Here is a 57,671-nt window from a genome sequence, read left to right as displayed (position 1 = left end):
CTAATATATGTTTCAAGAAACAAAAGTATGAGACATGAGATAGAAATAAAAAGGAAAAGCTAACAGAGTTCATAATAATACAGATTATGTAAAACAATATTGATATACTATACTATATATAGTAGAATATATATTTAGAGCATATATTGTGTCTATTAAAAATGTATGCTTATTTTATGTAACTTACTGTAGTTATAACGAAAGAATAAAGAGGTGGAATAATGACAGAAGAAAAATCACAATTAGAGACAAAACCCATTGGGAAATTATTATTTAGTCTAGCAATTCCTGCGGTTTTAGCGCAACTCGTTAACTTACTTTATAATATTGTCGATCGAATTTATATCGGACATATGGGAGAAGGTAGCGAGAATGCATTAGCTGGTGTTGGTGTAACCTTTCCAATTATTTTATTGATCTCTGCTTTTGCAAGTTTAGTGGGTATGGGTGGTGCTCCACGAGCTGCCATTATGATGGGGAAAAAGGATAATAAAACAGCAGAAAAGATTCTAGGAAATTGTATTACTATGTTAGTAATGATTTCCATTGTATTAACAATTTTCTTTTTTCCAACAAAAGAATGGATTATTCTTAAGTTTGGTGCAGATAGTAATTCCTTGCCTTATGCAAATAGCTATTTAAGTATCTATTTAATTGGAACAATATTTGTACAATTTGCAATTGGCTTAAATACATTTATCACAAGTCAAGGTTTTGCAAAAATTGGTATGGCTACCGTATGTATTGGAGCTATCATTAATATAGTGTTAGATCCAATTTTTATTTTTGTATTTGGTATGGGTGTACAAGGAGCTGCGCTTGCAACAATTATTAGCCAAGCAGTTTCTGCTATTTGGGTCGTTGGATTTTTATGTAGTAAAAAAAGCTATTTAAAAATTAAGAAAGAGAATTTGAAATTATCAAAAGCTATTGTGATGCCAATATTGGCACTTGGCGTTTCTCCTTTTATCATGCAGTTTACAGAGTGTCTTGTACAATTAATTTTTAATAAAGGAATGTTACATTACGGAAGTACGAAAAATGTAGCTGTAATGTCTGTGTTATTTAGTATTATGCAATTAGTTTGGTTGCCAATGCAAGGTATTGCACAAGGTGCTCAACCAATTTTAAGTTATAATTATGGTGCAAGAAACATAAAGCGTGTGAAAGAAACATTTCGATTATTATTTATCGCATCATTGATATATTCAATATCATTAATTTTACTAATTGAGGTATTCCCACAATTATTTATTCGTATGTTTACTCCAAAAGAAGAATTAATTGCAATTGGTGTACATGGTATACGAATTTTTATGATTGGTATGGCGATTATGGGAGCTCAAAGCGCATGTCAACAAACATTTTTAGCGCTTGGGCAAGCAAAAATATCAATGTTTTTAGCACTGTTACGTAAAGTAATCTTAATTATTCCACTAGCTTTGATACTTCCAAAGATAGGGAACTTAGGTATTGAAGGTTTATATTTATCAGAGCCAATCTCTGATGTTATTGCAGTAATAACTACGGTAACTATGTTTTTTATTGCTAGCAAAAAACTATTTAAAGAAGCTTAATCCTTTTTTGAAATACATAATTTTTTTATAGGATATTATGCCTTATAAATTAATTTAAAAATAACAATGAAGGTCAAGGTATTATATGATATTTACAACGAAGAAGTTAGACCCGAAATATAACAATACCAGTGTTTTTCATTTAGCATTGTTTTCATTAAATACAGCAGCAGCAACGCTTTTTTTAGCCTTAATGGAATATACAACTTATTTTGTAAATGGTGTAATCGGCTTAGCAGTTGTTGCAGCGTCAATCGTGTTAACAGGATTACGGATATTTGATGGCTTAATTGATCCAATGGTTGGCTATATTGTAGATCAAACGAAAGGGAGATTTGGAAAGTTTCGTCCCTTTATGGTCATTGGAAATATCATGATGGCAATCAGTACATTGTCTATGTTCTTTTTTAGTAAAGAATTACCGAAGATGCTTAGACTTCCAGTGTTTGTATTTCTTTATATTATATTTGTTATTGGATATACGTTTCAAATGATCGTAGCAAAATCAGGTCAGACTGTTATGACGAACAACCCTAAAATACGACCACTATCGACGTATTTTGATTCTTTATTTACGACCTCTTGTTATGGTGGAACGGCATTGTATGTCTCGTATTACTTAATACGTAAATACGATAGCTTCACAAATGAAAAATTATATCAAGAGTTTTGCATTAGCGTTGTTATAATATCAGCGTTATGTACAGTTCTTGCTTTATTTGGTATATGGAAGAAAGATAATGAAAAATATTATGGGGATCATGCGGCGACTAAAAAAATAGGTATTAAGGAATATGCGACGGTTCTTAAAAAGAATAAACCAATACGAATGCTAGTTATCGCTGCCGCAATTAATAAATTTGCTGCAATGGTATACAGTAATATTACAGTTGGGGTTATGCTTTTTGGAATTATGATGCATAATTATGATATGTATGGCCAAGTGGGACTAGTTACAGCAATACCCAATTTACTGGTTGTATCTATAGGTGTTTTGATTGCACAACGAATGGGGCAAAAGCAAGCCTTCACAATTTTTACATGGTTGGCGGTTTTATTTCAAATATTCATGACAGGAGTTCTTTTAAATAATAATTTAACTTCCATAGGGCTTACTAAGTTTAATTTAATTTCTGTTGCATTCTTTGTAATTTTTATTTTGTTAAATGGTTGTAAGGCGGTTAGTAATAACATTGTAGTACCAATGATTGCAGATTGTTCTGATTATGAGGTCTATCGTAGTGGATTATACGTACCAGGGTTTATGGGAGCATTATTTTCCTTGGTGGATCAAGTGATTTCAGCATTAGGAACAGCTTTTGTTGGTATCCTAGTTGCAGTTATTGACTTTCATAATAAACTGCCACAAGTGGATGATGTTTTGACGACTCAAATAAAGGTAGTAACTATTATATGCTATTGCATTGTGCCAATCCTAGGTTGGCTAGCATCTTTATATACTATGAAGCATTATGAACTAGATAAGGAGAAAATGCGGGAGATTAATCATAAGCGTTTTCATTTACACAAAAAATAACTTCATTCACGCAAAAGGTATTGTCTTCCTTTTATATTTGCTATATGCTAGTGTTAGAAGTTGCGAAAGAAACTACGCTCGTTAGCCGTAAATAGCGGCTATCTATCTCACATAATATGAAAGGAAGTGATTGTATGGAGGCATTGTACTGGTTAATAGCTTTGGCGGTTCTTTTAGTAATCGAGATATTCACTCTGGGGCTAACTACAATTTGGTTTGCCGGTGGCGCGTTAATCGCATTTTTTGCTTCGTTGCTTGGAGCAAATCTGTATATTCAGATTATACTTTTCTTTGTTGTATCGTTTTTAATGTTGTTCTTTACTAGACCTGTCGCAATTAAATATGTGAATAAGGAACGAGTGAAAACAAATTATGAAGGGTTAATAGGAAAAATTGTTAAGATAACAAGCAAAGTAGACAATTACAATCAAACTGGAACCGCTGTAGTAAATGGAACAGAATGGACAGTGAGATCAGATGATGATGATAAAATAATTGAAGCGGGCACAAAAGTTAAGATTGTTGATATCGTTGGAGTTAAATTGATTGTTGCTGAGTATAAGGAGGAATTGTAATATGGGAATAGGAACATATCTATTAATTGCATTAATTGCAATTATCTTAATTATTGTAGCATCTTGTATTAAAATTGTACCACAAGCACAAGCATATGTTGTAGAACGATTAGGTGGCTATCAAGGAACCTGGGGTGTAGGTATTCATTTTAAGGCACCATTAATTGATAAGATAGCAAGAAAAGTTATTTTAAAGGAACAAGTAGTTGACTTTGCTCCACAACCAGTAATTACTAAGGATAATGTAACTATGAGAATTGATACTGTCGTATTTTTTCAAATAACAGATCCTAAATTATTTGCTTATGGTGTAGAAAATCCTATTATGGCAATTGAAAATTTAACAGCTACTACATTACGTAATATCATTGGTGATTTAGAGTTAGACCAGACATTAACTTCAAGAGAAATCATTAATACAAAAATGAGAGTATCTCTAGACACTGCAACAGACCCTTGGGGTATTAAAGTAAATCGTGTTGAATTAAAGAATATTATACCTCCAGCTGCAATTCAAGATGCAATGGAAAAGCAGATGAAGGCAGAACGTGAACGAAGAGAAGCAATTCTTCGTGCAGAAGGTGAAAAGAAATCAACTATCTTAGTAGCGGAAGGTAAAAAAGAATCCGCAATTCTTGAAGCAGAAGCAGAAAAAGAGGCAGCAATCCTTCGTGCAGAAGCAAAGAAAGAAGCAACAATTCGCGAGGCGGAAGGTCAAGCGGAAGCTATTATTGCAGTTCAAAAAGCAAATGCAGATGGTATTAAGATGTTAAATGAAGCTGCACCACAAAATGCAGTAATTCAGTTAAAGAGCTTAGAGGCTTTTGCAAAAGCAGCAGATGGCAAGGCAACAAAGATTATTATTCCTTCAGAGATTCAAGGAATTGCAGGGCTTGTGAAAGGATTAGCTGAAGTTGGGAAAAATGACTAAGGTAACAGCTTAATAGTTTAAATATTTTAATAATGACTGTAGGAGATGACACGATGTTTGATATATTGATTTTAGAGGATTCTATTGATACGAAAAATGCATTAGAAGCAATCATAAAGCCATGTTCATCAGAGATACGTGTCTTCTTCGCAGCGAACTTAAAACAAGCAGAAGAATTGCTAGACGAGCAAGACTTTTGTTTGTTTTTTTTAGATGTTAATTTATCAGGCAATAACATTGCAGATGCATCTGGTATAAAATTTGCAAAGTCATTGCGTAAACGTACGCAATATGAGTTTACACCAATTGTATTTGTTACTTCTATGTTAGAGTTTGAACTTTTATCTTATCGTGAAACACAATGCTACCGCTATATTATAAAACCGTTTCATGATTCAGAAATAAGAGAGTTAGTGTTAAAAGTAATCAATAATCAAAGGCAAAAAGAACATCCACAAGTAATTGTTAAAAAAGATGGAATTAATTATAGTCTTAATATTGATGAAATCATTTATATTGAAGCGATGCCACGAGGAATAATCATACACCTTATAGATGAAGCCCTAGAAGTGAAATATTTGTCCATTAAGCAGATGATGGAAAAACTATCGAATGAACATTTTATACAGTGCCATCGAATGTGTGTAGTGAATGTGAGCTATATCGATTATGTAGATCAGGTTAATAGGGTAATTAAAATGAAAGACAATTATGGAACGGTGGATATTGGAGTAACCTATAAGGCGGAAATCAGGAGATTTGTACATGAGTGAACTTCTTGACTTAAAAACATGCATTATTTTAGGATTTGTATTTCTTTTAATTCTCACATTTTTCATTGCGTGGAAAAGTAGAATGAAAGTATTTCAAAAACAATCAGAAGAACTTCGCATGTATTTAATGTATGCGAAGCCACTAGAGGAATTTATACGAGATATACGTGCGAAACAGCATGAGTTTGATAATCACTTAAATGCAATATTAAATATGCATGTAACAATTGATAACTACGATGAACTTGTTGCTTATCAAAAAAAGTATATTCATGACTTAGCCACCAATCGAGACAACAGCTATTTGGGCTTGCTTAAGATAAGCAATAAAGTTATTGCGGGTTTTATTTATAGTAAATTAAAATCGGTAGACAAAAATATAAACATTGATTTGTATGTTGGAAATAAAGAAATCTTTACAAATGTGCCTGAAAAAGAAATTATAGAGGTAATTGGAACCTTAATGGACAATGCATTTGAAGCATGCAAAGATGAAAATAATCACATTAAAATATATTTGACCTCAGAGAAGGACAAACTTGTTTTTGTCATTAAAAATGAACATGAAAAAATCCCAATATCCGAGTTGGCGCAGTTATTTGAGCGTGGATATTCGAAAAAAACAAATGGAATGAATCGCGGATTTGGATTATATAATGCGAAAAGCATTGTTAATGAGTGGAATGGGGAAATATTTGTTGAAAATGAAGAAGTGGATGGAAAAAACTTTTTAAGCTTTCGGGTAGAACTTTAGTAGGCTTGTACGATTTCTTATATTCTAAATTTGAGTCACTTGTACAAATAATATGAATTTTGTATCCATTTCAATGCTTGGTGCATACGTTGTAAGTAACATCAAAAGTAAGGGGCATAGTAAAATAGCAATTTAAAAATATTGCTATGATGCTAACGTCCCTTTTCGAGGGTTTATGCTTATTTCAATGGTATTACTTGCTTTTACTTTAAGTATCGATGCATTAGGAATTGGAATTGCTTATACGATAAGAGGCGTATATATTACCAATCCAGCAAAACTTATTATTGGAGTTGTTTCTATTGTAGTCATGAGAATATCTGCACTATTCGGAGCTTACCTTCATCATCTTTTTCCTGGAAAGGTTACGGTATATTTTGGTGCTGCCATCCTCATTGTCATGGGTATTATATTCATTGTAAAAAGTTTTAATACTTCAGATGATATTCCATATGATTTAGATCATTCTAGTTCTATTGAGGGAAAAGAAGCTATTTTACTTGGTATTGCTTTGTCAGCGGATTCAATTAGTGCAGGAATTGCGATTGCATCACTTGGTATTTCTGGTTTAGGAATTAGCCTTATGGTAGGTGTGCTACAATATTCATTCCTTGTTTTAGGTAAAGTTTTAGTTACTAAGGTTAAAAGGATAAAAACGCTCAATGGTAAAATGTGCAGTATTTTATCCGGAATTATCTTTATAGGTATCGCGGTTGCTAGGCTGATTTCTTCATAAGGGTGGTAGATTCATGAATTAAGTATATCTAAGTCGAGGGGAATTCTTAGTTTTGAGCCAACGGCTTATGGGCATTCATATAGTATATATTTATGATGTGTCCTCCGTGTTAATTCATATTTTAGTTCCCAAGTTTCGACTAAGATATACTCGTATTTCATGAGTAAATAATACAGTAGTTAATATATTAGAATACTCCATAGCCCTTAATTAAATGTGATAATTCAATAGTAAAAATCCAATAACTCAAATTAATAGCAAATTAAAAATGAAGTTAAAATCAATAATTCAGCAATATACAATAATTAAATCAATTCAATTTTAAATTTCTTTAGCCAATAATCTATCATTAAATAATAAGCTAATAACTGAGGTCCAGCCATTAATTGACCATACCAAGGTTTGCCGTAATCAGATGTAGTATTCATAAAACGATATGCTTTTTCTTTATCAATAAATGTTAGAATCGGTGAGCTTGGGTCTTCTATAATTTCTATAAAACGATTTCTTAATAAACTTTCATAATTCGGATCATAAGTTTTAGGATAAGGAGATTTTTTTCTCCATAGAACTTCATCTGGTAATAAATCTTTGCATGCATATCTAAGTAAGCTTTTCTCCACACCATCTTTACTCTTCATTGTCCATGGAACATTCCAAACATATTCAATGATTCTATGATCAGCAAATGGAACACGTGCTTCTAAACCACAATACATGCTAGTGCGATCCATACGATCTAATAAGGTTTGCATAAACCATTTTAAATTAAGATAGGAGATTTCACGTCTTCTGGCTTCTTCATTGGATTCTCCTTGTAAACGAGGGGTCTCTGCCACTGACTTTTCATAAGCTGCAAGGACATATTCCTCCATATGAAGTTCGTTTAAAACATCATCTTTTAACAAAACTTTTCTTGCATTTAAGTCCATTGTCCATGGAAAGGTATTTGCATGAAAACATTCTTCTTTATGAAACCAAGGATATCCTCCAAAAATCTCATCTGCACATTCACCAGTTAAAGCAACCTTGTTATATTGTTTTACTTGCTTACAAAAATGAACCATTGAGGAATCGATATCTGCCATCGCAGGCAGGTCTCTAGCATCCACAGAATCATATAAACGATCTGCTAAACTTACATTATCACATTCTAAGAATTTATGATTTGACCCTAAGTAATCTACCATCTTCTTTACAAAAGGAAGATCTCTGGAAGGCTGGAAAAAGTTCGATTTAAAATAGGTATCATTGTTTACAAAATCAAAGGAATAGGTATCAAGGATTTGATTTTTCTTTTTAAGTTCTCTTGCACAAACGGAAGAAACGATGGAACTATCAATACCACCAGATAAGAACGTGCAAATAGGAACATCGGATATCATTTGGCGTTTGATGGCATCTTCAACTAAAAAGGCAGTCTTTTCAAGAGTCTCTTCATAACTATCCTCGTGTGGCTTACTTACCAATTGAAAATATGGATAGGTTTTTAAAGCACCATCTCTAAAGTGTAAGGTATTACCTGGGAGTAATTCGTCTATACCATTGAAAACACCGCAGCCATAGGTTTTTGCTGGTCCAATACTAAAGATTTCGTTCAAGCCATTTTTATTTATTTTAGGAGTGATTCCAGGAAATTGAAAAAGAGTTTTTATTTCTGAACCAAATACGATAGTTCCATCTACAATGCTATAAAATAGAGGCTTAACGCCAGCTCTGTCACGGAATAAATATAAGGAATTCGTATATTCATCCATAATAGCATAGGCAAAAATACCATTCACTTGTTCTACGAATTTAGGGCCATATTCGATATATCCAAGGAGTAGCACCTCGGTATCTGAGGTGGTTTGAAATTCCCATCCTTTTGAAATTAAATCATCTTTTAACTCTTTCGTATTATAAACTTCACCATTATAAACGATTCCATAGGTGTAATTTCCAACTTTATGTAGCATTGGTTGCTGTCCGCTTAGTAAATCGATAATGGAGAGTCTTGCATGTGCAAGGCCAAATTGTTTCGTTAAATGAATTCCTTGTTCATCTGGACCACGGTGCTTTATACAATTTGACATATTCCAAAGTATATTTTTATGATATGATTCCTTGGCAAGATAATCTTGTTTTGCATTATAAAAACCAGCTATACCACACATGTAGTTCCTCCAGTCATAAAACATTAAAGTGTCTTTTAAGTAATATATTTTATTACCTGAAATTCTATGAATAGATTTAAATAAGGTATCTAAAGAAATATAGAATACAAGTATTTTCCATATAAATAGAATTATTGTAGTATTATTCTCAATAAGTTTGACTTTTCCATAACAAACTTTTGCTTGAAAATTACACTTTAAATTTTGCTTACTTTTTCAAGTAAGCAAAAAGCTACGAAAATATTATATCTTTTCATAAAATTTCGTATTTAATTATTAAATTTCCTTGTTATAAATATAGTACGGAATTGTAAAACCACGAAAAATGCTGGATTTTTATTTGGAGATGGTATATAATGATCTATAGTATAAACAACATTGTTATATATTTAACATTAATTTTTAATAATGTGTTGTTTTACTGTAGTAACGCAATATTAACGATTTAGTTCTAAGTAGTAACACTAAATCTTTAGTACAACGATTTTAATAAATCAGAAATGGGAGAATTGGTATGTACAAGATTACAAAAAAAGAACTTCTAGCGAACAATATTTATCTCATGGATATCGAAGCACCTAGAGTTGCAAGAAATTGTTATCCAGGTCAATTTGTTATAGTTAAAATGGATGAGAAAGGCGAGAGAATTCCTCTTACTATATGTGATTATGATAGGGAAGCAGGAACAGTTGCCATTGTATTTCAGGCAGTAGGAACATCTACAACAAGAATGGCTGAGTATGAGGTCGGAGATTATTTTAGAGATTTTACAGGACCTCTTGGTTGTAAATCAGAATTGATTGACGAACCGATTGAAGAGTTAAAGAGCAAGAAGATTTTATTTGTTGCTGGTGGTGTTGGTACAGCTCCTGTTTATCCTCAAGTGAAATGGATGCATGAACATGGTGTAGATGTTGATTGTATCATTGGAGCTAGAAACAAAGATTTAGTTATTCTTGAAAAAGAAATGAAAGCTGTAGCTAAAAATGTTTATGTTGCAACGGATGATGGCTCTTATGGTTTTAAGGGTAATGTGAATGATAAAATAAAAGATTTGGTACATAATGAAGGAAAAAGTTATGACCTTGTAATTGCAATCGGGCCAATCATTATGATGAAAATTGTTTCGATTCTTACAAAAGAGCTTGGAATTAAAACAATCGTCAGCATGAATCCAATTATGGTAGATGGAACTGGAATGTGTGGCGCATGTCGTATCACTGTAGGTAATGAAGTGAAGTTTGCATGTGTTGATGGTCCTGAATTTGACGGACATTTGGTAAACTTTGATGAAGCAATGAAGAGACAGCAGATGTATAAATCCGAAGAGGGTAGAAAAATTCTTAAAGAGAGAGAAGGAGATACTCATCACGGCGGTTGCGGCATTTGTAACGATTAAGTTTAATTAAATTGACTATGCAGAAAAGAGGTTTAACATGGACGTTTTAAAAAGAGTTCCGGTAAGAGAGCAAGATCCAAAGGTTAGAGCTAAAAACTTTGAAGAAGTATGTCTTGGTTATGATATAGAGGAAGCAAAATTAGAAGCTTCTAGATGTTTAAAATGTAAGAATGCAAAATGTATCACTGGATGTCCTGTAAGTATTGATATTCCAGGTTTTATAAAAGAAGTAGAGGCTGGCAATGTTGAGAGTGCATATCAAGTTATAAGTAAATATTCTGCACTTCCAGCCGTTTGTGGTCGTGTATGTCCACAAGAATCTCAGTGTGAAGCAAAGTGTATTAGAGGTATCAAAGGTGATCCAGTTTCTATTGGTAAATTAGAGCGTTTTGTAGCTGATTGGGCGAGAGAACATGAAATTAAGCCAGAAGCACCAACCGTTAAAAACGGTAAGAAGGTAGCCGTAATTGGTTCAGGTCCTGCTGGTCTTACTTGTGCAGGTGATTTAGCAAAGGCTGGCTATGATGTGACTATTTTTGAAGCGTTACATGAGCCTGGCGGAGTACTAGTATATGGTATCCCAGAATTTCGTTTACCAAAAGAAACAGTAGTAAAAACAGAAGTTGATAACGTAAGATCCCTTGGAGTTAAAATAGAAACTAACGTAGTAATTGGAAAGTCAATTACTGTAGATGAATTGCTTGAAGAAGAAGGATTTTCAGCAGTATTTATCGGTTCAGGAGCAGGTTTACCAAAATTCATGGGCATTCCTGGTGAAAATGCAAACGGTGTGTTCTCTGCAAATGAATATTTAACAAGAAATAACTTAATGAAGGCTTTTGATGCAGCATACGATACTCCAATTACACTTGGTAAGAAGATTGCAGTTGTAGGTGGTGGTAACGTTGCAATGGATGCAGCAAGAACAGCACTTCGTCTTGGAGCGGAGGTACATATTGTTTACCGTAGAGGTGAAGAAGAGTTACCTGCAAGAGTGGAAGAAGTACATCATGCAAAAGAAGAAGGCATTATATTTAATCTTTTAACGAATCCAAAAGAAATCTTAGTGGATGAGAGTGGATGGGTAAAAGGCATGGTTTGTGTGGAAATGGAACTTGGTGAGCCAGATGCATCTGGAAGAAGAAGACCAGTGGAAAAGAAAGGTTCTGAATTTACACTTGAGTTAGATACTGTAATTATGTCACTTGGAACAAGTCCAAATCCATTGATTTCAGCGACTACAAAAGGCCTTGATATTAATTCTCATAAATGCATCATTGCAGAAGAAGAAACTGGTAAGACATCAAAAGAAGGTGTTTATGCTGGTGGAGATGCGGTTACTGGTGCTGCAACAGTTATCTTAGCAATGGGAGCTGGTAAAGCGGCTGCTAAGGGAATTGATGAATTTTTATCAAAGCAAAATTAAGAATTATAATTCAGTTATTAAGACTAAATTTAATATATAAAATAGAGCAGATGTAAATAATAAATTTAATGTTATTTACATCTGTTTTTTACGAATAAATTAAGAGAATAGAAGCTTTTTATAGGGTATTTTTTATTAGGTGACATTTTTTTTAGTTTTGTACGAAGTTCATAGAAAAATGAAATAATTTGGCAATTATATTGCTATTTTAGCAAAATGTGATATACTAAAGGTGTCTCATAATGTAAAATTGCAAATAATGGTAGAACTAATAAGAATACAATTTTGGGAAAGGAAAATCTGTTTTTAACAGATACCATGGATGGAATGAAAACTTTTAAAAAGGAATTGCGGATAGTTTTTGGAATACTGTTCGAAAGTTTTTTCTTAGGTTTAGGAACGTCTACTATTGTACATGCTTCTTCACAGAATAATGGTATAGGACAAATAAAAGATAATAACCTAGTGAATAGGAATCTTGTGTATTTCTTGATTGGTGCTATCATAATTTTATTGATTTTATTTACTGTATTAATTGTGAATGTAAAAAGAAGAACAAAAGCTGAGAAAGCTGCTGTTTTAGCAAGACAAAAGTTGAAAGAAAGTTACAAGGAATTAGAAAAAGCGTATCAAGAAGTAACAGAAACGAAGAATGCGCTTTATTCTCGTTATGAAGAGCTTAAGATTAGTAAAGAAAAAATACGAAAAATTGCGTATACAGATTATTTAACTGAATTACCAAATCGTTTGGCATTTACCGAGATGCTTGACAGCGTGATGCTGACTTTAAGAAATGACGAGAAAATTGCTTTAATTGACATTGATTTAGATAATTTTAAAAATATAAACGATACATTAGGTCATTCCTTTGGGGATGAATTATTAATTGATGTTGCACACCGTTTGAATGGCGTTTTGGAAGAAGATGATTACCTAGCTAGAATAGGCGGTGATGAGTTTGTTGTATTGACTCAAAACATTCAGGATATCACTTCATATGAAGATAAGATAAAGAAAATACAAAAAGCATTTACATATCCATTTGTACTATCAACAAAGGAATTTTTTGTGACAGTAAGTATGGGAATTACGTTTGCACCTAAGGATGGTAAAACAACTCAGACCTTAGTGAAAAATATGGACTCTGCAATGTATGTTGCAAAAGAGAATGGAAAGAACGATTATTGTTATTTTGATGATTCCATCAATGCTCGTATGATGAAGAAGATTGAGATGCAATCTGAACTTCGTAAAGCAATTGAAAATAATGAGTTTGTTGTGTACTATCAACCACAAATGGATTTAGAAACAAATCGTGTTGTAGGATTTGAAGCTTTGGCACGCTGGAATCATCCACAGCGTGGTTTAATTATGCCATTAGAATTTATTCCTCTTGCAGAAGAGAATGGATTGATTGTAGGAATTGGCAAGAAAATCTTAATAGAAGCTTGTAAACAATTAAAAATATGGGAAGATGAAGGATTTAGAGATATTACGATAGCAGTCAATTTATCTGCTAGACAATTTAAAGACTCCGATTTCCTTTCAATGGTATATGAGGTCATTGAAGAAACCAAAGTAAATCCAAAGAAACTTGAGTTTGAAATCACCGAAACAATTGCATTAGACGATGTGGATTACACCGTTGCTACGATACATAAGTTGAAAGAACTCGGAATTACATTTTCGTTGGACGACTTTGGTACAGGTTATTCTTCCTTGAATTATTTAAAGCAGTTACCAGTAAATAATTTAAAAATTGATAAAAGTTTCTTAAACACTGTACTTGTTAATAAGAGTGATCAAAAAATAGTAAGTACTATGATTGATTTAGCAAGAGTACTTAATATTGACGTAATCGCTGAAGGCGTTGAAATTAGAGAACAAGAAGAATTTTTAAAAGATGTAAATTGTAATAAAGCACAAGGATACTTTTATAGTAAACCGTTGCCAAAAGAAGAAGCGGGAGAAATACTTAGGAGAAATTTATAAATATAACTTAAGTAAAATTATAAAGTTCAGTTTTTGATTACCGCAAAATCAAAAGGCAAGGGGATTAAAATGAATACGATGGCTAACAAAAAATTATTCTATTATTTTATTGGTATTGAACTTATTTTGTATTTTACATTTATAATACTTGATGTATTTGGTGTATACTCTACATCAGGTGTAATTAAGTTTGTAAGTATTTTGTTATGCCTTGTTATGTCGATTGTGATACAGTTGCGTTCTGAACGTTTTTTAGACAGAGTTATGTTAAGCATAGCTCTGTCTTTTACTGTCTTTGCGGATATATTTCTTCTTTTTACTGATGACTATGTTATAGGAGTTTGTTGTTTTTGTGTTGTACAAACACTGTATCTCGTAAGAATAGTGAATATGAAGGGAGAAGTAGGGCGTATTGAAGGAAGGATACGTTCTCGGAATTTGTATAGAAAGGGAAAACGTTTATTTTTGGAGCAATTCATCAAACGTATATTGATTAGTAGCGTTATAGTAGGAATTCTTTTGGTGATTAAGTTTCCAGTAGATATGCTATTTGGTATCACTACGTTTTATTTTATAAGTTTTATATGTAATATTATCTTGGTATTTCAGATTAAAGCAAAGTCGCATTATTTTCATGGTGATATTCGGTTGGGGTTGTTTTTGGTTGGTCTCGTTCTCTTTTTTTGCTGCGATATTATGGTTGGAATATTTAATGCAGCAGGGTATGTTTCTATACAAGAGGATCTTTATCGTACCTTATATCAAGTTTCTAGCATTGGGATGTGGGTGTTTTACTTACCTGGGCAAGTGATGATTACGTTAAGTTAGGAGAGAATTTTTGGTTATAATGAGTAGATAGAAGTTTCATAAGGGAATTTAGACAAAAATAGTATTGATTTTTCTATGTAAAGATTTAATAAATAGATTGTATCGCTTATGGGATTAGGGTAGAATTATTTTATCGAGATAGTTCAACCTTTTGCATTTTATGAGATGTTTTGAAGTTCTAAGTTTTAAAGTTCTAAGTTTTAAAGTTCTAAGTTTTAAAGTTCTAAGTTTTAAAATTCTAAGTTTTAACATTCTATGTTTTTTAATTTCTATGTTTTATAGTTCTTACTAATTAATATTATTTTCCTTATTCTAATATTTATTTTCTGTTCATGTATTAATTTTTCTATGATATCATTAAAAGATTCTTTTTGAAATCCATTCAGTACATTTTTATAGTTTTAATATTTTTTAGCTTTCAGGGGTCTGTTTGACTTTTTTCTTAAGTTTAAAGTATACTTTTTTAATTAATGATTCATTGTTAGTAAAAATAATATGTAATGTTTTTGTTTATAAGGGATCATTAAGATTTGTCATTGTATATCTGAAATAAGTATATGGTTCTTAAATCAAATCTGAATTTCTTGATTAAGTCTACAATTCTTAAATGGAATCTAAATTTCTTGAACAAGACTACAATTCTTAAATGAAATCATTCTTGAATCAAATCTAAATTTCTTGAACAAACCAATAATTTTTGAATCAAATCTAAATTTCTTGAACAAGCCAATAATTCTTGAATTAAATCTGAATTTCTTGATTAAGTCTACAATTCTAAAACGGTATCTAAATTTCTTGAACAAGCCAATAATTCTTGAATTAAATCTGAATTTCTTGATTAAGTCTACAATTCTAAAACGGTATCTAAATTTCTTGAACAAGCCAATAATTCTTAAATCAAAATTGAATTTTTTAAATAGCCTACAATTCTTAATTCAAATCTAAATTTCTTTAATAAGTCTACAATTCTTAAATGAAATCTGAATTTCTTGATCAAGTCTACAATTCTTAATTAAAATCTATTCTCGAATAAGTCTACACATCATAAATCAAATCTAAACTTCTTGAACCAAGTATTCATTTTTAAATCAAGTCTACATTTTTAACCAAGTCTATATTCTTCAATCATATCTATATTTTTATTCAAGGTATATTTTCTATATCAAGTCTATCATTCTTAAAATTATTTTTATATTAAAAAAGAAGCTGAAGAAACAACGATCTTATTCCTATTTTTAAACTAGAAGTGGTGATTCTAGTAATTGAAGATAGGCCAGTTTTCTTATGTGTTAGAGGTAAAATTTTTGAAAGTTATAGTTAAATTTATATAATCTAAAAGCCAATTTATAATTAAAGTTAAGGAGAGTTTATGCAGTTATCGAAAAAGTTGTCGTTTGAAGAGTTTGTATGTTTCGTAGAAAAAACATTGATGGAGCATTTGGGGAGTGAATATTTTTCTCAACGAAAAAAAGTAGTAAAAAATAACGGTGTGACATTAATTAGTTTGGTCATTCGTAAAAGGGATGAATTAATTGTTCCTTGTATCTATTTGAATACATATTTTTCGCAATATGAAGAAGGAAGGCAAATAAATGAAATTTGCGATGAAATACTAGATGTGTATTTATACTCAAAGGATAGTGAAAGAAATAGTTTTGATGAAATCATATTTCGGTACGATGAGATGAAATCAAGTATTATTTATCGTATTATTAATTACGAAAAAAATAAAGAACTGCTAGAATCAGTACCTTATATTAAAGTTTTAGATTTTGCAGTTACCTTCCATTGTTTGGTTAGGGATGATGAAGAAGGAATTGGAACCATTCGAATTACAGAGGAACATCGTAAACAATGGGGAGTGAAGCTTGAGGAACTATATATAATTGCAATGAAAAATACTCCGGAAATTTTTCCGGCATTGATTCGTCCAATGGAAGAGGTTATGTTGGAATTAATGAAAAAAGAAGTCATGTCTTTTGCTATGGATGATATTAACCATCTTGGTTTAGCAGAAGAGAAACATTTGGAGGCTGAACAAGCAGCGAATGAATTTATTCAGATGTTACACTATGAAAATCCAAAATGTAAAGTAGATATGTATGTGCTATCAAATTCAAGGGGAATTAATGGTGCTAGTTGTATTTTATATCCTGAAATCTTATCTGATTTTGCGGATCAGATAGACAATGATTTCTTTATACTTCCATCTAGTATTCATGAACTTATTTTAGTGCCTGTGGAAGAACAACTTGGTATAAAACAACTAAAAGAAATGGTAATGGAAATCAACCAAACACAAGTACCATTTGAAGATGTTTTGTCAGATGATATATATTGTTATTCAAGAAGTAATAAACAGATGATTGGAATTGCATAATTATTTTTAAGAATTAAGATTGGTAAGGTAATAAAAAAAGCATATGCAAAATAGTGACCTATTTTGCATATGCTTTTTATCTTCCTAATGTATCTGTATTTGCATTAGCAGAATCTAATGATTTCGATGAATCTGCGCTTTTATCAGATTTGGCAGCTTCTACAGAGCTATTTTGAATATTTTGATAAAATTCATTTAAATTCTCATCACTTGCACAAGCTTCTTCCAGACGAGTAACAACATCGGAGACTAATACTTCAACATCCTCACCAGTACGTAATTCATTAAGATACTTACTTGTATCTTCGTTTATATCGCCTAAATATACTTTAGGGGTCCCATCCACATAGGTAATTCTAAGCTCATCAATGGAAGGGGCATAGGTATCTATGGTAGCTAATTCAAGATCATAACTTACATAGACAACATAATCGATTTCATTGATCCCTTTTTTCGTATAGCAATTAATATTCTGATAGCTATTCACATACTCTATTTTTCTTTGTAAACGTTCCATATCGATTTGGTTCGCATTTGTTACAATAGGAACAAAATCTTCTGCAGAACAAGTTAATTTGGCTTCGTAAAAATCCTGAACAACTTTATTAATATCTGCGTATTTGTTTAATTCAAGATCATTTTCTAGCTCTGGTGTAGCAGTTGGAGCTTTTGTTATGATTGGATCCATTGCAAATGCAGAGACATCATCTTTACTATTTGCTGGCTCGATTGATCTACTCATAGGTTTTGGATCATCTGTACTCTTTTTATTTTCTAAAGTAAAAGAAAGGGTAACCATTCCAATACCCATAATACCAGTTGTTAATAATACTAAGATTTTTTTATATTTGATTTTCATAGATAGCTCCTTGTTACAATGAATCGATAACATAAAGTTCCCGTTACATTACAAACTTTATAAAATATGGAAATTTATATTTGTATCATAGCAAATTTTCATAAAAAAAGCAATGATTTTATTGCAAATTTGTAACTTATTTTAATATGCATGTAATATTTATGTAATAATTATAACTCAGAGAAGGTGGATTTAAACGAATTGAATGAGAAATGCTTAAAAAAGAGCGTAAAAAATGCACCTGATAGGATTCGAACCTACGACCTTCAGCTTCGGAAGCTGCTGCACTATCCACTGTGCTACAGATGCAAAATATCAATAAAATATTAAGTTTAATTTGTTATATATATTATTTAAAGTGCCAATAACGTTATTTTTTATCTGGCAGAGCTTAATGATTCTTATGCACTTATACATATGTAATGCTAAATGAATTTAGCTGTAATTTTTATTCAAAATATTTTCATAAAAATAATACATATAAAATTGCCACAATCCCTATTATATCTATAAACCGTATTTTTGTAAAGTTTAAAATGTTTAAAAATAAAGTCCGCTTGTTATGCGAAATTAATAAAATTTCTTATAAGTACGGTGCAAACATTTTCATAGTAATAATTCAAAAAACATGCTATAATAACTCATTAAAGAGTTGTCTTGCGTAAGCAAACATTGAAAGGATAAATAGGTAAGATGAAGAAAGTTACGAAGCGTATATTCGAAGATGCAGATAAGAAACAAGAAGCAATTCGTATTAATAAATATTTGAGTGAAGCAGGTGTCTGCTCAAGAAGAGAAGCTGATACTTATATCGAACAAGGAAAGGTTTTAATTGATGGTGAAGTAGCGGTTATGGGAAGCAAAGTGTTTCCTGGACAGGAAGTTAGTTTCCAAGGAAAAGTATTAAACCGTGAAGAAAAATTAGTATTAATAGCTTTTAATAAACCACAAGGAATTGTTTGTACAACGGATAAGAGAGAGCCAGACAATATTATTGATTATATTCAATATAAAACTAGAATCTATCCTATTGGAAGACTTGATAAGGATTCTGAAGGCTTGATTTTATTAACGAATAATGGCGATATCGTTAATAAGATTCTACGTGCAGGAAACAACCATGACAAAGAGTATATTGTTAAGGTAAATAAGCCAATTACTGTAGAATTTTTAAAATCCATGGCGGCAGGTGTACCAATACTTGATACCGTGACAAGACCATGTACGATTGAAGCGGAGGATAAATTTACATTCCGTATTATTTTAAATCAAGGACTAAACCGTCAGATACGAAGAATGTGTGAGTATCTTGGATACCGTGTTGTATTTTTACAAAGAATTCGAATTATGAACGTTAATTTAGGTAGATTAAAAATCGGTGACTATCGTAATTTAACGGACCGAGAATTAGAAGGCTTAAGGGAATTAATCAAAGATTCCTCAAATGCTCCTATGAGTGATGAAATTGATGATGAAATGGTAGATGTTCGTGTTAAGGAAGAAAGTGCTAAGAAGTCTTCATCAAATAAAGGCAGCATTAGAACAACAGGAAAAATCACTGGTAAAGCAAGAAACAAAGCTAAGAATTTTCAAAAACAAGTGAGTCATAACAAGAAATCGGAATCAAAATCATATGGCGAACAAGGACGTAAGAAGGAGTTTTACAATGGAAGCAGAAAAGAAAGTAACAATGGAATCAAAAAAGGAAAGAATCAAAGAACTAACCAAGCTACTGGACAGGGCCGCTAGAGTTTACGAGCAAGAAGATCGAGAGATTATGAGTAACTTTGAGTATGACAAGCTCTACGATGAACTAAAAGCACTGGAAGAAGAAACTGGTTTTGTACTTGCAGGTAGTCCAACGATGCATGCAGGTTATGAAATCCTTAGCGAACTTCCAAAAGAAAGACATGATTCTCCAATGCTCTCACTTGATAAAACAAAAGATGTGGAAACACTTAAAGAATGGCTTGGTAATCAGGAAGGCTTACTTTCTTGGAAGTTGGATGGTTTAACCGTTATTTTAACTTACCAAGGCGGAAAGTTAGTTAAAGCAGTTACAAGAGGAAATGGTGAAGTCGGCGAAGTTATCACAAATAATGCGAAAGTATTTAAAAACATTCCTCTTAGCATTGCTTATCAAGGTGAATTGGTCATTCGTGGTGAGGCACTTATTAAGTACTCTGATTTTGAGCGAATGAATGCGATGATTGAGGATGTTTCTGCTAAATACAAAAATCCTAGAAATCTATGCAGTGGTTCTGTAAGACAGCTGAACAATGAGATTACTGCTAAGAGAAATGTTCATTTCTTTGCATTTGCACTTATTAAAATGGATGATATGAGCCAATTTACAACGAAAAAAGAGCAGTTTGAGTGGCTTTCTTCTCAAGGATTTGATGTCGTAGAGGAACGTTTGGTGACGGCAGATACCGTAGCAGATGCAGTAAAATACTTTTCTGAAAAGATTGTTACAAATGATTTTCCATCCGATGGTTTGGTACTTTTATATAATGACATCGCATATGGAGATTCTCTTGGTAGAACTTCGAAATTCCCAAGAAATGCGATTGCATTTAAATGGAAAGATGAAATCAAGGAAACGAAAATGCTTCAGATTGAATGGAGTGCTTCAAGAACTGGCTTAATCAACCCTGTTGCAATATTTGAACCGGTGGACTTAGAAGGAACGACAGTTAGCCGTGCCAGCCTTCATAATATTAGTATTATGGAAAATCTACAGATTGGAATTGGTGATACGGTTCAAGTTTATAAAGCCAATATGATCATTCCTCAAATTGCTGAGAACTTAACAAGAAGTGGCAATGTTGAAATACCAAAGACTTGTCCAGTTTGTGGCGGTGCGACAAAAATAAAACAAGAAAATGATGTGAAATCACTTTATTGTATCAACGATGATTGTTTGGCAAAACGTATTAAGTCCTTCACACATTTTGTAAGCCGTGATGCTATGAATATTGAAGGTTTATCAGAAGCTACCATTGAAAAATTAATCGCAAAGAAGATGATTCGCGAACTTGCGGATTTATTTCATGTGGAAAAATATAAGGATGAAATTGTAACGATGGAGGGCTTTGGTGAAAAGTCTTATAATAACTTAGTTGCTTCCATTGAGCGAGCTAGAAAGACGACACTTCCTAAGTTTATTTATAGTTTAGGAATTTTAAATATTGGCCTATCAACTGCGAAATTAGTGGCAAAGCATTTTAAAAATGATTTTGATAAAATTAGAAATGCTACCATGGAAGAGCTGGTTGAAATCGATGGAATTGGTGGAGTGACTGCTCAGACATTTATGGATTTCTTTCATAAAGAGGAAAACAATAAGATTGTTGATGATTTGTTAGAAGAAATTGAAATTGAGAGCAATGAAACGAGTGATGCTTCAAGTCGTCTTGAGGGTCTTACTTTTGTAATTACTGGTTCGGTTGAAAAGTTTGCAAATCGTAATGAAGTAAAAGAGGTAATTGAACAAAATGGTGGTAAGGTGACTGGATCTGTTACTGCAAAAACGAATTACCTTATTAACAATGATAATATGTCCAATTCTTCAAAGAACAAGAAAGCCAAGGAATTAGGTATTCCTATTATTACAGAAGATGAATTACTTTCTATGCTTTCATAAGGAATAAACGTAATATATAAATTAGGATTCGAGTGTCAAACTACAAATTAAAGTTTTGAATGGATATTATATACGATGATTCAAAACGATTTAAGTATGTAGTTTGACATTCGTTTCAAATATAAGGTTTAAACAGAAAGGAAGATGTAAAATGCCGATAAAAGTTCAAAATGATTTACCTGCAAAGAAAATACTAGAAGATGAGAATATATTTATGATGGATGAAAACCGTGCGATGACACAGGATATTCGTCCACTTAATATTGCGATATTGAATTTAATGCCGTTAAAGCAAGATACTGAGGTGCAATTACTTCGAAGCCTTTCTAATACGCCGATACAGCTAGATATCACGTTTTTAACTACGGGGTCTTATGTTGGTAAGAATACTGCTACAAGCCACTTGGAGAAATTTTATTTGACATTCGAGGATGTTAAAGATAAGAAGTTTGATGGTCTTATTATTACAGGAGCACCAGTGGAACAGATGGAATTTGAAGAAGTTGACTACTGGGAAGAATTGACTAAGATTATGGAGTGGTCAAAGAAAAACGTTACTTCAACTTTCCATATCTGTTGGGGTGCGCAAGCGGGACTTTACTATCATTATGGTATTAAAAAATATCCTCTTGCTAAGAAACGATTTGGTATATATGAACATACTGTAATGCAGCGTAAGGAGCCATTGGTACGTGGGTTTGATGATGTCTTTTATGCACCGCATTCTAGAAATACAGAGGTACTTAGGGAAGAGATACTTGAACATAAAGAGTTGAGGATTTTGGCTGAGTCAGATGAGGCGGGTGTGTTTATTGTTATAAATGTAGATGGTAGCCAGATTTTTGTGATGGGTCATCCAGAATATGACCGTGTGACCCTTGATAAGGAGTATAAGAGGGATGTGGAGAAGGGGATTCCGATGGAACTTCCGAAGAATTATTATCCGTTTGAGGATTCTAAGAACCGTCCGAGTTTGATTTGGAGAGCGCATGCGAATACGCTTTATAGTAATTGGTTGAATTATTATGTTTATCAGGTTACTCCGTATGAATTATAGGGGAAGTGCTTAAGAATGGCGTATTTACAAGGGTGTAACAATTTGATAGAAAGCCACAATCTATTAAAAAATGTTGTAATATAGTGTAAACTATTATCGTTTTGGAGTCAAAGTGGGGTAAATTACGAGCATATAGGAGTAAATTATGTTGTGATAAAAAGACCTGCTATTAAAAAAAATGGCTGCCCAATCTTTTCAAGGTTAGGGCGGCCTAATTGTTGTTTACATTATTATAAGAATTAAATAATAAATTGAAATAGTGTCTAACCGGATATGAATGAGGTTAATGTCTAGTTACAATAATAAGGAGAAAACTAATGAATAAGCATAAGATTATAAGCGAGAAAATAGGAAAAGGAAGTATTAATAACTCAAAAAAACTGATACAATAGGTACGTATTTATTAATGGGAATGGCACTGGTGGGATTGTGTATAAAATATTGACCAATACTGTTTTGAAAGACTATCTAGTCTCTTTAATTACTGGAAATGTATTGTTCATGATTTTTTATTTTTCATTTTGCTTTTTTGTCCCTATTCTATAGATGGATTATCAGAAATAAAAAAGGCATATGATAACGAAATTCTTACAAAAAGTATGGTATCTCACAAAGTAATGCCTGAACTGATTAATAGAATATATGAGAAAGCAGACGGAAGAACTATGTTAATTGCAATAATTAGTGGGGAATCTTGGAGGTGATTATATTTTTCTATATTTTAATGTTACCAAATATGCAGATGTCGGAGCAAACATTTTATCAGATATTTTAACATGTTTAGCGTTGACTCTAACATATAAAAATAATAACAATAATTTTTGTATAGTAAAATATTATCAATATTTACAACAATAATTGTCGTAATTAATTATTAATATACATTTCTCAATAGTATTGTAAGAGTTGGCATTACTATGGTATGACATATTGTACAATGTCACTGGGCACACCATTTTAACCAAAAGGCAACCCGGATTATCCTTGTCGACATAATAGAAGACATAGCTAAAAAAAAGAAAACAGACCTAGATGGTGGACCGCTACCGCCCTGTAATAGGCCTGTTTTTTTACCTATATCACGTTAGACCATCTAATAACATCTTAACAACAATATTAGAAGAATTGAAGAAAAGGCAGCTTCTATACAGTAAGGTATGGGGCTTCTTTTATATAAGGTTGTCCTAAAAAAATCCATATGATATACTATTATTAAGTGTTGCAGAAGAAAAATGCTAAAGAGAGGAGCATATTTATTATGATTTTTATTAGCTATAACCACAATGATGAAAACTTAGTTGATATGGTTGCTAGAAGATTAGAATTAGAATTTGGGAGAAATAATATTTTTTATGATAAATGGTCTATGCAACCGGGTGACAGTATAATTGATAAAATGAACGAGGGATTGGATAAGTTTACAACATTTTTCTATTTTTTATCCCCAAATAGTCTGACAAGTAAAATGGTAACTAAAGAGTGGCAAAGCGCACTGATGATAACAATTAACGAGAATTTAAAATTTGTCCCAGTTAGAATTGCAGAATGTAAACCACCGGCTATTATGACAGATGCATTATATATTGATTTGTATGGTATAGGATTAGATGATGCTGTTGCGCAGATGAAATGTGTTGCAAAAGGAACTAATACATACACACCATTAAAAGATGTTAATAATGTAAAAGCGATTGTAGAGCCTATATCTGAACTCTTAGCAAAGATAGAACTTAGGGCAACCATGTTTAGTGAAAACGATGCTAATTTTGCTTTTATATTTAATAATGAATATGATGATTTTGAAGTGAAACCTGAGGATTCTGCATATTATAGCAGTACGGGGGAAATAGATGGTTACAATAATGGAACGCCAATTAGGTTAAAAATGAAAACAATCCGTTTATTTAGACCTTTAACACCTAGTAATCCGGTGAAAGTAATAGTAAGGTCTAAAAATAAAAAATTGCAGTTTGCTGGAGTAATGCAAGTATTGTCAAATACAGAAGGTAAACATATTCAGGCAGAGCTTAGTAAATTAGCCTGGGATTTGTTTGATGAGAAGAATAAATAGTTTCTTGGATTTGTATGCATAATCTTTATAAAGTATTTTTTGGATTAACTAATAAGTATATATTCTTCACCAGAATATTATATGAGTTTTTAATTTTACCGCTGGTTATTAGATATAAGACATGGAGTTATCTTTTTGAAAGAGATAAACGTAATATACAAGTAGCTAACAAACTGTGTTTAGCTATAATTAAAATACACTTTAGAGAAACTTCCTTTAAATGGATAGAAGAAAATAGCAAAGATATAAAAAGATACCTTATCCGAATGAGCAAGAAAAAGCAAATTATATACAGGTAGCTGGTTTTGAAGTGAAGCAAGGATATATCAAGTTACGTTAGATTTTGATAAATGCGATCATATGTATGACTTACTCCAGGGTAAGATTAATGATATAAGAACTTCTATTAATGAATCAGAAATTATGTATAAAATTTTTGAAGAAGCTATTAGACACTATGGTGCTTATAAAAAAGTAATATTCAAAAAGAATCTAAAGAAGTAGAGATGTTCCATTCTTTTATGGATTTTGTCTATCTAGGAAGGAAATCTATGGATGAATAATAATATATAAAATAAGTTTATAACAGGCGTTACCCTAAACAGGATAGCGGCTTTTTTCTCAAACATCACCAAAGAAAGAAGTTGCCCCATGCAAGAAGAAGTCGAGAACAGAACTGTCATCTTAGTTATTAACTCAACCAAAAGAATGCTATCCTAAAAGCATCAGCTGAAATGAAAAATTGACGGGAAGCAAGAAATACCCCAGAGATTCCACACGGCAAGCAACCAAAGAAGCAATTAATTGCTCAGAAGCGAGGTGTTGCCAACATTGAAGTATCCAAGAAGATTATTAAGCCATTTGAAATGGTAGCAAGAAAATACGGTGTGGCTTTGACATAAAGAAAGATAAGAGCTAGACTACACCAAAATATTTGTTATTCTTTAAAGCACTGCAGATTTATTGTAGGGAATAGTAGTGAATATTCCTTAAGTAATATATAAGGTAAGACGATATTGAAAAAGAGCTGGAAAAATAAAGCGTTTTTATTGGTATATTTGGATATACTTATATAAGTCAAAGAGACTTTGATATATTAAATATCTTTTTCTTTGAGCGGATAGAATGAGAGAAAAAGGAAATGAAAAATGAATGTAATATTAACGTTAGACACGGTTAATTTAAAAAATTGTATTTATCGCTTTATTAATCAAAATAATGAAACTATTTACGTTGGAAAAGCTAAAAAACTGAGAGCTAGATTAAGAGGACACAATCATTTACCAGAACAATGTTATCAAGAAATAGACAGGATAGAATTTACTGTGTTTGAAACTGAGGATGAAATGAATTACGCTGAAAGATATTTTATTCCGATGTTCAAGCCAAAATATAATGAGATGATGATTGAAAGGAGTATAAATATTCCTATTGAACAATTTGATAATGCTAAGTGGTATGTTTACGGTACAGATGAGCAAATCAGACATCAAATTATATGTGCGAGTGAACCAAATCTGGAAATGAAAAAGGATAATTTATTAAGAGAAATAGAGGAGTTGAAAAATAAATATGAAAAAGTTAGAGAAGAGTATAGAAATTCACGTGTAGATGACGATTATGATAAAAAACTATTAAATGAAATAGATATAATTAAGCAGAATTTAGGAAACAAAAGAAGTGTCTTGTTTGAACTTATAACAGGGGAAAATTCTGAAAAAGTTAAGTATTATGATTTAATGGTGGAAAAGGATGTTTTTTCATTGAATGATTTATTGGAGAAAAATATTGCTGAAGTTACATCAGAGTATGTAAGGAAGTATTCTGAAAAAATTGATAAGTCTGGTTTTTTTTATGTTACAGAGTTATATCAATCTATTGCACATGAGTTTTATTTAGATAACCATCCCGGTAAAAAAATATATATGCAAGATATGATTATCAAGGGTATTGAGAACGGAAAAGGTACTGCTTTCGAAATTGTTAATCGTGTGATTGGCGAAGTAAAGTATAGACTTGAGAAAAAATATGGGAAAATGATAATTAAAGTTAAAGTGTTCACAAAAAATAATTGTTTGATTTTCGATTATGGGGAAGTTGAAATACCAGAAGCAAGATTAGTACAGTTTCCAGTAAGCAAAATATTTGATATATAGGATATTGACGTAAAAGGTTTAAATAATGTTTTTAATTATTGGGGCAATGTGGACATCAACAATAGATCGTTTGCTATGATATCAAAGAGCAGAATCGTTCCATGGGGAAGGCGACTTGTTACTACATGGATAAGATGCATACTCTTCTGAAGGAAGAGCAAACGGCAGTGTTTTTTAAATTCTGATTTTTCTACTAATTATTTGGCGAAAGAAATAACAGCATGTTATATTAAAAGATGGCCACTTTTTATTCAATACAGAGAAAGTTAATTATACAAACAATTTATAAAAGGCTTAAAGATATTGTTAAAATATTAGGATATCAACTAGAATATATCTCGACTGATGAGGAAGCTGAATTAGTTGAAGAGTTTAATGAAAGTATTGAAGAAATATAATGAAATTATTTATAGTTTGATTCTTAAATGATTGTACAGCTTAATGGGACTAACCTTAGTTAATGAGGTGGTTATTTTAATGAAATACCCTGTCCACGGTGAATTTTTTAATTTGAAACCTAGTGACTTTTACAAAGATTGAATATTTGAAATTTGTTAGCCTTGTTTGAGATTAGGTAGTGAAAATTATATAACAAATGATGATATAAATTATTGAATAAAATCAATTTTTAGACAAATCAAGAGCAATGTCTAGTTTTTAGACACTGCTCTTTTTTTGACTATTTGAAACGAATAAAAAAACGATTAATATAATGGCAAGCAGAAAGAAAGCGAAACAAGATGAGAAAAACTAAGATCGCAAGAATACCTACAGCGTACTTGTGGTGAGTACTGTAATTCTTTGTCTTGTAGTATTGTTCTGGAGATGATATTAGTAATATATTGGTGTGACTGTTATTGGAATATTGATTATTACCATCCCATTTCTAACAACGGAAATCAAGATTAGACTAAATTGCACAACTTACGTCTAAATGGATTCTTTACAAAATACGGTCATTATAATAAGGAGGAATTATATATGAGTAAGAAATTAGTAAAATTAGGTGCAGCTTCATTACTAGCAGCAGGCGCAGGAGCTGCAGTTATAGCAAAAAACAAAAAGAATGAACAAAAAAAGGAACTAAAAGAACAAAGAACCAAAGAGCTTGAAGCTTATCGCAACACAGAAAGAGGAAAAAACACTAAGAACAGCAAAGGAATCTATTATTCCAAAGGTAACTACGAAGCATTTGCCCGTCCAGAAAAGCCAGCAGGAGTCGATGACAAATCTGCTTACATCGTAGGTAGTGGACTTGGTGCATTGGCTGCAGCTTGCTTTCTTGTAAGAGATGGCCAGATGAAAGGCGAGAATATTCACATTTTAGAGGCAATGGATATTGCAGGTGGTGCCTGTGATGGTATCAATGATCCAACAAGAGGTTACGTAATGCGTGGTGGACGTGAGATGGAAGATCATTTTGAATGTTTATGGGATTTGTTCCGCAGTATTCCATCCCTTGAAAAACCAGGAGCTTCCGTACTTGATGAGTATTATTGGTTAAATAAACATGATCCAAACTATTCTCTTTGCCGTGCAACGAAGAACAGAGGGGAAGATGCACATACCGATGGTAAGTTTAATTTAAGCCAAAAGGGATGCATGGAGATTATGAAATTGTTCTTCACAAAGGATGAAGACCTTTATGATAAGACAATCGAAGATGTATTTGATGAGGAAGTATTTGATTCTACCTTCTGGTTATACTGGAGAACTATGTTTGCTTTTGAAAACTGGCATAGTGCGTTGGAAATGAAGTTGTATTTCCAAAGATTTATCCATCACATTGGCGGACTACCTGATTTCTCAGCATTAAAATTCACAAAATACAATCAGTATGAATCTTTGATTCTTCCAATGCAGAAATACTTAGAGGCAGCAGGGGTACAGTTCCAGTTCAATACGGAAGTTACCAATGTTTTATTTGATTTTGTTGGAGATAAGAAGATTGCAAAATCCATTCAGTGTAAGGTAAATGGAGTTGAGGAAGAAATCGCTCTTACAGTAAATGACCTAGTATTTGTAACAAACGGTAGTTGTACTGAGGGAACAATCTACGGTGATCAGGATCACGCACCAGTTGGTGATGCAGAGGTTCGTACCAGCGGTTGTTGGAGTTTATGGAAGAAGATTGCTGCACAAGATGAGGCATTTGGTCATCCAGAGAAGTTCTGCTCTGATATTGAAAAAACCAATTGGGAATCCGCTACGGTAACAACTTCTGACGACAAGATTATTTCTTATATTGAAAATATTTGTAAGAGAGATCCAAGAAGCGGTAGAGTAGTTACTGGTGGTATTGTAAGTTGCCAAGATTCTAGCTGGCTTCTTAGCTGGACTATCAACAGACAGGGACAGTTCAAAGAACAGAAAAAAGATGAAGTTTGTGTATGGGTATACAGCTTATTTACCGATGTACCTGGTGACTACATCAAGAAACCGATGAAAGAATGTACTGGTAAAGAAATTACAGCGGAATGGTTATATCATTTAGGAGTTCCAGTAGATGAGATTGATGATCTTGCTGAAAATCATGCAATTTGTGTTCCAACCATGATGCCATATATCACAGCATTCTTTATGCCAAGAGCAAAAGGTGACAGACCAGACGTTATTCCTGATGGCTGCGTAAACTTCGCATTCTTAGGTCAGTTTGCTGAAACACCAAGAGATACTATTTTTACAACAGAGTATTCTGTTCGTACGGCAATGGAAGCAGTGTATGGATTACTTGGCGTAGACCGAGGAGTACCTGAAGTATGGGGAAGTGTATATGATATCAGAGAGTTACTAGACAGTAGTGTAAAATTAATGGATGGTAAATCACCTCTTGAAATCGAACTTCCTGGACCTCTAAATGCATTGAAAAAGCCATTGCTTAAGAAGATTAAGGGAACTGTGATTGAAAAGGTTCTTAGAGATCATGATATTATTAGAGATGGAATGATGTAAAAATAAAATACGGATGAAATAATGAAAGAGGAGGATGAACGCGTATTGTTTTGTCCTCCTTTTTTGTGCAACAAGCAATGGAAAACCTATCAAGCAATCTGTAGTTATCATATCGAAAACCGAGGTAAAATGGGTGTTGTGCAATCACAAAGATAGAGACACATATGAAGTACCAGACGGTTATCGGGAAAAAGAGTATATATAAAGTATTGCGAAGCGGGAACTTTACGAGGAAACAGGTGTCATACCTCCTCAGTTACCGAATAGATTATTATAACTGACAACTTTATGTGGTACCAATATGAAGACATTGAAGGCATGTATTGAGGTCGATAATGTAAGTAAACAGTTTGGGAAAGCGAAAGCGGTATCGGAGATTAGTTTCACAGTCTTGCAAGGACAGATTTCTGCATTTCTTGGACCAAATGGAGCAGGCAAGAGCACGACTATGAATATGCTCTCTACTTTGTTAATACCTACGAGTGGGAAGATTTCGATAGAAGGTTATTCTATGGAGGAACAACAGGAACAAATTAAATGGTTGATTGGGGTTGTTTTTCAAGAGGATGTCTTAGACAGTGAGCTTACAGTGTATGAGAACTTATATTATCGAGGAAGTTTATATTATGAAAGAAAGCAACAAGTATTAAAACGCATTGAAGAAGTCATTTCTTTATTATCGCTAGAGAAATTAGTTCATAAGAAATATGGAACTTGTTCAGGGGGACAAAAACGAATTTGTCAGATTGCAAGGGCATTAATGTCAAAACCAAAGCTTCTATTATTAGATGAACCAACGATCGGACTTGATCCGATTGCTAGAAAACAGGTGTGGGAAGCGCTAATGAAACTTAACCGGTTACTTAAAATGACAATCTTTTTTTCGACACATTATATAGAAGAGACAATGAATGCCGACCACATTTGCATGATTAATCAAGGACGTATTTTAGTATGTGGAAAAAAGGATTGGGTATTAAAAGAATACCAAAGTCAAGGAAGCTTAACGATACAGGATATTTATATTGATTTGTTAAGTGAGGATCTTCGATTATGAGGCGGATGAAGATATTAGTAGGTCGGAATTTAGCTCTCTTTTTGAAAAACAAGAGCACTGTATTGTTATCCTTTATTTCCATTGGAATTGTAATGGGATTGTATGTAATTTTCTTAAGGGATTTTATCATGCAATCGGTTGAAGGTGCTGGTTTGAAGCTTAGCTATGTGAAGGAATTTACAGATCGTTTGATGGTGAGTGGCTTATTAATTGTTTTGAATACAACCACCTGCTTTGGATTGATGCAATTAAGTGTAGCAGATGCAGCCTCAGGAATCCAAAGAGATTTTTTGGTAGCTCCAGTTACAAAGTTTCAGTTGGAAGTTTCTTATTGGGTAAGTAGCATTTTTATATCCTTTTTCTTTACCATTATGACCTTAGGTGGCGCAGAAATCTATTTTATTATTTCCTATGGAAGCCGAGTATCAATTATCGCATTGATGAAGAGTATTGGTACAATATTCTTTTCTTCTTGTATGAATTCAGGACTTCTAATGTGTATTATGAAATTTATTAAGGATACCACTTCATTTTCAACCTTTGGAAATTTATATGGTATGATGTGTGGTTTTTTAGCAGGGGCATACCTTCCATATACGATGTACCCAAAGGGACTAAGGAATATATTATTTTATTTTCCACCGATGCAGTTAACGAGCATCATACGTCAACTATATTTATCCGTGTATATGGAAGGTGAAAGGACTATTGGAGAACCGTTGTATGAGACGTTTGGGGTTATATTGACGAAAGGAAATCGATTAATAACACAACGTGAGCAATGGAGCTATCTTATTTTTGCGTTGGCAATTGTTTTACTGATATTAAGGATGGAATATAAGGAAGAGAAGAGATAGATTAATCGAAATTATATGGTATTTCACTAGGAAAAAAACTTTATTAATTATCTCATAAGATTGCATTAGCGATTGAGAAGGTTTTTAGAGATCATAATATTATTAGAGATGTAATGATGTAAAGAAAATACGGATGAATCAAAGAAAGAGGAGGATTAGCGCACGTAGTGTGTACCTCCTCTTTCTTTGTATTAAGAAAAGAGTGGTTGTTATTGTTAAAAAAATGAAAATATGTTAATATTTGTAGAGATTATGAAATGTAAAAAATTAATATATTATGCTTGAAATGCTATTAGAACTAATTTTACTTCCAGTGATGGTAAGCAAAAAGTTGTAATTAATCAGAAAAAGGTAACGAAATCCAATGGTAATTTCACAATGCCAGAGGAATTTGATCAAATTTTCAATACGTTTATGCCAAATGTAATGAATACCGTTCAAAAACAAGAAGAAGTGGTAAGCTGTAAAGGTTGTGGAGCAAGTAATAAAATAATTGTTGGAAAGATACAGGAATGTGAGTTTTGTGGGGCATTACTAAATAGTGAAGATTAATAAGAAAAGCCGTTAACTCATTGTAATTTCGATGGTGTGACGGTTTTTCAATTTTGGCATAAAAGATTGATTTTCTAAAGTAATGAAGATTGGAGAAACCATACATGGTACAACTAGAAATACTTAGCAAAGAAAATGAACAAAAAGTACTTGCTATTGAACGAGATGATATACCAGAGTGCTTTGCAGAGAGCATGGCTTACACGATTCAATTGAGCCATTATGGAACTCAATATGGTATGAAAGGTTTTTGTTTTGCTATTAAGTATTTGGAAGATTACGTTGGTATTCTTTTAATTGGTGAAGCAATCCAAGATGATGCCGATCCAGACGAAGTTAAAAATAAATCCTATTTCAGAGTAATTGGTTTTGTGATTGACCGGCGTTATCGTGGCAGAGGAATTGGCAGTCAAGCTTTTTCATTAGCGCTAGAAATGATTTATAAAGAATATGGAAATGTACCTATACTTTTAGAATGCCATCGTAAAAATCAGTCCGCAATGCGATTTTATGAAAAAATGGGATTTAAAAACACAAACAAATTACATAATAATGACTACTATATGGTGAGGCTTTAAATTTTAAGTATAATTTAAATCATTTTAGATATAATATCTACTGGATATTGAATCACGTTCTAATCGTAATGTTAATTACGATAGAATTTGTTTGGGGTATCCATATTAATGTCTTATATATTGCGAAAGTTTATTCAACAGAATATAGGAGATGGTATGATGGAGGCTTTAGGAGACAACAGAATTACTATTAAAAGATTCAGGTAACCAATTGATTCACCAGAATAAGGAGATGGTAACGATGGAGGCTTTAGGAGACAACGGATTTACTATGGAAAGATTCAAGTTGTAGATGAAAATCGAAAAAATTTAAGCAATATGATGAGACATTAAAATGAAAATAGCAGGATTAATTCCTGCTATTTTTTAAAATATATTTTATCTTAATAATAAAAAAACGTTCTGCTTAGAATGTGCACTCGTACACATGGAATTGTGAAGTTTTCTACTGAATTAAAGTAAAGGGAGGAACAATAGGGATGGATAAAGAATGTATTTGAGTTTTACCCTTTGTAGCCCAAGGAAATGAAGCTCGAATAAATATCCAACCATATGATTTATCACATCCAAAATGTTCACATAACATCTCAGCTTCAGAATCATTCTTTGTACCCTCTTCTAAACAAGGGTCCCAATAGGAGGCACAGTAACTATTGTAGTGAACGGTTTTACCATTTAAAATGATGGGAAAATCAAAATTAGCGGATAGAGGATTTTCTGATTGCATTTGTTCTTGTAATTCCTCGGATATTTCATAGTTCTGCAAAACATCATGCCATTTATCGAGAAAATCCTGAATGGAACTAGGAGTTATTTGAACACAGAAATCTATCACTAAACCATCGTTACAAGAATAGATGGAAGGTATGTGCCAGGTTTTATTTTCCCAGGAAAAGACTTTGTTTATCGATATTTCTTTACCAGCTGTTCGGCCATTGGCAAACTCGTAAAAGTTCCCCCTATAAAAAACTTGCCACTCTGGAATAGCTAAGCTATCTTCTCCAATTATTTCATAATATTCTTTGGAATATCGTAAGGAAGAGTAATCAAAATTTTCTTGTAATGCTTTTACATATTCATAAGGGTGTTCTAACGGTGAAATCTGGAAGTGACGCTTTATTTCTTCTAATACAGAAGATTGTTCCGAAGTTTGTTCATTACTAGAGGTTATTTGAATAAACTCTGCAGTATCTAAATTATAAATTTGTTCTATAATAGTTGTATTACCACATGCAAGTAATAATCTTAAAAAATCTTTAAATGTAGAGGCGATGGGGTGAACATATTGATTAACACTTTCCATTGGATTTACTGAAAATACCATGTCTTTAAATCCACGAATCATGCAATAGTGAATTCCATCCACACCTTCCCAACCAATTACCTTAGCACCTAATGGCGTACAGAAGTATTCACTTGTTTCAATCCCTGGGATAAGACCAAGGCAAGAGGTGTCAAGATTAAGTTCTTTGTATTTTTTATAAAGATTCATATGTAATACTCCTATTTTTTGATTTATAAGTCATTAACTATTTACATTAAGAAAGTCCGTAGTCTCCATTCATAGTAACACAGTATATATTGTTTATCAATTAGTCTAACATACTATTATAAATGCAATAAATAGACAGGGATAAAAGGGAAGAGTATAAGATCCTGTTTAAATATATCTGGATTAAAAATTGGTAAAAGAGATTACTTATAAAATTGCATTAGAAAGAGTTTCAAGGGGAAGTCATTTCGATTTAATTATTTCAATTATCTCTCTTGACTCTCCTGTTAGGGGAGAATTTAAGATGGATTTACAAGAAGGGAGTGAGCAAATGTATCGCATCGGTGAATTTTCAAAAATGAGCAAAACAACAGTAAAAGCTTTGTACTATTATGACGAAATTGGATTACTAAAACCATGTAGAGTTTTGTGAAGCTGTTGAAACATTGGAAGAAGATTTTGATGACATAACATTCAAAAAAATCGATTCTGTTTTAGCTGTGTCTGTTATGCATAAAGGACCGTATTCAGAATTATCAAAAGCGTATGCTTTTGTGTTTGATTGGATCGATAAAAATCAATATACAGTAGCAGATTATCCAAGAGAAAATTATATTGATGGTATTTGGAATAAAGAAGATCCGAAGGAATGGTTAACCGAGTTACAAATTCCTATCATTAAAAATAAATAAATGAAAAAATTAAATCTTAATTTAAGCAAAAGATGATTAGAAGTTTAAACTTAAACAAATGATGATTGGAAATCTTAAACTTAAAAAAATGATGAGTGAAAATAGTTTAAAATACTTTACAAAAAATAGCAATTATATTATTTTATCATTATATTATAACCTTATATATAAATGCTGAGATAAGAGATAGTACTTATTTTTGATTTGTCAGAGAGAAGTCGGTTGGTGTGAGGCTTTAAAGAGAAAATAGGGAACCAGTCTTGGAGCAGTGAACCGAACAATTACGATTAAGTAGGCTTCAACGGGTACCCACCGTTATTTGGGAACAATATCGGTCCTTTGACCCGTATTGAATGAGAGCAGAGGAAACTCTGAAATTAGGTGGTACCACGGATTATATATTCGCCCTAAGCTGATGCATAGCTTGGGGCTTTTTTATTTATAAAATAAAAACAAACCAATCTGCAGAAGTGTTAGTGGTGGAGTTATATCAAGCATAAAGTGATAAGATTATTTTGCTGAGGAGCAGAAAGGAGAAAATATGAAGTTAGAAAAATTAGTTGGCGAAAGATTTAAAGAAAAACCAGCAGATTGTGTAATTGATAGTCATGCACTTATGATGAGAGGAGGCTACATGAAATATGTTGCAAGTGGAATCTACTCTCAAAATCCTGCGCTTAAAAGAATTACAAGAAAAATAGAGCAAATCATAAGAGAGGAAATGGACGCGATCGATGGTCAAGAAGTGCTATTTCCAGTTGTTATGCCAGGGGAACTGTGGAAGGAGTCTGGTAGATTTGATGCAATCGGAAGTGAACTTTGCCGTTTTAAAGATAGAAATGATACACCAATGGTTTTAGGTATGACTCATGAGGAGGCAGCAGTGCACTTGGTCCGAGAGTATGGGAATTCTTATGAAAAATACCCATTTATGATATATCAAATTCAAACCAAATTTAGAGACGAGGCGCGCCCAAGAGGAGGTCTAATTCGTGTTCGTGAATTTACAATGAAAGACGCCTATTCTTTTCATACATCCCAAGAAAATTTGGAGCAATATTATGACAAATGTTATAAGGCATATGAAAGGATTTTTGAAAGAGTTGGAGTACCAGAAGTAATTGCAGTTGCAAGTGATTCGGGTATGATGGGCGGGAAGGTATCCCATGAATATATGTTATTAACCCCTATTGGAGAGGACACATTGGCAATCTGTAAATCCTGTGATTATCGTTCAAATATGGAGGCCGCTGAAAGTATTGTTCATAATGATAACATGTTACCAAAAGCTGATCTAGAGCTGGTTTTTACGCCACACGCATCAACGATTGACGAGGTGTGCGCTTATTTAAATGTACCAGCAACACATTCCTGCAAGGCTGTGGTATATCAAAAGAATCTATCGGATGATTATGTAATTGTATTTATTCGAGGTGATCTAGATGTAAATGAAACCAAACTTCGTAATTATTTACAAGAAGAAATTCATCCAGCAACGATAACAGAGGAAAGTGGAATTATTGCAGGTTATATTGGTCCAGTTAAATTGGAGGGACAGGTAACTATTTTATTTGATAATTCTCTTCAAGGAATCGATAACTTATGTTGTGGTGCAAACAAGAAAGATTATCATTATATAGGTCTTAATTTGGAAAGAGACTGTGGCGCAATAGAATATCATGATTTTGCAAAAATAAAAGAAGCAGGAATTTGTCCTCACTGTGGGAAAGAATCAATAACAATTTCAAGGGGGATTGAAGTGGGGAACATCTTTCAGCTTGGTACGAAATATACGAAGTCTATGGGGATGCAGTATGTGGATCATGAAGGCAACCTACAATATCCATTAATGGGATGTTACGGGATAGGTGTTGGCCGTTTGGCGGCATCCGTATGTGAAGCCCATCATGATGAATATGGACCAATTTGGCCTATTTCAATTGCGCCATGGCAAGTTCATTTGTGCTGCCTTCGTTCTGATGATACAAAAGCAAAAGCATGTGCGGATGATTTATATGAGTTATTGCAAAAAGAAAAAATCGAAGTTCTTTATGATGATCGACAAGTCCGTCCTGGTGTTATGTTTTCGGATGCAGATTTACTAGGAATACCAGTTCGTGTAATTGTTAGCCCACGTAATTTACAAGAGAATTGTATAGAACTAGTAACAAGAGATAAAGTGATTCAAGAAAAGGTTTCATGTGAGGAAATAGTACCTAGAATAAAGGGATTAATTGCAGAGTTACTGAGAAATGGGAAGTAGCAATATGTAATACATGTTTATTATATAATTATGCTATACTAATTAAAAAAGATAAAGTAGACGGAGTTAGCATATCCTTTGTGGGGAGTACTAACTATGTCTACTTTATTTCACCATTATAACTAATTTTGGTTTGTTGCAGCTTCTTCTTTCATTACAAAACGAAGCTCATAGGCTATATCATTTTCATCATTAACTTTAATAAAATTATCTAACAAGGCTTTTAACACCTGTTCTGTGTTTTCTTCTGCTTTCATAAGCAAGCCATTGTTAATCGCCTTTTCTTCCATAAGTTTTTGTTGCGTTCCAAGAAACGCTGTTACATCTTCTGCGGATAGTCCGTTAAAGATGCTATTTTTCTCATCATAGAAAATTACAGAATCCATATCTACATCGTGGCTAGTAATGTAAGCAGATGGAAGGGTTACTGTTATTACGGCATCAGTTATGTTAACCTCAACCTTAGAAAGATCAATACCTGCCTTAATATTGCCATCATAAGAAACGATAAATGATTTTGTAGTAAAAGGCACATCATGTGAGAAAAACTTCAATGCGTCTTCAAATTTACCCATATTCGTATAATAATAGTTAACAGTTGCCAATTCACCAATTTGTTCGATTTCTTGATGCAAAGCATCTGAGGTAATTTGTGTGTGGTGATTTTTTTTATCTGCTTTCGTTTGTTGCCATTTTGAACCTATATTTATACCAAGAATTATAGATAGAACAACGATTGCGATTACTAAAATTGCAGGTAATTTTGAATTCTTGCTACTATGAATTGTTTTTTCTTCTTTCTTTCGTATTATACCCATTCTTGTTTCCTTTCTTTTGTATATTGCATTTGTATTGAGATTATACAAAAAAAGAAGGTGATTTTCAATGAATTTCCAGAGGTTTTGCCATAATTTTCATCAGTTATATGTAAACAAACAAAAATTAATTGTTAAAAAAATTTGCAAAGTTGTGTTATAATAACCCAGGCAGGAAATACAAGCGGTATACAAAGGGTATACAAACGGTACAGAAACAGTGTAGAACAGGAGGAATATTATGTTAAATGAAATTATGCACGTTGGCATTACCGTCAGTGATATGAATAAATCCATAGCTTTTTATCGAGATATTTTAGGCTTATCTTTTCAAGGAGAACTTCTTATGGAAGGAAAGGAAACCGATTTGCTGTTTGGACGAGAAAACTGCAAAGTTAGAGTTGCATACTTAAATGGAAGTGATTCTATGATGGCACCACCGGTGGAATTGATTCAATTTATTGGTGATGAAGCTGAAAAAACAAGCAGTGATTTGCATAAGACTTCAATTTCTGAGATTTGTTTTAAAGTTACAAATATTGATGAAGAATATAAGAAACTCATAAAACATGGAGTTGAGTGTTTATCAGAACCTCAGTTTTTTGATTTTACGGATAGTGGATTTGGTAAAAGTAAAGCTTTATATTTCAAAGACCCGGATGGGATTATTTTAGAACTTATGGAAACCATTGATGGATAATATGTGTGATTTAAGTATCAAACATTCCATCTTCTTGATGATATACTATATGGTGAATAAATTTCTAAATAGCATAGGAGATTATGAGCTGATTATAGATTATAGCTAAACCTATTATTAGATTAATTAATAATATTTATAAGTTTTATAAAAAGAAATAATAATTTTATCCACTTATTTTGTTGACATTTGTCGAATCGTAACGTAATATAAAAATGTGGTATCGTTACCGCTAAATTTATCAAAAGCATTTAGGGAGCTAAACCCAAGATGCCAATTATTTTATAAGGTAAAATGAATGGTGAAAATGATATTTTACATTCATAAAACAAGTAACAATAAGCAGGTATCGGGATTAGCCACTAGATATAAGTTAAGCTTTTAGGAGGAATAATGAAAAGATTAGTTTTATTATTAACAACATTTATTTTAACTTTAGGTATGTTAACTGGATGTTCAAGCAGTGAAGGAAAATCTGATGAATTTTCAGTAGCATTATTAATTCCGTTTCAGGGTGACCAATCTTTCTACGATTTAGCAGTAGAAGGCATGAACTTAGTAAAAGACCAAGTTGAAGGTGTAAGTACTAAAGTAATCGAAATTGGTAACGACGAATCCAAATGGGAATCTTATTTTATTGATGCAGCAGAAGCTGGATATGATGTAATTCTTAGCTGTAACTGGCAGATCACTCCATATATGAATAAAGTAGCAGAACAATATCCAGAACAAAAATTCATTAACTTCGATATTGAAGAAGGTTCTGGTTTAGAAAATGTTTACTCTATGTTCTATTCCACAAATGAAATCGGTTTTCTTTGTGGTGTAGTAGCAGCAGCAACAACTACTTCTGATATGGCATTAGCAGATGAAAATGCAAAAATCGGTTTCATCGGTGGTATGGACATCCCTGGAATTAACGATTTCATGGTTGGTTATATCGAAGGTGCAAAATATGTTAACCCAGACATCAAAGTTTCAGTATCCTATGTAGGAGACTTTACAGATGTTGCAACTGCAAAAGAAATTGCTTTAAATCAATACAAATCTGGTGTTGATATCATCTTTGCTTGCGCAGGTAACTCTGGTAATGGTGTAATCGATGCAGCAAATGAATTAAATAAATATGCAATTGGTGTTGATAGTGATCAAGCAAAACTTTATGCAGAATCTGATCGTGCAAAAGCTGAAAAGATTGTAACTTCTGGTTATAAAACGATCGATCAAACAATCCTTAGAGCTGTAAAAGAAGCAAAAGAAGGTACTTTAGCTTATGGAACTCACGAACAATTCGGTGTGAAAGAAGACGGTGTTGGTATCGTGAAAAACGAGTTCTATCAAGCAGCGGTAACTGAAGATGTAAACAAGACAGTAGAAGCGGCAGAAGCAGCTTTAAAAGCTGGTGAAGTTACAGTTTCTACAGCATTTAAAATGGATGACAAAGCAATTGTTGAATTAAGAGAAAGCGTTCAACCATAAGAACGTATAAAGATAAGACTTAAAAGGTCTGCTTATGAGATAGTAGGCAGACCTTTTTTTGGCTGTGTATCGCTATTGTGACTATGCAGGGTATGTTAGCTTATGGAGGGTAACTAATGAGTCATGAGTATATTTTAGAATTGAAGGACATAGCGAAAGTCTATGACAATGGTGTAGTAGCGAATAAGAACATCTCTGTTGGCTTTCGTAAGGGTGAAATCCATGCCATTGTAGGTGAAAATGGGGCGGGTAAATCTACATTAATGAAGATTATCTTCGGTCTTCAAAAGCCAACAAGTGGACAAATTTTATTTAATGGAAAAGAGATATCATTTCAATCTCCGCTAGATTCCATTGGAATCGGAATTGGGATGGTACATCAACATTTTATGCTAGTTCCTTCCTTTACAGTGCTTCAAAACATTGTATTAGGAGATGAACCTACGAGATTTAGCTTTATTGACTCTAGAAAGAGTAAGAAAAAAGCAGAAGATTTAGCAAAACAATATAATTTCCAATTGTCCATGGATGAAAAAATTGAGAATTTAAGTGTCGGAATGAAACAAAAAGTTGAAATTCTGAAACTTCTTTATAAAGGTGCTAAGGTGCTTATTTTAGATGAGCCAACAGCCGTATTAACTCCACAAGAAACAGAACAATTATTTGTTGAGTTAAAGAAATTTAAAGAAAGCGGACATACCATTATCTTTATTTCACATAAGTTAAACGAAGTAAAAGAGATTAGTGACCGTATTTCAGTTATCCGTAAGGGTGAGCTTATTTCAACTCATAATACAGAAGATGTAAGTCTTGAAAGCATCTCTGAACTTATGATTGGACGCCGCGTAGAGTATGAATATAGTCATATTAAGAAAGAAGTGGCGAATAAAAAAATCACCTTAAAAATGGATCAGGTTACCTTACAAGACGGAAAAATCAATGTACTAGATAACATTAATTTGATTGCAAAATCTGGTGAAATTTTAGGCGTTGTAGGTGTTGAAGGAAATGGTCAGTCAGAGCTTGTTGAAGTATTGTTTGGCTACAAACAACCAACTAGCGGTACCATCGCTGTAAACGGTATCTCTTTACTAGGTAAAAAGGTTAAAGATATTCGTGATAATGCAAAAGTTGCCTATATTCCAGAAGATCGTATGAGACAAGGAATTGCAGGTAGTGCAAGTATCAAAGAAAATATGATTTCTAGCTTTTTTGATGCGAAGGAATTTAACCACAAGTTCTGGATGAATCATAAAGCAATTGATGAACTAAGTGATTCTTTGATTAAAGAATATAGCGTAGTTTGTCAATCAAAAGAAACGGAAATCGAATCCTTATCTGGTGGTAATATTCAAAAGGTAGTTGTTGCTAGAGAATGTTATGCAAATCCAGAGTTATTAATTGCAGAACAACCAACCCGTGGTGTCGATGTAGGATCTGCAAGCTTTATCCATGAAAAGTTAATTGAACTTAGAAATAGCAACAAAGCAATTGTACTCTTAAGTGCAGATTTAGGAGAAGCTCTTGCTGTAAGTGATAAATTAATTGTTATGTATGAAGGCCAAATCGTTGGATTCTTTAATGATTTATCAGAATTGACAGAGACAGAGTTAGGTCTTTATATGTTAGGTATTAAGAAACAAAAGAAAGAAGATATAGAGAGGGTAATGTATGAAAAAGCTTAGTAATAAAGTAAAATATGAAATCGTTCAAATTACTACAGCCATTGTAATTGCCCTTCTTATTACATTGGTGGTATTATTTTTAACGAGTGATGAACCAATGCTTGCATTTACCAAATTAATCACTGCACCACTTACAAATATGAGATACTTTGGTAATGTACTTGAGTTGATGGTTCCCCTTGCATTTGCAGGTATTTCTGCATCACTTTTATTTAGAAGTGGATTGTTTAACATGGGTGGAGAAGGTATTTTCTACATTTCAGGTATTGTAGCAACGGTATTAGCTACTAGAAGTTTAGGAAATTCATTTGTACATTCCATGATTGTTATTCTTGGAGCCTCCATTTTTGGTGGTTTAATTGCTTGTATTTCAGGCTTTTTTAAAGCAAAATATGGTGCAGACGAACTTGTTACATCCTTAATGTTAAATACTATTTTATATGGTATTGGTTTTTATATTTTAAAAACTTATTTAAAGGATATGGCAGTGACTGGTGTAGCATCAGAAGCGTTTAAAGACACTGCGAGATTAGATGTATTAATTCCTAAGACAAGAGTAACGACTGGTTTTATTTTATTAATTATTGTTACCTTAGTGATTTGGTTTATTTATAAGAAAACAAGACTTGGCTATATGATTAAAATGACTGGTATCAATAAGGAATTTGCGAAATACTCTGGTATGAGTTTCTTTGCACTTACTATGATTGTTCATTTTATGTCTGGTTTTATTGCAGGTATGGGTTCAAGCGTTCATCTTATGAGTATGTACGAACGTTTTACTTGGTCAGCGCTACCAGGGTATGGTTTTGATGGTTGTTTAGTAGCGATGTTAGGTAAGAACCATCCAATTGGCGCATTTGTTGCAGCCTTTGGTCTTAGTTATTTAAGAACTGGCTCTGATATTATGGCAAGAAGCACAGATGTACCAGTTGAAATGATCGCAATTGTTGAGATGTCATTGGTATTATTAATTACAGCAGACTTCTTGGTTAAACGTTTTAAACGTAAAAAAGCAGTAGAAGGAGGACGTACGAATGGATAGTTTTATGGCTTTATTTTTAACACCTGCATTTGCATATGCGATTCTTCGTGTAACGACTCCAATTTTATTTGCCTCCCTTGGAAATGTAATTTCTAGTAAGGCTGGCGTAAGTAATATCGCCATGGAAGGAACCATGCTTACTGCATCTTTAGCAGGAGTTTTAGCTTCCGCTTACACAAAAAGTGCGTTTATTGGATTACTCGCAGCACTTTTGGTTGGAATGTTGTTTAGTGCATTTATGGCGTATTTAAGTTTGTTTTTAGGAACAAAGATTATTATGGCCGGTATTGCCTTAAACTTATTTGCAAGTAGCTTTACCGTATATATTTTATATTTGTTTACAGGTCAAAAAGGTAATTCTGCTTCTTTAGCAAGTAAGCAATTACCGACTATTGATATTCCAATTATTAAGAACATTCCTGTGATTGGAGAAATCTTTTCTGGACATAATGTTTTAGTATATGTAGGATTACTTTCTATCGTTGTTATTTATGTTATGTTAAATAAAACAAAGCTTGGTACTCATATCAAAGCAGTTGGTGAAAACCCAGAAGCGGCGGCGAGTGTTGGTATTAATGTACGTAGAGTTCAGTTTATCGCATTATGTCTTAGCGGTATTTTAGCTGGTTTTGGTGGAGCATTTATGTCCATGGGATATTTATCCATGTTTACTAGAGATATGATTGCAGGTCGTGGTTGGATTGCAATTGCTGCATGTGCCATGGGTAAATCTATGGTAATTCCAACGGTGATTACTTCCTTCTTATTTGGTATCTTTAGTGCAATTGGTAATGTTCTTCAGCTACAAAATATGCCATCTGAATTAATTACTACATTACCTTATGTTGCAGTTTTAATCGGAATCATTGTTTATTCCATTCGTAAATCCAAAGGAGAAAAATAAATGAGACCAATTTTAATTGATTGTGATCCAGGGCATGATGATGCAATGGCAATTATGCTTGCACTAGCGAACAGTGACCAATTAAAAGTACTTGGTATTACATGTGTTGGTGGAAATCAAACCTTAGAAAAAGTTAGTGAGAATGCCTTAAAGGTCCTTACTGTAGTAAATAAAAACATTCCAGTGGCAAAGGGTATGAAATCTCCTTTAATTAAAGAAATCGCACCTGCGCCAGAAGCTCATGGAGACACTGGAATGGATGGCCCAATTATTGAAGAAATCACAATGGATTTTGTGAAGCAAAATGGTGTAGAGTTCCTTAGAGATAAGATTTTATCAGAATCAGAGAAAGTAACAATAGTTGCTTTAGGACCTCTAACCAATATTGCGTTATTATTGAAAATGTATCCAGAAGTGAAGGAGAGAATCGAATGCATCGCTATAATGGGTGGAAGTGCTACGTCTGGTAATTCTACTGCAGCGGCAGAGTTTAATTTCTGGATTGATCCACATGCTGCGCATATGGTATTTCATTCAGGAATTCCTCTTATTCAAGCAGGGACAGAAGTGAGTCTTGCAGCAAGTATTCTTCATACTGAAATAGAGCAGTTTAAAGGAAAAGGCCGCGTTTCTAACTTTGTATATGATTTGTTAGAGTTTTATTCACAGTTCTCAAAACGTTTGGGAATTGATCGCAGTCCAATCTTTGATGCTTGCCCAGTGATGTATTTGCTACACCCTGAACTATTCGTTGCCAAAGACTATTATGTAGACATCGAATTAAATGGAGAATTGACAGCGGGAATGTCTGTGACGGATAAGCGTGTTTGGTTTGATATGAGAGAACCAAATACAAAAGTGCTATTGGATGTTGACCGAGAAAAATTTGTTGAATATTTAGCCGAAGCGATTTTTACGTTAGATAAAGAGTTAGCGTGTTAGATTTAGAACTTAAGAATGGAAGAAGAACTTAAGCGCTAATAGAAAGCGTAAGAGATAATTAAGAGTTTAATACTTAATTAATCGAATAAGAGTTAATTAAGGAACTTAAGAGTGAATGAAAAACTTTAGAGTTAATAAAAGAGCTTAAAAGTTAACTGAGGAGCTTAAGTGTTAACTATAGAATTTAAAGGCTATATAAAAGCAGGGATTAAAATAGGGGGCGCTTTGCGCTCCCTCTGTTTATATATCGGGGATTTCAGATTGATATATAGACAGAATAAGCAATTAAGATATAGAAGCTTCTAAAAAAATAAGAATCTTTATGTGGGAACGTGATGTATACTGCATGACATAAGGTTAGCTATTGTTACGGCGATAACTTGTCAATATGAATAAACACATTAACTTAATATAAATACATCAATTTTATATTAATACAACAAAATAATATTAATACATGTACATGACGTACTAAGGTAATAAAAGTCTTAGTAACAGTACATATCGAAAAGTATTTTATAGTCTTTTATAAAAAACTTATGATAGAAAGAGGGTATGAAACATGATTCAAAGAGATTATATAAAAAGAACTTATGCCGGTTGGCTTGGTAAAGTAATTGGTATCCGTATGGGCGCACCTATTGAAGGATGGCAAAGAGAAAAAATAGAATTATTTTACGGCAAAGAAATGAAAGATTATGTAGTAGATTATAAAGACTTTGCCGCAGATGATGATAGCAATGGTCCAATCTTCTTTATTCGTGGACTAGAACATTATAAAAATTTAAGTGCAAGAGAGATGGGATATACTTGTCTAAACTATATCGCAAAAGAACATGGATTCTTTTGGTGGGGAGGAGAACTATCTACAGAACATACTGCATTTAAGAATTTATTTGCTGGTATGGAGGCTCCTGAGTCTGGAAGTGCAAAAGTAAATGGTATGGAGATGGCAGAACAGATTGGTGGTCAAATATTTATTGATGGTTTTGGTTTTGTTGCACCTGGTAAACCTGAACTAGCTTGCCAGTTAGCAGAAGCAAGTGCTAGAGTAACTCATGATTTTGATGGTGTTGCAGGTGCTAGATTTATTGCAGCATGTATTGCACTTGCTTATGTGAAAAGTGATATCAAGGAAATCATGGAAGAGGCATTAACCTTTATTTCAAAGGACGGAAACTACTATAAGGTAGTAAAAGAAATGATGGACTACTATGAAGCAGGAAAAAGTAGCGATGAGGCATATCAATGTTTACGAGATAAATATTGGATCGATTGCTATAAAGGTGTTTGCCATATCATACCCAATGCAGGTATTATTGCGATTGCACTTTTATATGGAGAAGGCAACTACTTAAAAACAATGGAATTAGTGAATTTACTAGGCTTTGATACCGATTGTAATGCTGGAAATGTAGGTGCTATCTTAGGTGTAATTTGCGGAACCTATGAAGAGAATGAAACAGATGGAATACCAAAGTACTTAATTACTCCAATTAAAGATATTATGATAGCTTCTAGTGTAGTAGGAAGTTTAAATATTTCTACTCTTTCAGAAAACACATTATTATTCTGCAAGATTGGATATGAACTTGCGGGAGAAGAGATGCCAGAACCTTTTAAGAGAATTTGGGATGGGTTAGAAAAAGAGGTGAAACGTATTTCACATTTTGAATTCACCGATGCCATTCATGGGTTCCGTATCAAAGGCAATTATAAAAATGCAGAGTTAAGTGTAGTTACAACAGATGAAGATGCCTACCTTGGAGAGCGTTGTTTAAAGGCTAGAATCAATAATATTCATCCAGGCAATCAAGTATATATTTATCAAAAGACATACTATGAACCAGAAGATTTACACGATGCAAGATATCAACCATGTTTTTCTCCAATTGCATACACAGGGGATCAAGTTTCTTGTCAAATTAAAAATGTGACCGGGCAAAAGTTAATGGCATACTTATATTGCTATGATACGGTATCAGGGGAAAAATATCGTTTTGCTAGTGCTGAAATTAGTAGACAAGGGGATTCTTCCAAGTGGATTTCATTAGCAGGGCAAATTCCTACGATTCCAAATGCTAGAATTAAAGAAGTAGGGATAGAAATCGTATCAACAGAACCAGAAGATATTTACTTTGGTGAACAGGTTATTTTATATATCGATGAATTTGTAATACAAGGAAAACCAAACCTATCCATTGATTTTTCAACTTTATATTTAGAGGATTATTCTTTACACAGTACAGTACAAAAAGAGTTAAGTGGATTCACCCATTATCAAGGTAACATAGATGGTATTCAGTGTACGAAAGAAGGAGTAGAATTATCTAGGGAAGAGAGGATATTTACTGGAGATTACTATTGGAGAGATTATAGCTGCACGCTTAGATTTGCTATGAAAGAAGGAAAGCGATTCGACTTTTTACTTCGTGCCCAAGGTAATTTACGATCCTATGGAGTCCAGATTGCGGATAATGAATTACGAATCGTGTGTAATGCAGAGAATAAGGAAACGGTACTTGCTAAGGCTTCATTTGTACCTGAGTTAGAAAAAGAGTATTTACTATCCACGACAGTTAAGGGCTCTACGTTACAGATTGCATTAGGTGAAATAACGTTGTCTGTAGAAGATGCAACTTATGAGTACGGTATGATTGGGATGCAAATAGATGAAAGTTCCGTTGTTCTGTTAAAAGATATGAAAATTGAAAGCAAACTTTAAAGATAGTTTAACCCTACAATTGTAATCGTAAGGTTTATGTTATATAATATCATGATTACATTACCCTAAAAGTTTAATAGACAAAATGGGTGTAATGAAAAGATTTAGAAAGGATGCCATATGTGTTTTTTTAACATGCAATGGTGAAATTATGAAATCATTAGTAATCGCTGAGAAACCCTCAGTTGGTAGAGATATAGCAAAAGTTTTAAAATGTACTAAAAATATAAATGGAGCAATCGAAGGGGAACGTTATATTGTTACCTGGGGACTAGGCCATCTAGTTACTCTAGCAGACCCAGAAGCTTATGATGAAAAATATAAGGAATGGAAAATGGAACATCTTCCGATGTTGCCAAAGAAGTTTGAGTTAGTTGTCATGAAGCAAACTGGGAAACAATATCACGTAGTTAAGACACAAATCAACAGGAAAGATGTATCAGAAATTATTATAGCCACCGATGCAGGTCGTGAAGGTGAATTAGTCGCAAGATGGATACTTGAAAAGGCGAATAATAAAAAACCAGTAAAGAGATTATGGATTTCTTCTGTTACAGATAAAGCAATCAAAGAAGGGTTTGCACACCTAAAGGATGGTAAAGAGTATGAAAACCTTTATCAAGCAGCAGTAGCCAGGGCAGAATCAGACTGGATTGTTGGAATGAATGCAACAAGAGCACTTACTGCGAAATATAATGCAAGTCTTTCTTGTGGTAGAGTTCAAACGCCTACTCTTGCAATGATTGCAAAAAGAGAAGAAGAAATAAAAAGTTTTCAACCTGTTCCTTATTATGGTTTAATTGGTAGAGCAAACGGAATGACGATTACCTGGAAAGATAAGAAATCTGGTAGTCATACTACCTTTGATAAGGGAAGAATTGAAGAGTTGTTAAGGGCAGTAACAGGAAAGAATGGAATCGTTACAGAAGTAAAATCTACAATGAAAAAGTCCTATTCACCTGGGTTATATGATCTTACTGAACTTCAAAGGGATGCAAATGTGCGATATGATTTTTCAGCAAAAGAAACTTTAAATATTATGCAACGTTTATATGAAAATCATAAAGTATTAACCTACCCAAGAACGGATTCAAGATACCTTAGTACAGACATCGTTGGGACTTTAAAGGAACGACTTGATGCAATTACAATAGGGCCTTATAAAAAATTAGCAAGTAATATAGCGAGAAAACCAATCGTTACGAATTCAACCTTTGTAGACAATAAAAAAGTTAGTGATCATCATGCCATCATACCAACGGAACAATATGTTCAACTTGATAATATGAGTTCCGATGAGAGAAAAGTATATGATTTGGTAGTAAAAAGATTTTTATCTGTATTATATCCACCATGTGAATATGAAGAAGTTGCAATAAAAGTACAAGTAGAAAATGAAGAGTTCACAGTAAAAGGTAAGGTGATAAAATCACTTGGATATAAAGAAGTTTATGCAAACTCTAATGATGAGGAAAATGAAGATGAATCTTTACCAAAGTTAAGCAAAGATGATGTATTAGACAATATAAAATTCTCTATCACTGAGGGAAAAACAAAACCGCCAGCACCATTTAATGAAGCAAGTTTATTATCTGCCATGGAAAATCCTATCAACTTTATGGAAGAAAAACAAAAGGATATGGTAAAAACTTTAGGAGAAACCGGCGGACTTGGAACGGTTGCAACCCGTGCGGATATCATTGAAAAACTTTTTAATTCCTTTTTGATGGAGAAGCGTGGAAAGGACATTTTCGTTACTTCCAAGGGAAAACAGTTATTAGAATTAGTTCCAGATGATTTAAAGAAACCAGAATTAACTGCAAAACTTGAAATGAAATTATCCCAGATAGCAAAAGGAAATCTAAAAAAACAAGTTTTAATGAATGAGATGGTGGATTATACAAAAGAGATTATAAATGAAATCAAAGACAACGATGGAAAGTTTCGTCATGATAATTTAACAAATACCAAATGCCCGAAATGCGGTAAAAGGATGTTATCCGTAAATGGCAAAAACAGCAAAATGTTAGTATGCCAGGACCGTGAATGTGGACATAGAGAAACGATAGAGAGAACGAGTAATGCAAGATGCCCTGTATGCCATAAAAAGATGAGTCTTAGAGGAAAAGGGGAAAGTCAGATATTTACCTGCTCTTGTGGTTATAAAGAAAAACTTTCAGCATTTACAGAAAGACGTAAAAAAGAAGGTGCTGGAGTTAGTAAAAAAGACGTTGCTAAGTACTTGAATAAACAAAAGAAAGAAGCAAGTGAGCCATTAAATAATGCATTTGCCGAAGCTTTTGCAAAAATTAAATTGCAATAATATGGGGCTTGTTACTTTATAGTGTATTATTTATACCTTTTTATAAATAAATTTTAAACAATAATAGCTCCATATTACATCCATAACTCTATTTTACAATATAGGTAATTAAAATAATAAGGAGGCAGTTAAATGCATTGTAATGTGGACAAGGAAGAAAAAAGGAGCTAAGCATAGCCCATTAAAACATATGCTTATTTGTTGTGGACTACCAATACTCATTATATTATCACTACCTTTTATAGGAAAATGTAGCCCAGTAATTGCTACATTATTAGGAACTATAGCACCATTTATATGTCCTATCATGATGGGTGGTATGATGTATAAAGGAATAAGAATTCGTTCGTATTGGGATGCTAACAGACAAAAATTCTGTCGTACTACTTAAAGATGTACGCATAAAAAGATTGACCGTTTGCCCAATGTCATTAAGTTAAGACATTGGAAGTGAACTTCTCAGAGAACAGAGTATGTAGAAATACGTACCCTGTTCTTTTTTAGCAATATTTTTAAAAAGTTCTTGTTAAAGATAAAAAATATGTTGAAGCCTTAAATTAATTCAAAAAGGATAATCTTATTATTAAAACTGAGTTACTAAATAAAAAGGCCGATATTGATGTGAAGATTAAACTGACTCATAAAAATTTGAGATTGCATTATTGAAATGAATTACAAGAAAATATAAAGTGACAATAAGACTTTTTTCATTATCAATATTGTTCAAATATTGTAGTTTTTAATACATTATTAAATTATCTTTAATATTTTTCAAAACAGCGATAATACTGCCTATTTATTAAAATTTAGTATAAAACTCCTAAATTGCTAGAAAATATTGACAACAATATACAAACAAAGTATATTATATAGTGACACGAGGGGAAACTAATATCCAAACATTTTGAAAGGAGTTATATAATGAAAATTAGAAAAGTAGTGCTTAGTACTTTAGTACTTAGTTTAGTAGTTAATATGTTATTCTCGTTCAATTCTAATAATGCAAAAGCAGAATCTAATGAGGTTTTAAGTTGGGAAGAAAATCTAATAAATTCATTAATTCAAAGCGGTGAGTTAACTGATAAGGATTATACATACTTAGGGCATGTAGAATTAAATGAAACAGGAAATGCAACAATAAGTAGAAACATAAATGACGATAATGCAGAAACAAACAATACTGAACAATATGCAATTTCACTTTTATCTCAAAACGATGATAATACTGTAGAGCAAACCATAATCGTTCCTTATGCTTATGATGATTCAGACTCTCTTGTGAGCATGTTATCAGGTTATACTTCTAATACAGATTCGTATAAACCAACAGATATACCAGATGTAACATTAGTTGTTAATGCGATTTATAGATATTATCCTCAGGAGAATTATGATTGGGCAGGTCCATATTTTAATCCATATCAAGTTACTGCAAGATGCTCAGTTACTGATTCCAGTAGCAAAGTTAGTATTTTAAAAGGTATATTTCATACAAAGATGGTATATCATTATTTAGCAACAGGATCACAGGTTAGTAATACTATTACGGAATTAAAGAGTATTGCTTCTCAGTCAAATCCAACTTATAACTATAGCTATCCTGGAAATATGCTCTCCATACCTACGGATAGAGCATTTTTAACATCAGGAAATGGTGTTACCACAGGAATTGGAGTTGGTTATTCAGTAACTGTAGTTAAAAATGGTGCGAGCAAAACATATGAAAATACAGTGGATGTTACTTTTCCTGGTCAATAATAATGAAGGTTAAATGCAACTTATAGATAGAATTATGTTCGAAATGTACTCTTTATACCAACGGATATAGCATTTCTAATGACGAAAAATGTTCTAACACATTAATTGGATTTGGCTATTTCGTAATTGTAACTAAAAGCGGTATAAGAAGGAATGTAAAGTACAACGGATGCTGGGGTTGTTGTTTGGTGTTAATTTCTATACGTGTTGCTTAAGTTTTAATTAATTTAAAAGCTTTGACATTGGATTTAGTTATTGAATTTTTTTGAAAGGAGTACCATATGTTCCAAAAATTCAAAATAAGAAATAGAATACTTCTAATAGTAATTCCAATTATAGTTTTAATTATTGTAATGTTTTCCTTCCGCTATTACAGTAATAAACAGCCATTAAAGGTTAATACCCTTGAATATTTTATTCAGGGAACTACTATAGAGCAAAAAGGATTACCATGGGGATCAGAACCATCAGAAGCGATTAAATACTTTGGAAAAATGGATGAATCGTATGAAAGATACCTCTCTTACAAGCAAAGATTAATACCGATAAGGCAGATATATTTTAAAGATTTGGATTTGAATACAGAGAGTATTGGAATTATGTATACAACAGAGGGAAAACTTAAAGAAGTAGTGTATGTATTTCGATTTGATACTGTTGAAGATTCTGTTAAAGCGCATCTAAAATTGTTAAATTGTTTTTCGGATAGTTTTCCGTCAGAAATAGAATATGAAGAAGTTGATAATGGAGTACTTGTGACGAATCAGAATGGCGAACTTATCTCGAATCCAGAATACTGGTGGAAAGATAAGAGTGGAAATTCCATACAACTTGTTAATTATAGCTATAATCAAGAGTCGCCTTCTATATCACTCACACTTTATTCCTCTAAATATTAGTTATTACGAGGGAGAAAATATAGTTAAAGCATAAAATCTGGCTTTAAAAAGCGATAAATTATAGAAAAATAAGAGTTTAATAATAAAAAAATGGTATTAAGCTAATGTCATTAAGTTAGAGATATTGAAGTGGGTGTGCTTTTCTTGGAAAAGACATATGAAAACTATGATGGTTTTCATATGTCTTTTTTTGATATCATTGCCATCGTGTAATATTAACACTATTTTTTGACTATTGTTAGCACAAAAAGTCGAATTATAACATATAGTATCTTGTAAGGTTAACCTTTACACAGTTATTTGTGAGAAAGGAGTGATTTTATGTGGCGTCATAGAAAGTTTTTCAGGCATAGGAAGCGTAGACATCATAGGTGTAGACGTTGGTTTGGTAGACGTTGTTGCTCGTAATGCTATATAGTTCTTAGGATAAACTTATTAAGTCCATCATCCATAAGGTGATGGACTTAATAAGTTGTATTGAAATGAAAATTTACTACTAGCTTTGCTGATAGTCCTGATTGTAAATATTTCTTTGCTGTAATATGGATGGTTACCTTTTAGTAACTATGTAATAAAAAGGTGCGTACTTTTACTTTGGGTTTTCCTTTGGTAAGATATATTTGATAAGAGGGAAGTGTAGAGATCTATATTAAGAGAGGACAAGATATTTATGTCATTAAGAAATATACAAACCACCCAAACGAAAGATTTAGTAAAAAAATTAATATGGGAAATTGATAGGGCAGATGCAATCGTAATTGGGGCAGGAGCAGGACTTTCTACTTCAGCAGGGTTTACCTATTCCAGAGAGCGTTTTTCTAAATATTTCAGTGATTTTGAGAAAAAATATGGGTTTCATGATATGTATACTGGTGGATTTTATCCTTATCAGACACTGGAGGAGTATTGGGCATACTGGAGTCGATATATCGAAGTCAATCGTTATCAGGATATACCAAAGCCAGTTTATAAGGACTTGCTCGGGCTTATAAAAGACAAGGAATATTTTATTATAACAACCAATGTAGACCACTGTTTTCAAAAAGCAGGATTTGATAAGAAAAGGCTATTCTATACACAGGGAGACTATGGATTGCTGCAATGTTCAGTACCTTGTTGTCAAAAAACTTATGATAATAAGGAAATTATCAGCCGTATGGTTAAGGAACAAAAAGACATGCGTATACCAACGGAGTTAATTCCTAAATGTCCAGTATGTAAAAAGCCTATGACAGTAAATTTACGTTCAGATAATCATTTTGTGGAGGATGAGGGATGGCACAAAGCAGCCAGTCGGTATAATAATTTCATACAACAATATAAAAATAGGAATGTTCTGTTTTTAGAATTAGGAGTGGGGTATAACACGCCGGGTATTATAAAATATCCATTTTGGCAGATGACTGCTCAAAATCCCAAAGCTGTTTATGTATGCCTGAACAATGGAGAAGCTGTTTGTCCACAGGAAATTGAAAAACAAGCAATTTGCATCAATAGCGATATCGAAGATGTGTTAAAATCAATGAGATTGATAAAAAATATAGACTTGTAAATTGTTCTTACTGTGATGTATCTAAACTTTTTAAAATATGGCTTAGATACATCGGAATATGTAGACTAGTTTTAGAAAGGTGTGGATGATGTGAATCAGAATGAGAGATTAGAATATTTGCTACAAAAATTCAAAGAAGATTCTATACAATATAAAAATTTAGAGATTAAAGGAAACTATGATGAAAAAAGGATGGTACTTCGTTCTCTTATGAACATTCGTATGCATAAGAAGATGTCGAATGAAATACTAAAAGTACAAGATGAGTTTTTGATGGAAGAAGCAGAGAATAAAGGAATTGTCCAGCTTTCTAACATACCAACAGTGGAAAAACAATATGGAAGCAAACATCCATATGCTGATAAACTTTCCATTTGGCAGGGGGATATTACTAGACTTAAAGTAGGGGCGATTGTAAATGCTGCCAATTCTCAAATGCTTGGGTGCTTTATACCATGTCATCGTTGCATTGACAATGCGATTCATTCTGCAGCAGGGATTGAACTTCGGGCAGAGTGCCATAGTATGATGAACCGTAAAAGAACACAGTTTGGATTAGAGTACGAAGAACCAACAGGAGCGGCAATGTTGACCAAGGGATATAATCTACCTGCACAGTATGTGATTCATACGGTGGGACCAATCGTAGAAGAGAAAGTCACAGATGACCTTTGTTATGCTTTGCAAAATTGTTATGAAAGTGTTTTAAAATGTTGTATGGAAAATGGTATTCGATCAGTTGCATTTTGCTGTATTAGTACCGGAGAATTTAAGTTCCCAAATGATATAGCAGCAAGGATTGCAGTGGAAACAGTAACACACATTTTACATGAACATTCAGAATCATTTGAAAGGGTGATTTTTAATGTATTTAAAGATTTGGATAAAAAATATTACGAGCAAGAGTTAGTAGATGGAAAAAAATATTTAGATGGTTATAAATAATTGACGCTAAATATTGCATAAGTAATGTATCATGCTAGTCTGAATACCGTCAACGTATAGTGTTTCTGAAATTTATACAATCTTATTTCATTTTAGGTATGATAATAAGAAATATAGTATTAATAAAATGATACTTAAGGGATAATTACATATTTAAAAATACCCAGTGTGCCTATAGACACAACTGGGTATTTTAGATATATAGGAAAATCTGCATTTTGTATCTTTACATCCAGGAAGAACTCCATTTTAAACCCAAAAGCTCAGATTCCGATATACTCCTGTAAAGTTATAATATATTTATTATTCGCAGGAAAGAGTTGCCTGAATCAAACCGTTATTGTCAAGTTTGGCAAGTTCCTTAACTTTGTCCATGGATAAGCCAACAGCCTTTGTAAAGCGTTCGCCGTATTCTGGATCAGCAAGGTAGCAGTGAACCGCATGACGATATTTGATATTCTCAGTAACAGGAGCGATATCAGCGGCAGTATTTTGAATGAGGATTTCTTTTTTGTCTTCAGTTAATACACGCCATAAATCTCCACCAGCACGGAAGCAATCATCTGTTGGGTCATCCTTTGGATCATAACGGTACATTGCACCTTCTAAATCTAGAGGTGGCTCCATAACATCAGGTTGAGCAGTCCAAGCACCGTAGCTATTAGGAGTATAAGCTGGAGTGCCACCGTAGTTACCATCTACACGCATAGCACCATCGCGGTGATATTCATTCACTTCAACCTTAGCACGGTTAACAGGAATATGATTATGATTTACACCCAAACGATAACGCTGTGCATCGCCGTACGCAAATAATCTGCCCTGTAAGAAACGATCTGGACTAAATCCGATACCAGGAACTACGTGAGCAGGTGTGAATGCTGCCTGTTCAACTTCAGCAAAATAGTTTTCTGGATTGCGATTTAATTCAAGCTCGCCAACTTCGATGAGAGGATATTCGGCATGACGCCAGATTTTTGTGATGTCAAATGGATTCTCATAGTGATTTTTCGCCTGTTCTTCTGTCATGATCTGTACATACATAGTCCATTTAGGGAAATCGCCACGTTCAATAGCGTCATATAGATCCTTTCCATGGAACTCACGATCCATACCGTTGATTTTGGCTGCTTCTTCGTTACTAAGGTTTTTAATACCTTGTTTTGTTTTGAAATGGAACTTACACCACACGCGCTCGTTCTTTTCATTATAGAAGGAGAAAGTGTGCTCACCGAAGAAATGCATATTACGGAAGGAAGCAGGAATGCCTCGATCACTCATAACTACAGTAATTTGATGGAAGCACTCAGGAAGCAAGGTCCAGAAATCCCAGTTATTTTGTGCGGAGCGGCGGCCAGTACGTGGGTCACGTTTTACAGCACGGTTTAAGTCTGAGAAATTATGCACATCACGTATGAAGAAAGTTGGAGTGTTGTTACCAACTAAATCCCAGTTACCTTCTTCTGTGTAGAATTTAACGGCTACACCACGGATATCACGTTCACAGTCAGCAGCACCACGTTCACCTGCAACAGTAGAGAAGCGAATAAATAGATCGGTTACTGCGCCAGGTTGTAGAACCTTTGCTTTGGTGTACTTAGAAATATCATGGGTTACAGTGAGCTTACCATAAGCTCCCCAGCCCTTGGCATGCATACGTCTTTCAGGAATAACCTCTCTATTAAAATGAGCCATTTTTTCCATTAGCCATACGTCTTGCATTACGACAGGCCCACGTGGACCAGCAGTCATACTATTTTCATTATCAGCGACTGGAGCGCCAACTTCATTCGTTAATTTCTTATATTCGTTCATGTTAAATCTCCTATCATTTTATTTTTTGTTTTGTGTAATATCACAAGGATACTAACAGCTAAATAATTTTAGTATATTTAGGGGTTTTGTAAGATTGTAATTCGATGAGAAATACAAATACAAATAAATAAAATTTTTAATTTATAGAGACAGACACATGGCCAGCATCCATAAATAGCAACAGGTTTTTGGTAGCATAAGCATACCAATTTTAGGGTTACGGTTTGACCATAGCACTACTGGAAGATAAAATCCAAAGCTAAGCACAATGGCGAGCCACATGAACCCAAATCCCTGTGTTATATTTCTTTGTAAGAAGAAGAGTAAAGCGACGACAGCACCCTGCAGAAAAAATGGAATGTTGCGCCAAATTCCCCAACTAACTGGAGGATATCGATCCTGCCATCTATTCTGTGGTAATAGACAGAGTAGAATTCGTACAGCGGCTAGGAAATAAACTAAATATGTCCATAAATTGCCGACGTTTGGGGAGAAAATCATCAGACCAATTTGCCACATAAACAGATAAAATACTGTCATAGTGATTGAGGTAATCTGCTTTCCTATACCAAGAGATCGGCGTAGGCGTTCCTCCTTATGTGTAATTATCAATAGGATTCGTGGCAAAAGGTGAAATGCATCACCACAGGCTAAAACTATAGCCATGATACCAGCTAGAATGCGTGCGTCATTATCTAATTTAGACGATATAAGAATGAAACCAAGGATTAAGGCAGCAATGAGATAAAGTGCATCAAATACAGCTTCAAATATTCCAAATACTCGTT

44 protein-coding genes, 1 tRNA gene and 1 other annotated feature (1 of these 46 running past the window's edge) are annotated in these 57,671 nt (G+C 33.1%); of the genes, 38 read left to right on the top strand and 7 right to left on the bottom strand.

All coding sequences use genetic code 11. The features are described from left to right. Positions 1-221: 221 nt before the first annotated feature. From BN4220_RS04775 to BN4220_RS04745, 7 genes are all read left to right on the top strand, one after another. A complete protein-coding gene (locus tag BN4220_RS04775; RefSeq protein ID WP_066714265.1) occupies positions 222-1,577 on the top strand; it encodes an MATE family efflux transporter in 1,356 nt (451 codons plus the stop codon). An 85-nt stretch (positions 1,578-1,662) separates the two neighbouring features. Beyond that, entirely contained in the window at positions 1,663-3,114 is a 1,452-nt protein-coding gene (locus tag BN4220_RS04770; RefSeq protein ID WP_066714263.1) for an MFS transporter, read from the top strand. A 134-nt stretch (positions 3,115-3,248) separates the two neighbouring features. Continuing rightward, positions 3,249-3,689: an NfeD family protein gene (locus tag BN4220_RS04765; RefSeq protein WP_066714261.1), complete on the top strand. Its 441-nt coding sequence runs from the start codon at positions 3,249-3,251 to the stop codon at positions 3,687-3,689. A 1-nt stretch (position 3,690) separates the two neighbouring features. Continuing rightward, a complete protein-coding gene (locus BN4220_RS04760) occupies positions 3,691-4,620 on the top strand; it encodes an SPFH domain-containing protein (protein WP_066714259.1) in 930 nt (309 codons plus the stop codon). Between the two features lie 53 nt (positions 4,621-4,673). Beyond that, positions 4,674-5,393, top strand: a complete 720-nt coding sequence (locus BN4220_RS04755) for a LytR/AlgR family response regulator transcription factor (RefSeq protein WP_066714257.1) — start codon at positions 4,674-4,676, stop codon at positions 5,391-5,393. Further along, complete coding sequence (locus tag BN4220_RS04750) at positions 5,386-6,147, top strand: sensor histidine kinase (protein WP_066714255.1); 762 nt, start codon at positions 5,386-5,388, stop codon at positions 6,145-6,147. The genes BN4220_RS04755 and BN4220_RS04750 overlap by 8 nt, the downstream gene beginning before the upstream one ends. Positions 6,148-6,322: 175 nt before the next feature. After that, positions 6,323-6,883, top strand: coding sequence for a manganese efflux pump (locus BN4220_RS04745; RefSeq protein WP_066714253.1), 561 nt, complete (start codon positions 6,323-6,325; stop codon positions 6,881-6,883). Positions 6,884-7,188: 305 nt separating this feature from the next. Here the strand turns inward: BN4220_RS04745 and asnB are convergent, their stop codons facing one another. Then, positions 7,189-9,039 carry an asparagine synthase (glutamine-hydrolyzing) gene (asnB, locus tag BN4220_RS04740; protein WP_066714251.1) on the bottom strand — a complete coding sequence of 617 codons (1,851 nt, stop codon included), beginning with the start codon at positions 9,037-9,039 and terminating at the stop codon, positions 7,189-7,191. A 514-nt stretch (positions 9,040-9,553) separates the two neighbouring features. Here asnB and BN4220_RS04735 point away from each other — a divergent pair. From BN4220_RS04735 to BN4220_RS04715, 5 genes are all read left to right on the top strand, one after another. After that, complete coding sequence (locus BN4220_RS04735) at positions 9,554-10,438, top strand: sulfide/dihydroorotate dehydrogenase-like FAD/NAD-binding protein (protein WP_066714249.1); 885 nt, start codon at positions 9,554-9,556, stop codon at positions 10,436-10,438. Positions 10,439-10,475: 37 nt separating this feature from the next. Next, positions 10,476-11,864, top strand: a complete 1,389-nt coding sequence (gltA, locus tag BN4220_RS04730; RefSeq protein WP_066714247.1) for an NADPH-dependent glutamate synthase — start codon at positions 10,476-10,478, stop codon at positions 11,862-11,864. A gap of 285 nt (positions 11,865-12,149) precedes the next feature. Continuing rightward, positions 12,150-13,856 carry a putative bifunctional diguanylate cyclase/phosphodiesterase gene (locus BN4220_RS04725; RefSeq protein ID WP_148401690.1) on the top strand — a complete coding sequence of 569 codons (1,707 nt, stop codon included), beginning with the start codon at positions 12,150-12,152 and terminating at the stop codon, positions 13,854-13,856. A gap of 69 nt (positions 13,857-13,925) precedes the next feature. Beyond that, positions 13,926-14,684 (top strand): hypothetical protein, encoded by a 759-nt coding sequence (locus BN4220_RS04720; protein ID WP_066714243.1) that lies wholly within the window; start codon positions 13,926-13,928, stop codon positions 14,682-14,684. Positions 14,685-16,053: 1,369 nt separating this feature from the next. Further along, a complete protein-coding gene (locus BN4220_RS04715) occupies positions 16,054-17,064 on the top strand; it encodes a DUF5688 family protein (RefSeq protein WP_066714241.1) in 1,011 nt (336 codons plus the stop codon). A gap of 76 nt (positions 17,065-17,140) precedes the next feature. Here BN4220_RS04715 and BN4220_RS04710 read toward each other — a convergent pair whose 3' ends face one another. Continuing rightward, entirely contained in the window at positions 17,141-17,923 is a 783-nt protein-coding gene (locus tag BN4220_RS04710; protein ID WP_066714237.1) for a hypothetical protein, read from the bottom strand. 236 nt (positions 17,924-18,159) lie between these two features. Next, positions 18,160-18,232, bottom strand: a tRNA-Arg gene (locus BN4220_RS04705). Between the two features lie 384 nt (positions 18,233-18,616). On the opposite strand from BN4220_RS04705, the gene rluF reads away from it, so the two are divergent. The 10 genes from rluF (at position 18,617) to BN4220_RS04655 (ending at position 32,849) form a co-directional block, all read left to right on the top strand. Beyond that, a complete protein-coding gene (gene rluF / locus BN4220_RS04700) occupies positions 18,617-19,672 on the top strand; it encodes a 23S rRNA pseudouridine(2604) synthase RluF (RefSeq protein ID WP_082812110.1) in 1,056 nt (351 codons plus the stop codon). Next, positions 19,614-21,569 (top strand): NAD-dependent DNA ligase LigA, encoded by a 1,956-nt coding sequence (gene ligA / locus BN4220_RS04695; protein WP_066715423.1) that lies wholly within the window; start codon positions 19,614-19,616, stop codon positions 21,567-21,569. Before rluF ends, ligA begins: the two co-directional genes overlap by 59 nt. A gap of 151 nt (positions 21,570-21,720) precedes the next feature. Next, positions 21,721-22,626: a homoserine O-acetyltransferase MetA gene (gene metA / locus BN4220_RS04690; protein ID WP_066714234.1), complete on the top strand. Its 906-nt coding sequence runs from the start codon at positions 21,721-21,723 to the stop codon at positions 22,624-22,626. Between the two features lie 1,258 nt (positions 22,627-23,884). After that, positions 23,885-24,697: a toll/interleukin-1 receptor domain-containing protein gene (locus BN4220_RS04685; protein WP_066714232.1), complete on the top strand. Its 813-nt coding sequence runs from the start codon at positions 23,885-23,887 to the stop codon at positions 24,695-24,697. A 1,148-nt stretch (positions 24,698-25,845) separates the two neighbouring features. Then, a complete protein-coding gene (locus BN4220_RS04675) occupies positions 25,846-26,853 on the top strand; it encodes a GIY-YIG nuclease family protein (RefSeq protein WP_066714228.1) in 1,008 nt (335 codons plus the stop codon). A 981-nt stretch (positions 26,854-27,834) separates the two neighbouring features. Continuing rightward, positions 27,835-29,805 (top strand): oleate hydratase, encoded by a 1,971-nt coding sequence (locus BN4220_RS04670; RefSeq protein ID WP_066714226.1) that lies wholly within the window; start codon positions 27,835-27,837, stop codon positions 29,803-29,805. A 301-nt stretch (positions 29,806-30,106) separates the two neighbouring features. Then, positions 30,107-30,862, top strand: coding sequence for an ABC transporter ATP-binding protein (locus BN4220_RS04665; protein WP_066714224.1), 756 nt, complete (start codon positions 30,107-30,109; stop codon positions 30,860-30,862). Further along, positions 30,859-31,719, top strand: a complete 861-nt coding sequence (locus tag BN4220_RS04660) for a hypothetical protein (protein ID WP_066714222.1) — start codon at positions 30,859-30,861, stop codon at positions 31,717-31,719. The genes BN4220_RS04665 and BN4220_RS04660 overlap by 4 nt, the downstream gene beginning before the upstream one ends. A 378-nt stretch (positions 31,720-32,097) precedes the next feature. Further along, positions 32,098-32,271, top strand: coding sequence for a hypothetical protein (locus tag BN4220_RS19995; protein ID WP_156476398.1), 174 nt, complete (start codon positions 32,098-32,100; stop codon positions 32,269-32,271). 104 nt (positions 32,272-32,375) lie between these two features. Then, entirely contained in the window at positions 32,376-32,849 is a 474-nt protein-coding gene (locus BN4220_RS04655; RefSeq protein WP_066714220.1) for a GNAT family N-acetyltransferase, read from the top strand. Positions 32,850-33,294: 445 nt separating this feature from the next. On the opposite strand, the gene BN4220_RS04650 is transcribed toward BN4220_RS04655, so the two are convergent. Beyond that, on the bottom strand, positions 33,295-34,341 hold the full coding sequence (locus BN4220_RS04650; protein WP_066714218.1) for a hypothetical protein: 1,047 nt from the start codon (positions 34,339-34,341) through the stop codon (positions 33,295-33,297). A gap of 304 nt (positions 34,342-34,645) precedes the next feature. Between BN4220_RS04650 and BN4220_RS19710 the strand changes: the two genes are divergently transcribed. The 3 genes from BN4220_RS19710 (at position 34,646) to BN4220_RS04640 (ending at position 37,296) form a co-directional block, all read left to right on the top strand. Further along, complete coding sequence (locus BN4220_RS19710) at positions 34,646-34,774, top strand: MerR family DNA-binding transcriptional regulator (RefSeq protein WP_082812109.1); 129 nt, start codon at positions 34,646-34,648, stop codon at positions 34,772-34,774. Positions 34,775-34,787: 13 nt separating this feature from the next. Beyond that, the gene (locus BN4220_RS04645; RefSeq protein ID WP_066714216.1) at positions 34,788-35,033 is read left to right on the top strand and encodes a GyrI-like domain-containing protein; all 246 of its coding nucleotides are present in this window, start codon (positions 34,788-34,790) and stop codon (positions 35,031-35,033) included. 167 nt (positions 35,034-35,200) lie between these two features. Then, positions 35,201-35,446, top strand: a binding site (T-box leader). 128 nt (positions 35,447-35,574) lie between these two features. After that, positions 35,575-37,296 carry a proline--tRNA ligase gene (locus tag BN4220_RS04640; protein ID WP_066714214.1) on the top strand — a complete coding sequence of 574 codons (1,722 nt, stop codon included), beginning with the start codon at positions 35,575-35,577 and terminating at the stop codon, positions 37,294-37,296. 122 nt (positions 37,297-37,418) lie between these two features. On the opposite strand, the gene BN4220_RS04635 is transcribed toward BN4220_RS04640, so the two are convergent. Beyond that, positions 37,419-38,114: a DUF4230 domain-containing protein gene (locus tag BN4220_RS04635; RefSeq protein WP_066714212.1), complete on the bottom strand. Its 696-nt coding sequence runs from the start codon at positions 38,112-38,114 to the stop codon at positions 37,419-37,421. 238 nt (positions 38,115-38,352) lie between these two features. Between BN4220_RS04635 and BN4220_RS04630 the strand changes: the two genes are divergently transcribed. From BN4220_RS04630 to BN4220_RS04570, 13 genes are all read left to right on the top strand, one after another. Further along, positions 38,353-38,811, top strand: coding sequence for a VOC family protein (locus BN4220_RS04630; protein ID WP_066714210.1), 459 nt, complete (start codon positions 38,353-38,355; stop codon positions 38,809-38,811). Between the two features lie 393 nt (positions 38,812-39,204). Beyond that, positions 39,205-40,290 carry a BMP family ABC transporter substrate-binding protein gene (locus tag BN4220_RS04625; protein WP_066714208.1) on the top strand — a complete coding sequence of 362 codons (1,086 nt, stop codon included), beginning with the start codon at positions 39,205-39,207 and terminating at the stop codon, positions 40,288-40,290. A 116-nt stretch (positions 40,291-40,406) separates the two neighbouring features. Continuing rightward, a complete protein-coding gene (locus BN4220_RS04620) occupies positions 40,407-41,975 on the top strand; it encodes an ABC transporter ATP-binding protein (RefSeq protein ID WP_066714206.1) in 1,569 nt (522 codons plus the stop codon). Next, on the top strand, positions 41,962-43,020 hold the full coding sequence (locus BN4220_RS04615; RefSeq protein ID WP_066714205.1) for an ABC transporter permease: 1,059 nt from the start codon (positions 41,962-41,964) through the stop codon (positions 43,018-43,020). The genes BN4220_RS04620 and BN4220_RS04615 overlap by 14 nt, the downstream gene beginning before the upstream one ends. Then, positions 43,013-43,924 (top strand): ABC transporter permease, encoded by a 912-nt coding sequence (locus tag BN4220_RS04610; RefSeq protein ID WP_082812108.1) that lies wholly within the window; start codon positions 43,013-43,015, stop codon positions 43,922-43,924. The genes BN4220_RS04615 and BN4220_RS04610 overlap by 8 nt, the downstream gene beginning before the upstream one ends. After that, on the top strand, positions 43,925-44,866 hold the full coding sequence (locus BN4220_RS04605; protein ID WP_066714204.1) for a nucleoside hydrolase: 942 nt from the start codon (positions 43,925-43,927) through the stop codon (positions 44,864-44,866). A 562-nt stretch (positions 44,867-45,428) separates the two neighbouring features. After that, positions 45,429-47,591: an ADP-ribosylglycohydrolase family protein gene (locus BN4220_RS04600; RefSeq protein WP_066714203.1), complete on the top strand. Its 2,163-nt coding sequence runs from the start codon at positions 45,429-45,431 to the stop codon at positions 47,589-47,591. Between the two features lie 151 nt (positions 47,592-47,742). Beyond that, on the top strand, positions 47,743-49,914 hold the full coding sequence (locus tag BN4220_RS04595) for a DNA topoisomerase III (protein WP_066715421.1): 2,172 nt from the start codon (positions 47,743-47,745) through the stop codon (positions 49,912-49,914). A 142-nt stretch (positions 49,915-50,056) separates the two neighbouring features. Then, entirely contained in the window at positions 50,057-50,305 is a 249-nt protein-coding gene (locus BN4220_RS04590; protein WP_066714201.1) for a hypothetical protein, read from the top strand. 530 nt (positions 50,306-50,835) lie between these two features. Beyond that, positions 50,836-51,672 carry a hypothetical protein gene (locus BN4220_RS04585; protein WP_066714199.1) on the top strand — a complete coding sequence of 279 codons (837 nt, stop codon included), beginning with the start codon at positions 50,836-50,838 and terminating at the stop codon, positions 51,670-51,672. Positions 51,673-51,953: 281 nt separating this feature from the next. Continuing rightward, positions 51,954-52,571, top strand: a complete 618-nt coding sequence (locus tag BN4220_RS04580) for a hypothetical protein (RefSeq protein WP_066714197.1) — start codon at positions 51,954-51,956, stop codon at positions 52,569-52,571. A 670-nt stretch (positions 52,572-53,241) separates the two neighbouring features. Then, complete coding sequence (locus BN4220_RS04575; RefSeq protein WP_066714195.1) at positions 53,242-54,123, top strand: SIR2 family NAD-dependent protein deacylase; 882 nt, start codon at positions 53,242-53,244, stop codon at positions 54,121-54,123. Between the two features lie 90 nt (positions 54,124-54,213). After that, on the top strand, positions 54,214-55,068 hold the full coding sequence (locus BN4220_RS04570) for a protein-ADP-ribose hydrolase (RefSeq protein ID WP_066714193.1): 855 nt from the start codon (positions 54,214-54,216) through the stop codon (positions 55,066-55,068). A gap of 303 nt (positions 55,069-55,371) precedes the next feature. Here BN4220_RS04570 and BN4220_RS04565 read toward each other — a convergent pair whose 3' ends face one another. Beyond that, positions 55,372-56,883: a catalase gene (locus BN4220_RS04565; RefSeq protein ID WP_066714191.1), complete on the bottom strand. Its 1,512-nt coding sequence runs from the start codon at positions 56,881-56,883 to the stop codon at positions 55,372-55,374. A gap of 141 nt (positions 56,884-57,024) precedes the next feature. After that, positions 57,025-57,671, bottom strand: the 3' portion of a protein-coding gene (locus BN4220_RS04560) for a hypothetical protein (protein WP_066714189.1). 4 nt of this gene lie beyond the right edge of the window; 647 of the gene's 651 nt are visible here — the last part of the coding sequence; its start codon lies off the right edge, out of view; the stop codon is at positions 57,025-57,027.

Source organism: Clostridium sp. Marseille-P299 (assembly GCF_900078195.1).
In the GTDB taxonomy this organism is placed as follows: domain Bacteria; phylum Bacillota; class Clostridia; order Lachnospirales; family Lachnospiraceae; genus Lachnoclostridium.
Note: the sequence above shows the minus strand (reverse complement) of the source record. Positions and strands in the feature narration are given on the sequence as shown.

Coding starts and splice junctions, on each gene's coding strand:
- BN4220_RS04775 (WP_066714265.1), top strand. CDS start 222: ATGACAGAAGAAAAATCACAATTAGAGACAAAACCCATTGGGAAATTA.
- BN4220_RS04770 (WP_066714263.1), top strand. CDS start 1,663: ATGATATTTACAACGAAGAAGTTAGACCCGAAATATAACAATACCAGT.
- BN4220_RS04765 (WP_066714261.1), top strand. CDS start 3,249: ATGGAGGCATTGTACTGGTTAATAGCTTTGGCGGTTCTTTTAGTAATC.
- BN4220_RS04760 (WP_066714259.1), top strand. CDS start 3,691: ATGGGAATAGGAACATATCTATTAATTGCATTAATTGCAATTATCTTA.
- BN4220_RS04755 (WP_066714257.1), top strand. CDS start 4,674: ATGTTTGATATATTGATTTTAGAGGATTCTATTGATACGAAAAATGCA.
- BN4220_RS04750 (WP_066714255.1), top strand. CDS start 5,386: ATGAGTGAACTTCTTGACTTAAAAACATGCATTATTTTAGGATTTGTA.
- BN4220_RS04745 (WP_066714253.1), top strand. CDS start 6,323: ATGCTTATTTCAATGGTATTACTTGCTTTTACTTTAAGTATCGATGCA.
- asnB (WP_066714251.1), bottom strand. CDS start 9,039: ATGTGTGGTATAGCTGGTTTTTATAATGCAAAACAAGATTATCTTGCC.
- BN4220_RS04735 (WP_066714249.1), top strand. CDS start 9,554: ATGTACAAGATTACAAAAAAAGAACTTCTAGCGAACAATATTTATCTC.
- gltA (WP_066714247.1), top strand. CDS start 10,476: ATGGACGTTTTAAAAAGAGTTCCGGTAAGAGAGCAAGATCCAAAGGTT.
- BN4220_RS04720 (WP_066714243.1), top strand. CDS start 13,926: ATGAATACGATGGCTAACAAAAAATTATTCTATTATTTTATTGGTATT.
- BN4220_RS04715 (WP_066714241.1), top strand. CDS start 16,054: ATGCAGTTATCGAAAAAGTTGTCGTTTGAAGAGTTTGTATGTTTCGTA.
- BN4220_RS04710 (WP_066714237.1), bottom strand. CDS start 17,923: ATGAAAATCAAATATAAAAAAATCTTAGTATTATTAACAACTGGTATT.
- rluF (WP_082812110.1), top strand. CDS start 18,617: ATGAAGAAAGTTACGAAGCGTATATTCGAAGATGCAGATAAGAAACAA.
- ligA (WP_066715423.1), top strand. CDS start 19,614: ATGGAATCAAAAAAGGAAAGAATCAAAGAACTAACCAAGCTACTGGAC.
- metA (WP_066714234.1), top strand. CDS start 21,721: ATGCCGATAAAAGTTCAAAATGATTTACCTGCAAAGAAAATACTAGAA.
- BN4220_RS04685 (WP_066714232.1), top strand. CDS start 23,885: ATGATTTTTATTAGCTATAACCACAATGATGAAAACTTAGTTGATATG.
- BN4220_RS04675 (WP_066714228.1), top strand. CDS start 25,846: ATGAATGTAATATTAACGTTAGACACGGTTAATTTAAAAAATTGTATT.
- BN4220_RS04670 (WP_066714226.1), top strand. CDS start 27,835: ATGAGTAAGAAATTAGTAAAATTAGGTGCAGCTTCATTACTAGCAGCA.
- BN4220_RS04665 (WP_066714224.1), top strand. CDS start 30,107: ATGAAGACATTGAAGGCATGTATTGAGGTCGATAATGTAAGTAAACAG.
- BN4220_RS04660 (WP_066714222.1), top strand. CDS start 30,859: ATGAGGCGGATGAAGATATTAGTAGGTCGGAATTTAGCTCTCTTTTTG.
- BN4220_RS19995 (WP_156476398.1), top strand. CDS start 32,098: ATGCCAGAGGAATTTGATCAAATTTTCAATACGTTTATGCCAAATGTA.
- BN4220_RS04655 (WP_066714220.1), top strand. CDS start 32,376: ATGGTACAACTAGAAATACTTAGCAAAGAAAATGAACAAAAAGTACTT.
- BN4220_RS04650 (WP_066714218.1), bottom strand. CDS start 34,341: ATGAATCTTTATAAAAAATACAAAGAACTTAATCTTGACACCTCTTGC.
- BN4220_RS19710 (WP_082812109.1), top strand. CDS start 34,646: ATGGATTTACAAGAAGGGAGTGAGCAAATGTATCGCATCGGTGAATTT.
- BN4220_RS04640 (WP_066714214.1), top strand. CDS start 35,575: ATGAAGTTAGAAAAATTAGTTGGCGAAAGATTTAAAGAAAAACCAGCA.
- BN4220_RS04635 (WP_066714212.1), bottom strand. CDS start 38,114: ATGGGTATAATACGAAAGAAAGAAGAAAAAACAATTCATAGTAGCAAG.
- BN4220_RS04630 (WP_066714210.1), top strand. CDS start 38,353: ATGTTAAATGAAATTATGCACGTTGGCATTACCGTCAGTGATATGAAT.
- BN4220_RS04625 (WP_066714208.1), top strand. CDS start 39,205: ATGAAAAGATTAGTTTTATTATTAACAACATTTATTTTAACTTTAGGT.
- BN4220_RS04620 (WP_066714206.1), top strand. CDS start 40,407: ATGAGTCATGAGTATATTTTAGAATTGAAGGACATAGCGAAAGTCTAT.
- BN4220_RS04615 (WP_066714205.1), top strand. CDS start 41,962: ATGAAAAAGCTTAGTAATAAAGTAAAATATGAAATCGTTCAAATTACT.
- BN4220_RS04610 (WP_082812108.1), top strand. CDS start 43,013: ATGGATAGTTTTATGGCTTTATTTTTAACACCTGCATTTGCATATGCG.
- BN4220_RS04605 (WP_066714204.1), top strand. CDS start 43,925: ATGAGACCAATTTTAATTGATTGTGATCCAGGGCATGATGATGCAATG.
- BN4220_RS04600 (WP_066714203.1), top strand. CDS start 45,429: ATGATTCAAAGAGATTATATAAAAAGAACTTATGCCGGTTGGCTTGGT.
- BN4220_RS04595 (WP_066715421.1), top strand. CDS start 47,743: ATGAAATCATTAGTAATCGCTGAGAAACCCTCAGTTGGTAGAGATATA.
- BN4220_RS04590 (WP_066714201.1), top strand. CDS start 50,057: ATGTGGACAAGGAAGAAAAAAGGAGCTAAGCATAGCCCATTAAAACAT.
- BN4220_RS04585 (WP_066714199.1), top strand. CDS start 50,836: ATGAAAATTAGAAAAGTAGTGCTTAGTACTTTAGTACTTAGTTTAGTA.
- BN4220_RS04580 (WP_066714197.1), top strand. CDS start 51,954: ATGTTCCAAAAATTCAAAATAAGAAATAGAATACTTCTAATAGTAATT.
- BN4220_RS04575 (WP_066714195.1), top strand. CDS start 53,242: ATGTCATTAAGAAATATACAAACCACCCAAACGAAAGATTTAGTAAAA.
- BN4220_RS04565 (WP_066714191.1), bottom strand. CDS start 56,883: ATGAACGAATATAAGAAATTAACGAATGAAGTTGGCGCTCCAGTCGCT.